Annotated in this window: 57 protein-coding genes and 1 tRNA gene; 32 read left to right on the forward strand and 26 right to left on the reverse strand. The window is 73.9% G+C overall.

The window, feature by feature from the left end; genetic code table 11:
* Positions 1 to 89: 89 nt before the first annotated feature.
* The 4 genes from IR158_RS06875 to IR158_RS06890 all read left to right on the forward strand — a co-directional run bounded on the left by IR158_RS06875 (position 90) and on the right by IR158_RS06890 (position 2919).
* On the forward strand, positions 90 to 1289 hold the full coding sequence (locus IR158_RS06875; protein WP_291811205.1) for a phosphoglycerate kinase: 1200 nt from the start codon (positions 90 to 92) through the stop codon (positions 1287 to 1289).
* A 3-nt stretch (positions 1290 to 1292) separates the two neighbouring features.
* Complete coding sequence (tpiA, locus tag IR158_RS06880) at positions 1293 to 2087, forward strand: triose-phosphate isomerase (RefSeq protein WP_291811207.1); 795 nt, start codon at positions 1293 to 1295, stop codon at positions 2085 to 2087.
* A 226-nt stretch (positions 2088 to 2313) separates the two neighbouring features.
* Positions 2314 to 2559 (forward strand): preprotein translocase subunit SecG, encoded by a 246-nt coding sequence (gene secG / locus IR158_RS06885; protein WP_291811210.1) that lies wholly within the window; start codon positions 2314 to 2316, stop codon positions 2557 to 2559.
* A 12-nt stretch (positions 2560 to 2571) separates the two neighbouring features.
* Positions 2572 to 2919: an RNA polymerase-binding protein RbpA gene (locus IR158_RS06890; RefSeq protein WP_291811213.1), complete on the forward strand. Its 348-nt coding sequence runs from the start codon at positions 2572 to 2574 to the stop codon at positions 2917 to 2919.
* Positions 2920 to 3045: 126 nt separating this feature from the next.
* On the opposite strand, the gene pgl is transcribed toward IR158_RS06890, so the two are convergent.
* From pgl to tkt, 5 genes are all read right to left on the reverse strand, one after another.
* Positions 3046 to 4539, reverse strand: a complete 1494-nt coding sequence (gene pgl, locus IR158_RS19330; RefSeq protein WP_366928412.1) for a 6-phosphogluconolactonase — start codon at positions 4537 to 4539, stop codon at positions 3046 to 3048.
* A 74-nt stretch (positions 4540 to 4613) separates the two neighbouring features.
* Positions 4614 to 5531, reverse strand: a complete 918-nt coding sequence (locus tag IR158_RS06905; protein WP_291811216.1) for a glucose-6-phosphate dehydrogenase assembly protein OpcA — start codon at positions 5529 to 5531, stop codon at positions 4614 to 4616.
* Positions 5528 to 7069, reverse strand: coding sequence for a glucose-6-phosphate dehydrogenase (gene zwf, locus IR158_RS06910; RefSeq protein WP_291811219.1), 1542 nt, complete (start codon positions 7067 to 7069; stop codon positions 5528 to 5530). Before zwf ends, IR158_RS06905 begins: the two co-directional genes overlap by 4 nt.
* Positions 7066 to 8199: a transaldolase gene (gene tal / locus IR158_RS06915; RefSeq protein ID WP_291811222.1), complete on the reverse strand. Its 1134-nt coding sequence runs from the start codon at positions 8197 to 8199 to the stop codon at positions 7066 to 7068. Before tal ends, zwf begins: the two co-directional genes overlap by 4 nt.
* A gap of 83 nt (positions 8200 to 8282) precedes the next feature.
* Positions 8283 to 10451 carry a transketolase gene (tkt, locus tag IR158_RS06920; protein WP_291811224.1) on the reverse strand — a complete coding sequence of 723 codons (2169 nt, stop codon included), beginning with the start codon at positions 10449 to 10451 and terminating at the stop codon, positions 8283 to 8285.
* A gap of 538 nt (positions 10452 to 10989) precedes the next feature.
* Between tkt and IR158_RS06925 the strand changes: the two genes are divergently transcribed.
* The 12 genes from IR158_RS06925 (at position 10990) to IR158_RS06980 (ending at position 21657) form a co-directional block, all read left to right on the forward strand.
* Positions 10990 to 11871, forward strand: coding sequence for a heme o synthase (locus IR158_RS06925; protein WP_291811627.1), 882 nt, complete (start codon positions 10990 to 10992; stop codon positions 11869 to 11871).
* Between the two features lie 10 nt (positions 11872 to 11881).
* Entirely contained in the window at positions 11882 to 12814 is a 933-nt protein-coding gene (locus tag IR158_RS06930; protein WP_291811227.1) for a site-specific tyrosine recombinase XerD, read from the forward strand.
* A 108-nt stretch (positions 12815 to 12922) separates the two neighbouring features.
* Positions 12923 to 13786: an AAA family ATPase gene (locus IR158_RS06935; protein ID WP_291811229.1), complete on the forward strand. Its 864-nt coding sequence runs from the start codon at positions 12923 to 12925 to the stop codon at positions 13784 to 13786.
* Positions 13770 to 14723 carry a ScpA family protein gene (locus IR158_RS06940; protein WP_291811231.1) on the forward strand — a complete coding sequence of 318 codons (954 nt, stop codon included), beginning with the start codon at positions 13770 to 13772 and terminating at the stop codon, positions 14721 to 14723. The genes IR158_RS06935 and IR158_RS06940 overlap by 17 nt, the downstream gene beginning before the upstream one ends.
* On the forward strand, positions 14720 to 15448 hold the full coding sequence (locus IR158_RS06945; protein WP_291811233.1) for an SMC-Scp complex subunit ScpB: 729 nt from the start codon (positions 14720 to 14722) through the stop codon (positions 15446 to 15448). Before IR158_RS06940 ends, IR158_RS06945 begins: the two co-directional genes overlap by 4 nt.
* Entirely contained in the window at positions 15445 to 16323 is an 879-nt protein-coding gene (locus IR158_RS06950; RefSeq protein WP_291811237.1) for a pseudouridine synthase, read from the forward strand. The genes IR158_RS06945 and IR158_RS06950 overlap by 4 nt, the downstream gene beginning before the upstream one ends.
* Positions 16320 to 17429, forward strand: a complete 1110-nt coding sequence (locus IR158_RS06955) for a prephenate dehydrogenase (RefSeq protein WP_291811239.1) — start codon at positions 16320 to 16322, stop codon at positions 17427 to 17429. The genes IR158_RS06950 and IR158_RS06955 overlap by 4 nt, the downstream gene beginning before the upstream one ends.
* A complete protein-coding gene (gene cmk / locus IR158_RS06960) occupies positions 17411 to 18127 on the forward strand; it encodes a (d)CMP kinase (protein ID WP_291811242.1) in 717 nt (238 codons plus the stop codon). The genes IR158_RS06955 and cmk overlap by 19 nt, the downstream gene beginning before the upstream one ends.
* Positions 18124 to 18819, forward strand: coding sequence for a 1-acyl-sn-glycerol-3-phosphate acyltransferase (locus IR158_RS06965; RefSeq protein WP_291811243.1), 696 nt, complete (start codon positions 18124 to 18126; stop codon positions 18817 to 18819). Before cmk ends, IR158_RS06965 begins: the two co-directional genes overlap by 4 nt.
* Positions 18820 to 18850: 31 nt before the next feature.
* Entirely contained in the window at positions 18851 to 20425 is a 1575-nt protein-coding gene (gene der, locus IR158_RS06970; RefSeq protein WP_291811244.1) for a ribosome biogenesis GTPase Der, read from the forward strand.
* Between the two features lie 7 nt (positions 20426 to 20432).
* Positions 20433 to 21491, forward strand: a complete 1059-nt coding sequence (locus tag IR158_RS06975) for a hypothetical protein (RefSeq protein ID WP_291811246.1) — start codon at positions 20433 to 20435, stop codon at positions 21489 to 21491.
* Between the two features lie 92 nt (positions 21492 to 21583).
* A tRNA-Pro gene (locus IR158_RS06980) sits at positions 21584 to 21657 on the forward strand.
* Between the two features lie 87 nt (positions 21658 to 21744).
* Here the strand turns inward: IR158_RS06980 and IR158_RS06985 are convergent.
* The 10 genes from IR158_RS06985 to IR158_RS07030 form a co-directional block, all read right to left on the reverse strand.
* Positions 21745 to 22611, reverse strand: a complete 867-nt coding sequence (locus IR158_RS06985; RefSeq protein WP_291811248.1) for a universal stress protein — start codon at positions 22609 to 22611, stop codon at positions 21745 to 21747.
* Positions 22612 to 22724: 113 nt separating this feature from the next.
* Positions 22725 to 24188, reverse strand: coding sequence for an AMP-binding protein (locus IR158_RS06990; protein WP_291811250.1), 1464 nt, complete (start codon positions 24186 to 24188; stop codon positions 22725 to 22727).
* Positions 24139 to 25311 (reverse strand): MSMEG_0565 family glycosyltransferase, encoded by a 1173-nt coding sequence (locus IR158_RS06995; protein ID WP_291811251.1) that lies wholly within the window; start codon positions 25309 to 25311, stop codon positions 24139 to 24141. The genes IR158_RS06990 and IR158_RS06995 overlap by 50 nt, the downstream gene beginning before the upstream one ends.
* 17 nt (positions 25312 to 25328) lie before the next feature.
* Positions 25329 to 26198 carry a carbon-nitrogen hydrolase family protein gene (locus IR158_RS07000; protein ID WP_291811252.1) on the reverse strand — a complete coding sequence of 290 codons (870 nt, stop codon included), beginning with the start codon at positions 26196 to 26198 and terminating at the stop codon, positions 25329 to 25331.
* Between the two features lie 19 nt (positions 26199 to 26217).
* Positions 26218 to 27528 (reverse strand): MSMEG_0569 family flavin-dependent oxidoreductase, encoded by a 1311-nt coding sequence (locus IR158_RS07005; RefSeq protein ID WP_291811256.1) that lies wholly within the window; start codon positions 27526 to 27528, stop codon positions 26218 to 26220.
* Positions 27525 to 27860, reverse strand: a complete 336-nt coding sequence (locus IR158_RS07010; protein ID WP_291811258.1) for an MSMEG_0570 family nitrogen starvation response protein — start codon at positions 27858 to 27860, stop codon at positions 27525 to 27527. The genes IR158_RS07005 and IR158_RS07010 overlap by 4 nt, the downstream gene beginning before the upstream one ends.
* Positions 27853 to 28755: a carbon-nitrogen hydrolase family protein gene (locus tag IR158_RS07015; protein WP_291811261.1), complete on the reverse strand. Its 903-nt coding sequence runs from the start codon at positions 28753 to 28755 to the stop codon at positions 27853 to 27855. The genes IR158_RS07010 and IR158_RS07015 overlap by 8 nt, the downstream gene beginning before the upstream one ends.
* Positions 28756 to 28765: 10 nt before the next feature.
* Entirely contained in the window at positions 28766 to 29287 is a 522-nt protein-coding gene (locus IR158_RS07020) for an MSMEG_0572/Sll0783 family nitrogen starvation response protein (RefSeq protein ID WP_291811264.1), read from the reverse strand.
* A gap of 53 nt (positions 29288 to 29340) precedes the next feature.
* Positions 29341 to 30783: an MSMEG_0567/sll0787 family protein gene (locus tag IR158_RS07025; protein ID WP_291811268.1), complete on the reverse strand. Its 1443-nt coding sequence runs from the start codon at positions 30781 to 30783 to the stop codon at positions 29341 to 29343.
* Between the two features lies 1 nt (position 30784).
* Positions 30785 to 31852 (reverse strand): MSMEG_0568 family radical SAM protein, encoded by a 1068-nt coding sequence (locus IR158_RS07030; protein WP_291811272.1) that lies wholly within the window; start codon positions 31850 to 31852, stop codon positions 30785 to 30787.
* A gap of 191 nt (positions 31853 to 32043) precedes the next feature.
* Here IR158_RS07030 and IR158_RS07035 point away from each other — a divergent pair, with 191 nt between their 5' ends.
* The 3 genes from IR158_RS07035 to IR158_RS07045 all read left to right on the forward strand — a co-directional run bounded on the left by IR158_RS07035 (position 32044) and on the right by IR158_RS07045 (position 34941).
* Positions 32044 to 32913 carry an endonuclease/exonuclease/phosphatase family protein gene (locus tag IR158_RS07035; RefSeq protein ID WP_291811274.1) on the forward strand — a complete coding sequence of 290 codons (870 nt, stop codon included), beginning with the start codon at positions 32044 to 32046 and terminating at the stop codon, positions 32911 to 32913.
* A gap of 120 nt (positions 32914 to 33033) precedes the next feature.
* Positions 33034 to 33987 (forward strand): manganese catalase family protein, encoded by a 954-nt coding sequence (locus IR158_RS07040; protein WP_291811277.1) that lies wholly within the window; start codon positions 33034 to 33036, stop codon positions 33985 to 33987.
* A gap of 174 nt (positions 33988 to 34161) precedes the next feature.
* Positions 34162 to 34941 carry a DUF899 family protein gene (locus IR158_RS07045; RefSeq protein ID WP_291811280.1) on the forward strand — a complete coding sequence of 260 codons (780 nt, stop codon included), beginning with the start codon at positions 34162 to 34164 and terminating at the stop codon, positions 34939 to 34941.
* A 21-nt stretch (positions 34942 to 34962) separates the two neighbouring features.
* Here the strand turns inward: IR158_RS07045 and IR158_RS07050 are convergent, their stop codons facing one another.
* A complete protein-coding gene (locus IR158_RS07050; protein ID WP_291811283.1) occupies positions 34963 to 35127 on the reverse strand; it encodes a hypothetical protein in 165 nt (54 codons plus the stop codon).
* 140 nt (positions 35128 to 35267) lie between these two features.
* Between IR158_RS07050 and IR158_RS07055 the strand changes: the two genes are divergently transcribed.
* Entirely contained in the window at positions 35268 to 35939 is a 672-nt protein-coding gene (locus tag IR158_RS07055; RefSeq protein WP_291811287.1) for a phosphoribosyltransferase, read from the forward strand.
* Between the two features lie 578 nt (positions 35940 to 36517).
* Here the strand turns inward: IR158_RS07055 and IR158_RS07060 are convergent.
* The gene (locus IR158_RS07060) at positions 36518 to 37459 is read right to left on the reverse strand and encodes a hypothetical protein (RefSeq protein WP_291811290.1); all 942 of its coding nucleotides are present in this window, start codon (positions 37457 to 37459) and stop codon (positions 36518 to 36520) included.
* A 99-nt stretch (positions 37460 to 37558) separates the two neighbouring features.
* A complete protein-coding gene (locus tag IR158_RS07065) occupies positions 37559 to 38182 on the reverse strand; it encodes an isochorismatase family protein (protein WP_291811291.1) in 624 nt (207 codons plus the stop codon).
* Between the two features lie 171 nt (positions 38183 to 38353).
* On the opposite strand from IR158_RS07065, the gene IR158_RS07070 reads away from it, so the two are divergent.
* Entirely contained in the window at positions 38354 to 38707 is a 354-nt protein-coding gene (locus IR158_RS07070; RefSeq protein ID WP_291811293.1) for a helix-turn-helix domain-containing protein, read from the forward strand.
* Positions 38708 to 38874: 167 nt separating this feature from the next.
* Here IR158_RS07070 and IR158_RS07075 read toward each other — a convergent pair whose 3' ends face one another.
* Both IR158_RS07075 and IR158_RS07080 read right to left on the reverse strand, forming a co-directional pair.
* Complete coding sequence (locus IR158_RS07075) at positions 38875 to 39183, reverse strand: hypothetical protein (protein WP_291811295.1); 309 nt, start codon at positions 39181 to 39183, stop codon at positions 38875 to 38877.
* Positions 39184 to 39529: 346 nt separating this feature from the next.
* Complete coding sequence (locus IR158_RS07080) at positions 39530 to 40162, reverse strand: DUF2231 domain-containing protein (protein WP_291811297.1); 633 nt, start codon at positions 40160 to 40162, stop codon at positions 39530 to 39532.
* A gap of 297 nt (positions 40163 to 40459) precedes the next feature.
* On the opposite strand from IR158_RS07080, the gene IR158_RS07085 reads away from it, so the two are divergent.
* The 8 genes from IR158_RS07085 to IR158_RS07120 all read left to right on the forward strand — a co-directional run bounded on the left by IR158_RS07085 (position 40460) and on the right by IR158_RS07120 (position 47772).
* Entirely contained in the window at positions 40460 to 41206 is a 747-nt protein-coding gene (locus tag IR158_RS07085; RefSeq protein WP_291811299.1) for a succinate dehydrogenase cytochrome b subunit, read from the forward strand.
* A complete protein-coding gene (locus IR158_RS07090; protein WP_291811301.1) occupies positions 41203 to 43209 on the forward strand; it encodes a fumarate reductase/succinate dehydrogenase flavoprotein subunit in 2007 nt (668 codons plus the stop codon). Before IR158_RS07085 ends, IR158_RS07090 begins: the two co-directional genes overlap by 4 nt.
* Positions 43206 to 43955, forward strand: a complete 750-nt coding sequence (locus tag IR158_RS07095) for a succinate dehydrogenase/fumarate reductase iron-sulfur subunit (protein WP_291811303.1) — start codon at positions 43206 to 43208, stop codon at positions 43953 to 43955. Before IR158_RS07090 ends, IR158_RS07095 begins: the two co-directional genes overlap by 4 nt.
* 55 nt (positions 43956 to 44010) lie before the next feature.
* The gene (locus IR158_RS07100; RefSeq protein WP_291811304.1) at positions 44011 to 45306 is read left to right on the forward strand and encodes an MFS transporter; all 1296 of its coding nucleotides are present in this window, start codon (positions 44011 to 44013) and stop codon (positions 45304 to 45306) included.
* Between the two features lie 96 nt (positions 45307 to 45402).
* Positions 45403 to 46239 carry an aldo/keto reductase gene (locus IR158_RS07105; RefSeq protein ID WP_291811306.1) on the forward strand — a complete coding sequence of 279 codons (837 nt, stop codon included), beginning with the start codon at positions 45403 to 45405 and terminating at the stop codon, positions 46237 to 46239.
* Between the two features lie 92 nt (positions 46240 to 46331).
* A complete protein-coding gene (locus tag IR158_RS07110; RefSeq protein ID WP_291811309.1) occupies positions 46332 to 46829 on the forward strand; it encodes a sigma-70 family RNA polymerase sigma factor in 498 nt (165 codons plus the stop codon).
* The gene (locus tag IR158_RS07115) at positions 46826 to 47473 is read left to right on the forward strand and encodes a methylated-DNA--[protein]-cysteine S-methyltransferase (RefSeq protein WP_291811311.1); all 648 of its coding nucleotides are present in this window, start codon (positions 46826 to 46828) and stop codon (positions 47471 to 47473) included. The genes IR158_RS07110 and IR158_RS07115 overlap by 4 nt, the downstream gene beginning before the upstream one ends.
* An 11-nt stretch (positions 47474 to 47484) precedes the next feature.
* Entirely contained in the window at positions 47485 to 47772 is a 288-nt protein-coding gene (locus tag IR158_RS07120; protein WP_291811312.1) for a DUF2277 domain-containing protein, read from the forward strand.
* 43 nt (positions 47773 to 47815) lie between these two features.
* Here the strand turns inward: IR158_RS07120 and IR158_RS07125 are convergent, their stop codons facing one another.
* Both IR158_RS07125 and mqo read right to left on the reverse strand, forming a co-directional pair.
* The gene (locus IR158_RS07125; protein WP_291811629.1) at positions 47816 to 48061 is read right to left on the reverse strand and encodes a hypothetical protein; all 246 of its coding nucleotides are present in this window, start codon (positions 48059 to 48061) and stop codon (positions 47816 to 47818) included.
* Between the two features lie 76 nt (positions 48062 to 48137).
* The gene (gene mqo, locus IR158_RS07130) at positions 48138 to 49625 is read right to left on the reverse strand and encodes a malate dehydrogenase (quinone) (RefSeq protein ID WP_291811313.1); all 1488 of its coding nucleotides are present in this window, start codon (positions 49623 to 49625) and stop codon (positions 48138 to 48140) included.
* Positions 49626 to 50032: 407 nt separating this feature from the next.
* Between mqo and IR158_RS07135 the strand changes: the two genes are divergently transcribed.
* A complete protein-coding gene (locus tag IR158_RS07135; protein WP_291811315.1) occupies positions 50033 to 50245 on the forward strand; it encodes a hypothetical protein in 213 nt (70 codons plus the stop codon).
* Between the two features lie 38 nt (positions 50246 to 50283).
* Here IR158_RS07135 and IR158_RS07140 read toward each other — a convergent pair whose 3' ends face one another.
* From IR158_RS07140 to ligD (IR158_RS07155), 4 genes are all read right to left on the reverse strand, one after another.
* On the reverse strand, positions 50284 to 51477 hold the full coding sequence (locus IR158_RS07140) for an App1 family protein (RefSeq protein ID WP_291811318.1): 1194 nt from the start codon (positions 51475 to 51477) through the stop codon (positions 50284 to 50286).
* A complete protein-coding gene (locus tag IR158_RS07145; protein ID WP_291811319.1) occupies positions 51474 to 52049 on the reverse strand; it encodes a DNA starvation/stationary phase protection protein in 576 nt (191 codons plus the stop codon). Before IR158_RS07145 ends, IR158_RS07140 begins: the two co-directional genes overlap by 4 nt.
* Positions 52050 to 52167: 118 nt before the next feature.
* On the reverse strand, positions 52168 to 53049 hold the full coding sequence (gene ligD, locus IR158_RS07150; protein ID WP_291811322.1) for a non-homologous end-joining DNA ligase: 882 nt from the start codon (positions 53047 to 53049) through the stop codon (positions 52168 to 52170).
* Positions 53050 to 53071: 22 nt separating this feature from the next.
* Positions 53072 to 54007, reverse strand: coding sequence for a non-homologous end-joining DNA ligase (gene ligD, locus IR158_RS07155; RefSeq protein WP_291811325.1), 936 nt, complete (start codon positions 54005 to 54007; stop codon positions 53072 to 53074).
* Positions 54008 to 54089: 82 nt separating this feature from the next.
* Between ligD (IR158_RS07155) and IR158_RS07160 the strand changes: the two genes are divergently transcribed.
* Together IR158_RS07160 and IR158_RS07165 are read left to right on the forward strand one after the other, a co-directional pair.
* The gene (locus IR158_RS07160; RefSeq protein ID WP_291811328.1) at positions 54090 to 55070 is read left to right on the forward strand and encodes a Ku protein; all 981 of its coding nucleotides are present in this window, start codon (positions 54090 to 54092) and stop codon (positions 55068 to 55070) included.
* Entirely contained in the window at positions 55067 to 56104 is a 1038-nt protein-coding gene (locus IR158_RS07165; protein WP_291811330.1) for a PHP domain-containing protein, read from the forward strand. Before IR158_RS07160 ends, IR158_RS07165 begins: the two co-directional genes overlap by 4 nt.
* The last annotated feature ends 92 nt before the right edge of the window (positions 56105 to 56196 follow it).

Below are 56196 nucleotides of genomic sequence, written 5' to 3' on the forward strand. Positions count from 1 at the left end.
GCGTCCGGGGCCGACGCCCCACACAGTGCCCCGCGCAGCGGGGAGCCCGAGGTCGCCGGACGCGTCCGGCGACAGGTAGGTAGGAGACCATGAAGACCATCGACGACCTGGGGGACCTGCGCGGCAAGCGCGTCCTCGTCCGCTCCGACTTCAACGTGCCGCTCGACGGCACCACCATCACCGACGACGGCCGCATCCGCGCCGCCCTGCCGACGCTGCAGGCGCTGCTGGCCAAGGGTGCGCGCGTCGTCGTGGTGGCCCACCTCGGCCGCCCCAAGGGCGCGCCGGACGCGAAGTACTCGCTGGCGCCGGTCGCCGCGCGGCTCGGTGAGCTGCTCGGTCAGCCTGTCGCGCTCGCGCAGGACCTGGTCGGCGACTCCGCGAAGGCCACCGTCGCGGCCCTCGAGGACGGGCAGCTCGCGCTGCTCGAGAACGTGCGCTTCGACGCGCGGGAGACCTCGAAGGACGAGGCAGAGCGTGGCGCCCTCGCCGACGAGCTCGCGTCGCTCGTGGACGCGTACGTCTCCGACGGCTTCGGCGTCGTGCACCGCAAGCAGGCGTCGGTCTACGACGTCGCGCAGCGGCTGCCGCACGCGGTCGGCCAGCTCGTCCTCAAGGAGGTCGAGTCGCTGCGCAAGGCGACCGACGACCCGGCCCGCCCGTACGTCGTCGTGCTCGGCGGCTCGAAGGTCTCCGACAAGCTCGGCGTCATCGAGAACCTCCTGAGCAAGGCGGACCGCCTGCTCATCGGCGGCGGCATGCTCTTCACGTTCCTGGCCGCGCAGGGTCACTCGGTGGGCAAGAGCCTGCTCGAGGAGGACCAGATCGACCGCGTCAAGGGCTACCTCGCCACGGCGAAGGAGAAGGGCGTCGAGATCGTCCTGCCCGTCGACGTCGTCGTCGCCCCCGAGTTCAAGGCCGACGCCCCGGCCACGGTCGTCGACATCGACGCGATCCCGGACGACCAGATGGGCCTGGACATCGGCCCGAAGACCGCCGAGCTGTTCGCGTCGAAGATCGTCGACGCGAAGACCGTCGTCTGGAACGGTCCGGCCGGCGTGTTCGAGTTCGAGGCGTTCGCCGCCGGCACCCGTGCCGTGGCGCAGGCGCTGGTGGACGCGGGCCGCAACGGCGGGTTCACGATCGTCGGCGGCGGTGACTCGGCCGCGGCCGTGCGCACGCTCGGCTTCGACGAGGCCGACTTCGGCCACATCTCGACCGGCGGCGGCGCGTCGCTGGAGTTCCTCGAGGGCAAGACCCTCCCCGGCATCGCGGTCCTGGAGGGCTGAGACGTGGCAACGACCCGCACCCCGCTGATGGCGGGCAACTGGAAGATGAACCTGGACCACCACCAGGCGACGCACACGCTGCAGAAGCTGGCGTGGACGCTCAAGGACGCGAAGCACGACTTCGCGGCCGTCGAGGTCGCGGTCCTGCCGCCGTTCACCGACCTGCGCAGCGTGCAGACCCTGGTCGACGCGGACAAGCTCGAGATCGTCTACGGCGCGCAGGACGTCTCGGCGCACGAGTCCGGCGCGTACACCGGCGAGATCTCGCCGCTGTTCCTCGCGAAGCTCGGCGTCACCTACGTGGCCGTCGGACACTCGGAGCGTCGCCAGTACCACCACGAGGACGACGCGATCGTCAACGCCAAGGTGAAGTCCGCCCTGGCTGCCGGCCTCGTGCCGATCCTGTGCGTCGGTGAGCCGCTCGAGGTCCGCAAGGCCGGCGAGCACGTGCCGCACACCCTCGCGCAGCTGGACGGCGCGCTCGAGGGGCTGACGGCCGAGCAGGTCGCCGGCCTCGTCGTCGCGTACGAGCCCGTGTGGGCCATCGGCACCGGCGAGACCGCGACGCCCGAGGACGCGCAGGAGCTCTGCGAGGCGATCCGCGTGCGCGTGTCGGAGCTGTACGACCAGGCCACGGCCGACGCAGTGCGCGTCCTGTACGGCGGCTCGGTGAAGTCGTCGAACGTCGCGTCGATCATGGCCAAGCCCGACGTGGACGGTGCCCTGGTCGGTGGCGCGAGCCTCGACCCGGAGGAGTTCGCCAAGATCGCGCGGTACCAGGCGCACACCGTCGCCTGACCCTCGACCGGGGCCAGGACGCCGCACCCGCGGCGCCCTGGCCCCGGGCCTGGCGTCCCACGGACTGCGTGGTGGTGGAACCTACCGCCCCACGTCGCCTACCCTGTACCGCGGTCACCCAGTCGACGCACGCGCCGACGACCGCACCGGCACGACATGCGACGACGCCGACCACGGCACCGGCGCACTGCTGCACCGAACCGCCCGAGTGAGGAATCCCACCGACGTGACTGCCATGCGTATCACCCTCCAGGTGCTGCTGGTTCTCGCCAGCCTGCTGCTCGTCCCGCTGGTGCTGCTGCACAAGGGCAAGGGCGGCGGCCTGTCGGACATGTTCGGCGGTGGCATCACCGCCGGCGCCGGATCGTCGGGCGTGGCCGAGCGCAACCTGAACCGCATCACGGTGACCGTCGCCCTGCTGTGGACGGTCATGATCGTCCTGCTCGGTCTGATCGAGAAGTTCTCGGAGTAGGGGGGCCTGGCCATGGCGAGCGGGAGTGCGATCAGGGGGTCGCGCGTCGGAGCCGGCCCGATGGGCGAGGCGGAACGCGGTGACGCAGCCCCGCGCGTGTGGATCTCCTACTGGTGCGCGAACGGGCACGAGACGCGGCCCAGCTTCGCGGAGGAGGCCGCCGAGGAGGCACCCGTCACGTGGGACTGCCCGCGTTGCGGCTTCCCGGCAGGGCAGGACCCGGAGGCCCCGCCGGCACCGGTCAAGAACGAGCCGTACAAGACCCACCTCGCGTACGTGAAGGAGCGTCGTAGCGAGGAGGACGGTGCAGCGATCCTCGACGAGGCCCTCGCGGCACTGCGGGCACGGCGGGGCCGCTGAGCCCCACGAGCCGCCACCGGTCCTGACGCCGGTCGGCACCTCGACGTCGCGACGGCGCCGCACCCCACGGGTGCGGCGCCGTCGTCGTGCACCGCGGCGCGTCGACGACGCGCCGGGCGGGCGGGGTCAGCGCACGCGCAGGAGCGCGAACCCGTCGTAGCCCTTCTCGCCGACCGTCTGCACGACCGTGCCGTCGAGCCTGTCGTCGGCAGCGGCGTGCTCGTAGAACGCACGCACGCCCTGCACGCGGTCGTCGGGGTGCTCGGGATCGACCACGGCGCCGTTGCGCACCACGTTGTCGACCACGATGAGGGCGCCCGCCCGGGACAGGGCGATCGCCCGGTCGAGGTACGCGGCCAGCTGCTGCTTGTCGGCGTCGACGAACACGAGGTCGAACGGGTCGGTCCCGGAGGCGACGAGGCGGTCGAGCGACGCGAGGGCGGGACCCACGACGAGCTCGACGCGGTCGTGCAGACCGGCGTCCTGCAGGGACGCCCGCGCGACAGCGGCGTGCGCCTCGCTCAGCTCCAGGGTCACGACCGTGCCGTCCGCCGGCACGGCCTGCGCGAGCCACCACGTGCTGTACCCGCCGAGCGTGCCGATCTCGAGGACCCGACGCGCGCCGACGGCGCGCGCGAGCACGTCCAGGAGGCGTCCCTGGGCGGCGCTCACCGCGATGTCGGGCAGTCCCGCGTCGGCGGCGGCGGCCTGCACGGCCCGCGCGGCCGGTGGCTCGTCGACGAGCGGGGCGACGTACGCGTCCACCGCGGCCCACGCACCCTCCGCGCCGGAGGCGCTGCGTGGACGCAACCCGCCGTCGGCGGTGCCGCCCGGCTGCCCCGGGTCCACGGACGCGTCGGAGGCCGGCAGGTCCGCGGCCGACGCCAGGTCCAGCAGCCAGACGGTGCGCTCGGTGCCGTACGCGCCCGCTGCGGGCGTCTCGCGGACGTCGTCCCCCGCGAGGGCGCGGGCGACGGCGGGGGCCTTCTCGGCGCCGGCGGCGACGACCCACACCTCACGCGCCGACCGGATCAGCGGGAACGTCAGGGTGACCCGCTCCGGCGGCGGCTTGGGGGAGTCGTGCTCCGCGACGACGATCGAGTTGGCCTCGAACAGCGACGTGCGCCCGGGGAACAGGGACGCCACGTGCCCGTCGGGTCCCATGCCGAGGAGGAGGACGTCGAGCTGCGGCGCGACACCGTCCCCCGCCGCGTGGGCGCGCAGCTCGGCCGCGTAGCGTCGCGCGGCGCTCTCGCCGTCGGGGACGTCGGCGGACAGCGGCGGGACGGGGTGGACGTTGCCGGCGGGCAACGCGTCACCCAGGGCGTCGATGAGGGCCTCACGGGCCTGCGTCTCGTTCCGGTCCGGGTCGCCGTCCGGGAGGAAGCGCTCGTCGCCCCACCACAGGTGCACGCCGCTCCAGTCCACGGCGTCGCGCACGGGGGAGGCGGCCACGGCCCGCAGGGTCGCGATGCCCACGGTGCCGCCCGTGAGGACGACGTGCACCGGTGACCGGTGGGACTGGAGGTCGATCAGTCGCGTGAGCAGGCGGGCGGCCGTCGCGGCGGCCAGCACGTCGGCGTCGGGGTGGACCAGGACCTCGGGCGGGGCGGGGCTCATGCGTCTCCTCCAGTACCCGGCGCCGCCGGGCTCGTCGGGCAGGGTGGCGCCGGCGGCCGGATGCCGCGCCGGTGTCACGTGTCGATGCGGGTGAGGCCCTTCTGCAGGACGTCGCCGTACACCTCGTCGGCGTCGAGCCGGCGCAGCTCCTCCACGAGGCACTCGCGCAGCTGGCGGATCGGCAGCGCGATGCGGTGCTCCGGCTGGTCGGGCTGCCGCAGGGAGGCGGTCTTCCCGTCGGGACGGTCGAGCACGATGTCGCCGGACGTGCGCTCGAGCCGGACCTGGGTGATCGCCGGGGCCCCGGGCACCCGCTCGATCTCGACGGGGCAGCGCAGTGCCTGGGCGAGCCAGGCGGCGATGAGGTCCACCGACGGGTGCGTGCTCTCGCCCGTGACGACCGCGCGGTGCACGGGCTCGTAGGGCGGCTGGTCGAGCGTCGCCGCTATCAGCCCGCGCCAGAGCGTCGCGCGGGTCCAGGCCAGGTCCGTGTCGCCCTCGGCGTACACCTGCGCGAGGTTGCGCAGCGCGCGGCTGGGACGCGAGCACGCCGTGGTGTCCGTGATGCGCCGCTGCGCCATGCGGCCCAGCGGGTGCTCGGAGGGGTTGGTCGGCACGTCGTACGGCCACCACACGACGATCGGTGCGTCGGGCAGCAGCAGCGGCATCACGAGCGTGTCGACGTGCCGCGTGACGCCGCCGGAGATCCGCAGGACGATCACCTCGCTGGCCCCCGCGTCACCACCGAGGCGGATCTGCGCGTCGAGGTTCGCCTCGTCGGCGCCGGCGCGCTCCGTCATGACGATGATCCGGCAGGGGTGCTCACGGCTCGCCGCGTTGGCGGCGGCGATCGCGTCCTCGGGGTCGTGCGCGTCGGCGTCGATGATGAGCGTGAGCACACGGCCCAGCGCGACCGCCCCACCCTCCTCGCGCTCCTTGATCAGCCGCCGGTTGATGGCCCGGGTGCTGGTGTCAGGCATGTCGATGATCACGGCAGCCTCCAGCTGCGCCCGTCGCGGGCCATCATCTCGTCGGCCGAGGCCGGGCCCCACGTGCCCGCCCGGTACTCGTCGGGCTTGCCGTGGGCCGCCCAGTACTCGGTGACCGGGTCGAGGATCTTCCAGGACAGCTCGACCTCCTCGTGCTGCGGGAAGAGCGGCGGGTCGCCGAGCAGCACGTCGAGGATGAGGCGCTCGTACGCCTCGGGGGAGGACTCGGTGAAGGCGTGCCCGTAACCGAAGTCCATCGTGACGTCGCGGACCTCCATCGCCGTGCCGGGCACCTTGGCGCCGAACCGCAGCGTGACGCCCTCGTCGGGCTGGACGCGGATGACCAGGGCGTTCTTGCCCAGTTCCGACGCCGCGGTGGCCTCGAACGGCAGGTGCGGGGCCTTCTTGAAGACCACAGCGATCTCGGTGACCCGTCGCCCCAGCCGCTTGCCGGTGCGCAGGTAGAACGGCACGCCGGCCCAGCGCCGGGTGTCGATGTCCACGCGGATCGCGGCGTACGTCTCGGTCGTGGAGTCGGGGTTGAAGCCCTCCTCCTCCGCGTACCCGACGACCTTCTCGCCACCCTGCCACCCGGCGGTGTACTGCCCGCGGGCGGTGTTCCGGCCGAGGTCGCGGGGGAGCCGCACGGCCGAGAGGACCTTCGTCTTCTCGGCACGCAGGGCCGCCGCGTCGAACGAGACCGGCTCCTCCATCGCCGTCAGCGCGAGCAGCTGCAGCAGGTGGTTCTGGATGACGTCACGGGCGGCGCCGATGCCGTCGTAGTACCCGGCCCGGCCACCGATGCCGATGTCCTCGGCCATGGTGATCTGCACGTGGTCGACGTAGTTGCCGTTCCAGATCGGCTCGAAGAGCTGGTTGGCGAAGCGCAGCGCCAGCAGGTTCTGGACCGTCTCCTTGCCCAGGTAGTGGTCGATCCGGAAGATGTCGTCCGGCCGGAAGACCTGCGACACGATGTCGTTGAGCTCGCGAGCCGACTCCAGGTCGTGTCCGAACGGCTTCTCGATGACGACACGGCGCCAGGTGCCCTCCTTGGGCTGCGAGAGGCCGGAGCGGGCGAGCTGCTGGCACACCACCGGGAACGAGCTGGGGGGCACCGAGAGGTAGAACGCGTGGTTGCCGCCGGTGCCGCGCGTGACGTCGAGCTCCTCGACGGTCTTGCTCAGCCGGTCGAAGGCGTCGTCGTCGTCGAACGTCCCCTGGACGAACCGGATGCCCTCGGACAGCTGGCGCCAGGTGGCCTCCCGGAACGGTGTGCGTGCGTACTCCTTGACCGAGTCGCGCACGACCTGCTCGAAGTCCTGGGTCTCCCAGTCACGTCGCGCGAAGCCCGTCAGGGCGAACCCGGGCGGCAGCAGCCCGCGGTTGGTCAGGTCGTAGACCGCAGGCATGAGCTTCTTGCGGGCCAGGTCGCCGGTGACGCCGAAGATGACCAGGCCGCTGGGCCCGGCGATGCGCGGCAGGCGCCTGTCGCGCGGGTCGCGGAGGGGATTCTGGTCCGGCCCGACCTTCGCGGGCGTCACCTGCTCGCCTCATCAGGACCGGCCGCCTGCGCGAGACCCGCCTCCACCGTCGCCAGCAGCTCCGTCCAGGACGCCTCGAACTTCCGCAGGCCCTCGACCTCGAGCTGCTCGGTGACGTCGTCGACCGAGATGCCGAGCGCCTCGATGCGGTCGAGCAGCGCGGCCGACGCCTCCTGCGTGCCGGTGACGGTGTCACCGTGCACGTCGCCGTGGTCCGCGACGGCGTCGAGCGTCTTCTCGGGCATGGTGTTGACCGTGCCCGCCACGACGAGCTCGTCGACGTACCGGGTGTCGGGGTACGCGGGGTCCTTGACCCCGGTCGACGCCCACAGGGGCCGCTGCGGGCGAGCTCCGGCCGCGGCCAGCGCCTGCCACCGCTCACCCGTCACGACGTCCTGGTAGACGCCCCACGCGAGCCGCGCGTTGGCGATCGCGGCCGTGCCGCGCAGCGCGGCGGCCTCGTCCGTGCCGAGGGCGTCGAGCATCGGGTCGATCGCGGCGTCGACGCGCGAGACGAAGAACGACGCGACGGAGGCGATCGGTGCCAGGTCGATCCCGGCGGCGCGTGCCTGCTCGAGCCCGTCGACGAACGCGTCGAGGACCGCGCGGTAGCGCTGCAGCGAGAAGATCAGGGTGACGTTGACGCTGATGCCCTGGGCGAGCGCCGCCGTGATCGCGGCCAGGCCCTCGACGGTGGCGGGGATCTTGACGAAGAGGTTGGGCCGCTCGATCTCGGACCAGAGGGTCTCGGCCGACGCGATGGTCGCCGCGGTGTCACGCGCCAGTCGCGGGTCGACCTCGATCGACACGCGCCCGTCGACACCGTCGGTCGCGTCGTACACGGGGCGCAGCACGTCGCACGCGTCGCGCACGTCGTCGGTCGTGATCCGGAGCACCGCCTCCTCGACGGCCGCGCCGTCGACGGCGAGCGCACGCAGCTGGGCGTCGTACGCGTCACCCTTCGACAGCGCGGAGGCGAAGATCGTCGGGTTCGTCGTGACGCCGACGACGCCGCGGGCGACCAGGTCGGCCAGGCCCCCCGAGGCGATCCGTTGCCGGGACAGGTCGTCGAGCCACACGGCGACGCCCGCGTCCCGCAGCGCGTGCAGGGGTGTGGTGCTGGAGGTCATGGTCGTTCCCCTTCGTCGCACGAGGTGCTTCGCGTCCTGCGCGTGGCGGGGCCGGCCGCAGCCGGCCCCGCCACGATCGAGCCTCAGGCGGGCAGGTCGCCCGTCCCCGACTGCGTCGGGGTGCCCGGAGCGTCGGACCCGGCGTGCGCCCCACGCGCCGCCGCGACCGACTCGTGCGCCGCGGCCACGACGGCCTCGGCGGTGATACCGAACTCGCGGTACAGCGTCTGGTAGTCGGCCGACGCACCGTAGTGCTCGATCGACACCGAACGACCCGCGTCGCCGACGATCTTGTGCCACGACATCGCGATGCCGGCCTCGACCGACACCCGTGCGCGCACGGAGGACGGCAGCACCGACTCGCGGTACTCCTCGTCCTGCTCGGCGAACCACTCGAGGCACGGTGCGGACACGACGCGCGTCGCGACGCCCGCCGCCTCCAGGGTCTCGCGCGCCTCGACGGCGAGCTGAACCTCGGAGCCCGTGCCGATGAGCACGACGTCCGGCGTGCCGGACGACGCCTCGAGCAGCACGTACGCACCGCGGGCCACCCCGTCGGTGGTCGCGAAACCGTCCTCGCCCCGCGGGTACGTCGGCACGTTCTGCCGCGTCAGCACGAGCGCCACGGGCCCGTCGGTCCGCTCGAGCGTCGCCTTCCACGCGGCGGCGGTCTCGTTGGCGTCGGCGGGACGCACGACGGCCAGACCGGGGATCGCGCGGACCGCGGTGAGGTGCTCGACGGGCTGGTGCGTCGGGCCGTCCTCGCCGAGGCCGATCGAGTCGTGGGTCCACACGTAGGTGACGTTGACCCCCATGAGGGCCGCGAGGCGCACCGCGCCACGCATGTAGTCGGAGAACGTGAAGAACGTGCCGCCGTAGGGCCGGGTCAGGCCGTGCAGGCGGATGCCCGACAGGATCGATCCCATCGCGTGCTCGCGGATGCCGAAGTGCAGCGTGCGGCCGTACTGGTCGCCGGCGAACTCGTGCGACGACCGGTGCGCCGGCAGGAACGACGGCTCACCCTTCATGGTCGTGTTGTTCGAGCCCGCGAGGTCGGCCGAGCCGCCCCACAGCTCGGGCAGCACGGGTGCGAGCGCCGACAGCACCTCGCCGGACGCCGCACGGGTCGCCACGGCCTTGCCGGCGGGGAAGGTCGGCAGCGCGTCGGCCCAGCCCTCGGGCAGCGCGTCGGCACGCAGCCGGTCGAGCAGCGCCTTGCGGTCGGGGTTGGCGGCGGCCCAGGCGTCGAAGGACTCCTGCCAGGCCGCACGCTCGGTGGCGGCGCGGTCGGCGAGCGAACGCGTGTGCGCGATGACCTCGGGCGCGACCTCGAAGCTCTTCTCGGGGTCGAAGCCCAGGACCTCCTTCAGGCCGCGGATCGCCTCGCCGCCCAGCTTCGAGCCGTGCGACGAGTGGTCGTCGGTCTTGCCGGGGGTCGGCCACGCGATGAGCGTGCGCAGGCCGATGAACGACGGCTTGTCCGTGACGGCCTTGGCGGCCTCGATCGCCGCGTGCAGGGCGTCGACGTCCTCGCGGTACTCGCCGCCGACGGTCCAGTCGACGTACTGCACGTGCCAGCCGTACGACTCGTACCGCTTGAGCACGTCCTCGGTGAACGCGATCTGGGTGTCGCCCTCGATCGAGATGTGGTTGTCGTCCCACAGCACGACGAGGTTGCCGAGCTCCTGCGTCCCGGCGAGCGACGAGGCCTCGCTCGTCACGCCCTCCTGCAGGTCGCCGTCAGAGGCGATCACGTACACGTGGTGGTCGAACGGGCTCGTCCCGGGCGCGGCCTCGGGGTCCAGCAGGCCGCGCTCACGGCGGGCCGCCATCGCGAAGCCGACGGCCGAGGCCAGTCCCTGGCCCAGCGGGCCGGTCGTGATCTCGACGCCCGCGGTGTGCCGGTACTCGGGGTGGCCGGGGGTCTTGGAGCCCCACGTGCGCAGCGCCTCGATGTCCTCGAGCTCGAGGCCGAAGCCCGCGAGGTAGAGCTGGATGTACTGCGTGAGGCTGGAGTGCCCCGCCGACAGGATGAACCGGTCGCGGCCCAGCCAGTGCGGGTCGGTCGGGTCGTGCCGCATCACCGTCTGGTAGAGCAGGTAGGCGGCCGGCGCGAGGCTGATCGCCGTACCGGGGTGGCCGTTGCCGACCTTCTCGACCGCGTCCGCCGCGAGCACGCGGGTGGTGTCCACCGCACGCAGGTCAAGGTCGGACCAGCCGACCTTGGTGGCCAGGGGAGCCTTCGCGTTCACCGCACCTCATTCCCGTCCCGCACGCGCGGGGCGTCGTTCCGAGCGTCTCCGGTCAGCGGCCGCAGGGGAGCGGCGCGTCCGGCTGGGGCCCCGTCGCATCGTCGGACGGGGATGTCTGCTGGCGGCGAGCCTATAGCCCACCGGAGTTGTCGTGCTCACCCGGTCCATCCTGGCGGCAATCGATTGCCAGCCGACTTCCGGAGGGTGCGGGCGCTGGTCAACGCCCCGATGCGACGGATCTCACGCGCTGCGGGGCGCGTCCGGCCGGGGCGGCGCCACCCGGGCCCGTGCCAGGGTGCGTACCATGGCGGTCGGGACCTCGGTCCCACCTGCCCTCGTCCGTGCGGTCGTCGGCAGCCCCGTCCGCCCTCCCGAACGGATACCGAAGCGCGTGCGACCGTCCACCCCCGCGTCCGTCGACGCGACCAGCCCCGATGCCGTCGTCGGCGCGGCAGGCGCGGTGGAACGCGGTGAGTCGCAGGATCCGCAGGGCGCCCCCTCGGCGGCGCCCGGATCGCCGGTCCGCGGGTGGTCGGGCGTGCTGGGCACGCTCGCCGCGTACGTCGCGCTGACCAAGCCGCGTGTCATCGAGCTCCTGCTCATCACCACGATCCCGACGATGTTCCTCGCGGCGCGGGGGATGCCGTCCCTGGGCCTGGTGGCAGCGACGCTCGTGGGCGGTGCGGGTGCGGCCGGCGCGGCGAACACGCTGAACCAGTACCTCGAGCACGACATCGACGCCGTCATGAACCGCACGCGGCGGCGCCCGATCGTCACCGGTCGCGTCACGCCGCGTGCCGCGCTGGTCTTCGGGCTGGTCCTCGGCGTGGTGTCCCTGTCGTGGATGTGGTTCGTGGTCAACCCGCCGTCGGCCATGTGGACCGCCTCGGCGATCCTCATCTACGTCGTGGGTTACACGATGATCCTCAAGCGCCGCACGCCGCAGAACATCGTGTGGGGTGGCGCGGCCGGGTGCATGCCGGTCGTCATCGGCTGGTCCGCGGTGACGGGCGGCATCTCCTGGGAGGCCGTCCTGCTGTTCGGCGTCGTGTTCTTCTGGACACCGCCGCACTACTGGCCGCTGTCGATGAAGTTCCGGCGGGACTACGCGGCCGCAGGCGTCCCGATGCTGCCGGTGGTCGCCGCCGACACCAAGGTCGCGCGGGAGATGATCGCCTACACCGTCGCGATGATCGCCTGCTCGCTGCTGCTCGTCCCCGTCGGTGGGATGACGTGGGTCTACGCCGCGGTCGCGGCCGCGCTCGGCGCGTGGTTCCTCTGGTTGTGCATCGCGCTGCTGCGTCGTGCCCGCGACCCCCAGCACCCGCCGCTGCGCGCCATGACGGTGTTCCACGGGTCGATCACGTACCTGACGCTGCTGTCCGTCGCGGTCGCGGTGGACGTCTTCCTCCCGCTGTGACGTCGCGGACGTGGCCGACCGTCTGACCGCCGCCCTCGAGGGCTACCTCGCGCACCTCGCGGTCGAGCGGGGACTGGCCGTGCACACGCTCGCCGCGTACCGACGGGACCTCACGCGGTACGTCGAGCACCTGCAGGCCTCCGGCCGCACCGACCCCGCGGAGATCACCGAGCGTGACGCCGAGGACTACGTCATCGTGCTGCGCACGGGCTCCGACGGGCGCTCCGTCCTGTCGCCGGCGTCCGCCGCCCGCAGCGTCGTCGCGCTGCGGGGGTGGCACCGGTTCCTGGCGCTCGACGGCCTCGCCCCGACCGACGCCGCCGCGGAGGTCCGTCCCCCCGCGCAGCCACGGCGCCTGCCCAAGGCGATCTCCGTCGACGACGTGGGCCGGCTCCTGGACGCCGCAGGGCTGGGCGACGGTCCTGTCCCGCTGCGCGACCGCGCGCTGCTCGAGCTCGTGTACTCCACGGGCGCCCGGATCTCCGAGGCGGTCGGGCTGGACGTCGACGACCTCGACCTGTCGCCGGACCGCGCGTCGGTCCGGCTGCTCGGCAAGGGACGCAAGGAGCGTGTCGTGCCCGTCGGCTCGTACGCGGCGCGCGCAGTCGAGGCCTACCTGGTGCGGGGCCGGCCCGTGCTCGCGGCGGCGGGGCGCGGCAACGCCTCGATCTTCCTCAACACGCGCGGCGCGCCGTTGAGCCGGCAGTCGGCGTGGGCGGTGCTGCGGGTGGCGGCCGAGCGTGCCGGCCTCGGTGCCGACCACGTGTCGCCGCACACGTTGCGGCACTCGTTCGCCACCCACCTGCTGGCCGGCGGCGCGGACGTGCGCGTCGTGCAGGAGCTGCTGGGGCACGCGTCGGTGACGACCACGCAGATCTACACGATGGTCACCCCGGACACCATGCGCGAGGTGTACGCGGCCAGCCACCCGCGAGCCCGATGATGCGGATCGCGGGTCGCCCGGTCTGTCGTACCGGGTCCGGGCGCCGCGCTCCGGTAGGTTGTCCGCGAGGTGGGCCCGGACGGGCGACGGGGAGCAGATGGTGAGCCGATGAGCCAGGAGACGACCGAGCAGCCGCTCGACGCGGTGGGACGCCCGCTGCCCGCATTTGCCGTGCCCGCGCCGTTGGCGTCGCACGGGCCGGCGCGGGTCATCGCGATGTGCAACCAGAAGGGTGGCGTCGGCAAGACGACGACCACGATCAACCTCGCGGCCGCGCTCGCCGAGTACGGCCGGCGCGTGCTCATCGTGGACTTCGATCCGCAGGGCGCCGCGTCCGTGGGCCTCGGCATCAGCCCGCACGAGCTGGACCGCACCATCTACAACCTGCTCATGGAGCGGGATGCCGACATCCACGAGATCATCCGCCACACCGCCGTCCCGAACCTCGACCTGCTGCCGGCCAACATCGACCTCTCGGCGGCCGAGGTCCAGCTCGTCGGCGAGGTGGCCCGGGAGTCGGTCCTGGCGCGTGTGCTGCGGCCCGTCATGGACGAGTACGACGTGGTGTTCATCGACTGCCAGCCGTCGCTCGGTCTGCTGACGGTCAACGCGCTGACCGCGTCGCACGGCGTGCTGATCCCGCTGGAGTGCGAGTTCTTCGCGCTGCGCGGCGTCGCGCTGCTCATCGAGACCATCGAGAAGGTGCGCGACCGGCTCAACCCGCGCCTCGAGGTCGACGGGATCCTCGCGACGATGTACGACTCGCGCACCCTGCACGCCCGCGAGGTCGTGACGCGCGTGCGTGAGGCGTTCGGCGACACGCTCCTGCACACCGTCATCGGCCGGACCGTCAAGTTCCCCGACGCGACCGTGGCGGCCGAGCCGATCACCCAGTACGCGCCGACGCACGCGGGTGCCGAGGCCTACCGCCAGCTCGCGCGCGAGCTCGTGGCGCGTGGCGACGCCGCCTGAGGGCGTCCTCGACGCCACGACCGGACAGGGCACGCCCGGGGACGGTGCGCCGGGGGAGAGCGCACCTGCCGGGTCCTCGGGCTTCGAGGTCCACCTCGACGTGTTCAGCGGCCCGTTCGACCTGCTGCTCGGGCTGATCGCCAAGCACAAGCTCGACATCACCGAGATCGCGCTGGCGCAGGTCACCGACGAGTTCATCGCGCACATCCGCGCCGGGGAGCGTGCCGCCGCGCTGGGCGGGCGGGACTGGGACCTGTCGCAGGCCAGCGAGTTCCTGCTCGTGGCCGCGACGCTGCTCGACCTCAAGGCCGCACGGCTGCTGCCGTCCGCGCAGGTCGAGGACGCCGAGGACCTCGAGCTGCTCGAGGCGCGCGACCTGCTGTTCGCGCGGCTGCTGCAGTACCGCGCGTACAAGGTCGTCGCAGCGGACCTGGGCACCCAGCTCGAGGCGGGCTCGCGCCGCCACGGGCGCAGCGTGGCGCTCGAGCCGCACCTCGCGGCCCTGCTGCCCGAGCTGGTCTGGCAGATGGGTCCCGAGCAGCTCGCGGTGCTCGCCGCGCGGGCGCTGGCGCCCAAGCCGCCCCCGCCGGGCGTCGACATCAGCCACCTGCACGCCCCGCTCGTCAGCGTCCGCGAGCAGGCGGCGGTCCTCGTCGACCGGTTGCGCCGCCACGGCGCGACGACGTTCCGCGCCCTGACCGCCGACGCCGGGGAACCGGTCGTCGTGGTCGTGCGCTTCCTCGCGCTGCTGGAGCTCTTCCGCGAGGGCGCCGTCGGCTTCGACCAGGTCGAGCCGCTCGGTGAGCTGACCGTGCGGTGGACGGGCAGCGACGACGGGGAGATCTCGGTGTCGGACGACTTCGACCGCGACGACGGTGCCCCGCCGCTGCCCGTCGAGGACGTCGTGGCACCCGTCGACCAGGAGGCCGGAGCATGACCGAGAACGTCCCACACGGCACGACGCCCACCACGGGTGACGAGCCGGCGCCCCCGACGTCGGCCCACGGCAGCCTCGCGGACGGGCCGTTCGACGCCACCCGCGACGAGCCCGCGCCCGACGAGCTCGCCTTCGACGTCGAGACGCTGCCCGGGGGAGCGCTCGCGGCGATCGAGGCCGTCCTCATGGTCGTCGACGAGCCGGTCCCCGCCGTGCGGCTGGCGACCACGCTCGGGCTGCCCACCGCGCACGTGGAGGACCTGCTCGCGCAGCTCGCGGCCGAGTACCGCGGCGAGCACGGTGGCCGCCCGCGCGGCTTCGAGCTGCGACGTGCCGGCGACGGCTGGCGGATCTACTCGGCGGGCGCCCACGGGGACGTCGTCGGACGCTTCGTCGTCGACGGCCAGACGCAGCGGCTCACGCAGGCCGCGCTGGAGACCCTGGCGGTCGTCGCGTACCGCCAGCCCGTCAGCCGCGGTCAGGTCTCGGCCGTCCGCGGCGTCAACGTCGACGGCGTCATGCGCACCCTGTCGACCCGCGGGCTGGTCGCCGAGGTCGGCCAGGACGCGGCGACTGGTGCAGTCCTGTACGGGACCACGGGATACTTCTTGGAGCGGATGGGCCTGTCGAGTCTCGACGAGCTGCCCCCGCTGGCGCCCTACCTGCCGGACATCGAGTCCCTGGAGGGCATCGACACGCACCACGGACGAGAGGACCCACGATGAGCGGCACGGGAGCGCGTGGCCACCGAGGGGGCGGGCGCGCAGAAGGTGCGAGCCGCCCGGGCGGCGGGAGCGGGCGTCGCGGCCCGCGCAACACGCAGCGCCCGGCGCGGCGCGGCGCGCAGGTCGCCGAACCGATCGACGTGCACGACCCGGAGGGCGTGCGGCTGCAGAAGGTGCTCGCCTCCGCCGGGCTCGGGTCGCGCCGGGCCTGCGAGGAGCTGATCGCGGCCGGCCGCGTCACCGTCGGCGGCCAGGTCGTCACCGAGCTCGGCGTGCGCGTCGACCCGACGACCGCGGTCATCCACCTCGACGGGATGCGCGTCCAGCTCGACTCCTCGATCATCACCCTGGCGCTGAACAAGCCGGTGGGCGTCGTGTCGACCATGCACGACCCCGACGGGCGTCCCTCGCTCGCGCAGTACGTCGCCAACCGCGAGGAGCGGCTCTTCCACGTCGGCCGGCTCGACGCGGACTCCGAGGGGCTGCTGCTGCTGACGAACGACGGCGAGCTGGCCAACAGGCTCGCGCACCCCTCGCACGGCGTCCCCAAGACCTACCTCGTCGAGGTCGAGGGCCGCGTCCGCGAGGCGCTCGGTCAGCAGCTGAAGCGGGGCATCGAGCTCGAGGACGGGACCGTGCAGGTCGACGAGTTCAAGATCGTGCAGGTCGCCAGCCACGCGAGCCTCGTCGAGGTCGTGCTCCACGAAGGGCGCAACCGCGTCGTGCGCCGCGTGTTCGACGAGGTCGGGCACCCCGTCGCCCGCCTCGTGCGCACCCGCATCGGCCCCATCCGCCTCGGCGACCTGCGGCCCGGCCGCACCCGCGTCCTGTCGAAGACGGAGGTCGGGTCGCTCATGACGGCGGTGGGCATGTGACGATCGCCACCGCCGGGCCCGTCCGCGTCGTCGGCACGGGCCTGCTCGGCGCGTCGCTCGGCCTGGCGCTGCGGCAGCACGGCGTCGACGTGCAGCTCGAGGACCCATCGCGCACCGCGCTCGCGCTCGCGCGTGACGTGGGCGCCGGGTCACCCGTCGACGCGTCGACGCCCGCTCCGGCCCTCGTCGTCGTCGCCGCCCCGCCCGACGTCACGGCCGCCGCGGTGGCCACCGCGCTCGCGGACCACCCCGACGCGGTCGTGACGGACGTCGCGAGCGTCAAGGGGCACGTCCTGGCCGAGCTGCGGGCGTCCGGCGCCGACCTGACCCGGTACGTCGGGTCGCACCCGATGGCGGGCCGGGAGCGGTCGGGCCCGTCCGCCGCCGTGCCCGACCTCTTCCTCGGTCGGCCGTGGGTCATCACGGACTCCGGCGTTTCGCGTGACGACGCGCTGCTGGCCGTGCGGCACCTCGCGGTCGACGTGGGTGCCGTCCCGGTCACCATGGACGCCGACGAGCACGATGCGGCGGTCGCGGTCGTGTCGCACGTGCCGCAGCTCGCCTCCTCGCTCGTCGCGGCACGGCTGCGGGCCGTCGACGAGGACGCGCTCGCGCTCGCGGGGCAGGGTCTGCGCGACGTGACCCGCCTGGCGGCCTCCGACCCGGCGCTGTGGACGTCGATCCTCGCGGCGAACGCCGCCGCCGTCCGCGACGTCCTGGTCGCGCTGCGCGACGACCTCGACGTCGTCGTCGGCGCGCTCGACCTCGCGGCGGCGGCCTCCGGGCCGGAGGACGTCGAGCTCGGTGCGCTCGCGACGATCGCCCGGGCCATCGCCGACGGCGGCACGGGCGCCGCACGCATCCCCGGTAAGCACGGCGGGGCCAGCAAGCAGTACGCCGTGGTCACCGTGCTGGTCCCGGACGTGCCCGGCGAGCTGGCGCGCCTGCTCGGCGACGTCGGGCGAGCCGGCGTGAACCTGGAGGACCTGCGGCTCGAGCACGCCGCGGGACGCCCGGTCGGCATGGCGTCGATCGCGGTGCTGCCCGCCCGGGCCGAGCACCTGGAGACCGAGCTGACCGCTCGGGGATGGAGGTTGGTGACGTGAGCACCGTCGTCGCGGTGGACGGACCGTCGGGGTCCGGCAAGTCGAGCGTGTCGCGCGAGGTCGCGCGTCGCCTCGGCCTGGCCTTCCTCGACACGGGGGCGATGTACCGGGCCGCCACGTGGTGGTGCCTGGACCAGGGTGTGCCCCTGACCGACCAGGTCGCCGTGGCGCAGGCGGTGCGGGACCTACCGCTCGTCGTGGGCGTCGACCCGGACGGACCCACCGTCGTCGTCGACGGGCGCGACGTGGGCGTCGCGATCCGCACGACCGAGATCTCGTCGCGTGTCAGCGCCGTGGCGACCAACCTCGAGGCGCGCGGCGAGCTGGGACGCCGCCAGCGCGCCGTCATCGAGGCCGAGCGCACCGGTGGCTGGTCCGGTGGCCGGGGCGTGGTCGCCGAGGGGCGTGACATCACCACGGTCGTCGCCCCCGACGCCGACGTGCGGGTCCTGCTGACGGCCTCCGAGGAGGCGCGGCTCGCGCGCCGGGCCCGCGAGCTGCACGGCACCGCCGACGCGGCGGCCCTCTCCGCGACGCGCGACCAGGTCGTGCGCCGCGACGCCGACGACTCCACGGTCGTGCAGTTCCAGGTCGCCGCCGACGGCGTCGTCACGGTCGACTCCTCGGACCTGGACCTGGAGCAGACCGTCGAGGCCGTCCTCGACGTCGTCGAGCGGGCGCGGGGAGCGCGGGCATGACGCACGCCGGGAAGGCCGTCGAGCCGCACGTGCCCTCGGCGCGCGGACCCGCGTGGTCGCGCTGGGTCGGGTGGTTCCTCGCCCACGTCGTGTGGGACGCGCAGGTCACCGGCGCCGACCGCGTCCCGGTCACCGGGCCGGTGGTCCTCGCCGCCAACCACGTGACCGCGCTCGACGGGCCGCTGCTCGTGGGGACCTCGCCGCGCCCGCTGCACGTCCTGATCAAGACGGAGATGTTCCGTGGCCCGCTCGGCACGTTCCTGCGTGCCGCCGGGCAGATCCCCGTCGACCGCGCCGTGGCACGACCCGCCCTGCAGTCCGCTCTCGGGGTGCTGCGGCGCGGCGGCCCCGTGGGCATCTTCCCTGAGGGCACGCGCGGTAGCGGCGCCGTCGAGCAGGTCCGCGCGGGTGCCGCGTGGCTCGCGGTGAACGGACAGGCCACGGTCGTGCCCGTCGCGATCCTCGGCACCCGCCGCACCGGCGACGCCCGGCGCGGGCTGCCCCCGCTGCGCCGCAAGCTGTACGTGGAGTTCGGCGAGCCGATCGACGTCAGCAGCACCGGCGGGTCGCGACGCGCGGCGATCGACCACGCCGCCACGGCGATCCGCGACGCGCTCGCGGACCTCGTGGTGACCGCGCAGGACCGCACGGGCGTGCGGCTGCCGGAGGACGACGCGCACGCCGTGGTCTGACCTGCCACCCCCGCCGGGGGACAATGGACGCATGGAGCAGCCGGACCCCACCACGACGCACGCCTCGGACGACGACCGCGTCGGCCTCGCCGACCCCGCCGCACCCCGGGGCGACGCCGCACCGCAGGGTGTCGACGACGCGCCGGACGGCCTGGACCCGGCGGCGGACGGCGTCGACGACGCGGCGCGCGAGCGTGCCCTGCTCGCGGGACTCGCCGAGTACGACCTCGCCGACGAGGACCTCGCTCTCCTCGAGGGCGAGGCGACGGACGACGAGCGTGAGGTCGCCACGACGCTGCCCGTGCTCGCGGTCGTCGGACGCCCGAACGTCGGCAAGTCGACCCTCGTCAACCGCATCATCGGCCGGCGTGAGGCGGTCGTCGAGGACAACCCGGGCGTCACGCGCGACCGCGTCAGCTACCCCGCCGAGTGGTCCGGCCGCCGCTTCACCCTCGTCGACACCGGCGGCTGGGAGGTCGACGTCGCGGGCATCCACAAGCGCGTCGCCCAGCAGGCGGAGGTCGCGATCGAGCTGGCCGACGCGGTCCTGTTCGTCGTGGACGCCACGGTCGGCTCCACCGACACCGACGAGCAGGTCGTGCGGCTGCTGCGGCGCTCCGGCAAGCCCGTCGTGCTCGTCGCCAACAAGGTCGACGGCCCCGCGGTCGAGGCCGACGCCGCCGCGCTGTGGTCCCTGGGCCTGGGCCAGCCGCACCCCATCTCGGCGCTGCACGGCCGGGGTACCGGTGACCTGCTCGACGCCGCCATGGCCGCCCTGCCGACCGTCTCGGCGCACGCCACGCCGCTGCCGGACGGGCCGCGCCGCGTCGCGCTCGTCGGGCGTCCCAACGTCGGCAAGTCCTCGCTGCTGAACAAGGTCGTCGGCTCCGAGCGCGTCGTCGTCGACGACGTCGCCGGCACCACGCGCGACCCGGTCGACGAGCTGGTCGCGCTCGGCGGCAAGCCGTGGGTCTTCGTCGACACCGCGGGCATCCGACGCCGGGTGCACCAGACGTCCGGCGCGGACTTCTACGCCTCGCTGCGCACCCAGGCGGCGGTCGAGAAGGCCGAGGTCGCGGTCGTGCTCGTCGACGCGTCGGCACCCATGACCGAGCAGGACATCCGCATCGTCCAGCAGGTCATCGACGCCGGGCGCGCCCTGGTCGTGGCGTACAACAAGTGGGACCTCATGGACGAGGACCGCCGTCCCTACCTGGAGCGGGAGATCGAGCAGCAGCTGGTGCAGGTCCAGTGGGCACCGCGCGTCAACGTGTCCGCGAAGACCGGGTGGCACACCGACCGGCTCGTGCCTGCCCTGGAGCGCTCGCTCGCGTCCTGGGACACCCGCATCTCCACCGGGCGCCTCAACGCGTTCCTCGGTGAGCTCGTGTCCGCCCACCCGCACCCGCTGCGCGGCGGCAAGCAGCCGCGCATCCTGTTCGCCACCCAGGCCTCGACGCGTCCGCCCCGGTTCGTGATCTTCGCCAGCGGGTTCCTCGAGCCGACGTACCGGCGGTTCATCGAGCGTCGCCTGCGCGAGACCTTCGGGTTCGAGGGCACCCCCATCACGATCTCGGTGCGCGTCCGCGAGAAGCGCAAGCGGTGACGCGGGGGTGACGGTCCGGCAGCCCGAGGACGCCGCGCGCGCGGCGACGCACGTGATGCTGCGCCTCGGTCTGCCGCGCGACCCCCGTGGTCCGCGTCATCTCGCCACGTTCCTCGTCGCGACCGGGGTGACCGTCCTGGGCACGCGTGCGCTGCTGGCGGCCACCGGGTACCCGCAGCTCGGTGGGGACGGCCTGCACATCGCGCACGTGCTGTGGGGCGGGTTGCTGATGGCGGTCGCGTTCCTCCTGCTGCTCTCGTTCGTCGGGCCGTCGCTGCGCCCGCTTGGTGCGCTCGTCGGTGGCATCGGGTTCGGGTTGTTCGTCGACGAGGTCGGCAAGTTCGTCACGTCCGACAACGACTACTTCTACGAGCCGACCGCCGCGATCATCTACGCGACGGTGGTGGGTCTGGGGCTCGTCGCCGACGCGCTGCACGGCCGCCGCCCCCGCGACCCCCGAGAGGCCCTCGCCGGGGCTGTCGACGAGGCGGTGGCCGGGGTGGTCGGCGGGTTCACGCCGGCTGCGCGCAGCCGCGCGGAGGCGCGCCTGGCCGACGCGGGGGACGTGCCGGGGGCGCGGGAGGCCCGGGCGCTGCTGCGGAGCATCGAGCTCGACCACGCCGAGCTGCCGGACCCCGTCGGGATCGTGGCGTCGGCGGTCGTGCGGGTGCTGCACACGCTGGTGCGGGCGCGGTTCGTGCCGTGGCTCGCGGTCGCCGTGCTCGTGGGGACGTCCGCGGTGACCGTCAGCGGCGCCGTGTACCGCTGGTGGAGCGGTGACGACTCCCCGGGCTGGGTGGTCGCCGGGGCCCTGGTCGCGGGCGCGGCCAGCGTGGTGCTCGCCGGCGTCGGGCTGGTGCGGGTCCGCCGGGACGCGGTCGACGGGTACCTGTGGTTCCGCCGCGCGGTGCTCGTCAGCCTGCTGGTGACGCAGTTCTTCCTGTTCCGGCTCTCGCAGTGGGACGCGTCGTGGGGCCTGCTGATCGACCTGCTCGTGCTGGGCGTCGTCGGCGCGGAGCTCGAGGTGCTGCGGCGTCGGCGCGAGGAGCGGGACGCGAGCGCCTGACGTCGCGGGTGCTGTGACACGCCTCCCGCACGTTGTGGTCCGAGCGACGGCGTCGGGTGCGATAGAGTCTTCGAGGCTTCTGCGGGAGCCAACGGGCTGTGGCGCAGCTTGGTAGCGCACTTGACTGGGGGTCAAGGGGTCGCAGGTTCAAATCCTGTCAGCCCGACAGAGATGTGCAGGTCAGAGGCTCGTCCCGGACGCCGGGACGAGCCTCTGCTGCGTGGGGTGTCCTGCGCTTGCCGACCCGTGGGCCTCAGGCCGCTGCCCGGCTGACCAGCACGCTCGACGACGCGTTGCGCAGGACGTCGTGGCTCACGGAGCCCAGCAGCATGCCGCGGAACGCGCCGAGCCCGCGGCAGCCGACCACGACCAGGTCGCTGCTGCGCGACCGCGCGGCCAGGGCGTGCGCGGGGTGGTCCTCGACCACCTCGACCTCGACGCGCAGCCCGGGGTGCTCCTGCTGGAGGTCCTCGGCGAGGCGTGCCACCGCGTGGTGCGCTGCACCGGCCTCGTCCGGCGCGACCGGGGCGGGCGCGTCGTGGGTGCCGTACGGGTCCACCACGGTCGGGCGGGCGTGCACGAGCACGAGCGGGACGTCGCGCGAGTGCGCCTGACGTGCCGCGGTCCGTGCTGCGACGAGCGAGGCCGCGGAGCCGTCGACGCCGACGATCACCGGACCCGCCGGCGCGTCGCCCGGGGCCTGCCGGACCACGGCGACCGGGACGGGCGCGTGCGCTGCGACGTGGCCGGTCACGCTGCCCAGCCGGGACCCGTCGGGGCGGCCGCTGGAGCCGATGACCAGCAGCTGTGCGCCCTCGGCGACCGCGAGCAGCGCGGGGACGACCGCGCCCTGGATCGCGCGGGTCTGGATGCGCAGCCGCGGGTGGTGGGCCGCTGCGTGCTCCTTCTGGGCGTCGAGGTAGCGCTGCGCCTCCAGGTCGATCCCCAGAGCGCCCAGGGGCGCGTACCAACCCCACGGCGTGACCTCGTACGGCTCCTGCCAGGCGCGCACGAGCAGCACGTCCGCGTCGCGCCGTTCCGCCTCCTCCAGGCCCCACTGCAGCGTGTGAGCGCTGTGCGCCCCGCCGTCCAGGGCGATGACCACGGGTCCGTCGACCATCGTGTCCCCCTCCTGTTCGAGTGGTCGAAATCGTGCTCTTCTCCAGATTCCGCCCTCGTCGGCGCCGGGTCGCGTGACCTAGGGCCCATGCGGTGGTCGTCGTCGCGGCCGGCTCACCCTGCGTCGCGCGGGGTGGTCCCGGCCGCGCCCGGCAGGTCGCGCCGGCGCACCTTGCCGGCGTCGTCACGCACGGGCGTGCGCACGACGTGCACGACGGTCGGGCGCCGTGCAGGATCCAGCCCGCGGGCGGCGTGCTCGAGCAGCGCCGCGGGGAGGACCTGCGACTCGGCGACGTCGACGACCGCCTCGAGGCGCTGACCGTGCTCGTCGTCCGGCACCCCGTACGCGACGGCCGAGCGCACGGCGGGATGCCGCTCGAGGATCCGCTCGACCTCGACGGGGTGGATGCGCTCACCGCCGCGGACGATGACGTCGTCCTCCCGGCCGGTGATCCACAGGTACCCGTCGGCGTCGAGGTGGCCCACGTCGCCGAGGGTGTCCCACCCGTCGGCGGTGCGTCGGCTGCGGGCACCGAGGTACCGGTAGGTCGGGCGGTCGCCGCGCCGCATCCAGACCGCACCCGGCTCGTCCGGGGCTGCCGCGGTGCCGTCGGGACGCAGGACGCGCACCTGCGTCCCCGCGATCGGGCGCCCCACGCTGCCGCGCCGCCGCAGCCACTCGTCACCGCGGATCATCGTCAGGCCGTTCGACTCCGACCCCGCGTACACCTCGACGACCCGCTCGGCACCCAGCCAGGTCACGAACTCCTCCTTGAGCCGTGGGGGGCACGGCGCCCCGAGGTGCAGCACGGTCTCGAGCGACACCAGCCGCCGCACGTCGCGCTGCGCGGGCGGGACCCGCAGCAGCCGGTCCATCGTCGTGGGGGAGAGCAGCGTCCACGTGACCCGGTGACGCTCGACAGCGTCGAGCCACGCGCTCTGCTCGAAGCGGGGCAGGAGCACCAGCGTGTGCCCGGTGAGCAGGCCGCGGAACGCGTACGTGAAGGCCGCCGAGCCCGTGAGGGGGGCGCTGACGAGCTGCGTCGCCCGCCGGGGCAGGAAGTCGGCGACCGGCTGCTCGGGGTCGAGCAGCGCCGGTGCCGTGGTCAGCACGACCTTGGGCGTGCCGGTGCTGCCCGACGACGTCGGGGCCTTCCACGCGCGCGCCCACGCATCGGGCAGCGGACCGTCGTCCACCCCGGGGCGGTGACCCTCGGGAAGGGTCGGCGTCCCGTCGACCGCGAACCCGACGGTCACCGCGGTGCGCGCCGCCCGCACGACAGCCGCCCGGTCGGCGGCCGTCAGCGTGCGCGCGACCGGCTGCGGGGTGGCACCCACCTTCCACACGGCCGCGCACACCACGAGCATCTCCAGGCCGTTCGGCAGACAGACCGCGACCAGGTCGTCCCGCGCGACGCCGCGCGCGAGCAGATCGCGCGCGTACGCGTTGCTGCGGCGGTCGAGCTCGCGCGCCGTCAGCGTCCGCTCGCCCTGCGCGGTCACCGCGACCGCGACGACGCGGGCGGGCTCAGCGTCGGCCAGCCGCCGCAGGATCCGCGAGATCGACAGGCGCGCCACGGTCACCCCCGTGCGCCGCGACGGCCTGGTAGAACCGCTCGTGCGCGGCCGCCGCCGCGTCCCACGAGTGCCGCCACGCCAGTGCCCGCCCCGCGTCGGTGTCGCCCGCCGGGACCCCGTCCACGGCCCGGGCCAGCGCCGACGCGATCGACGGCACGTCGTGGCCGTACCCGACCTGGGCACCGAAGACCTCGCGGGTCACCGGCAGGTCCCGGGCGACGACCGGCACACCGGCTGCCAGCGCCTCCATCGCCGCCAGGCCGAAGCCCTCCTTCGTCGACACCATCGCCAGGGCCGACGCGCCGGCGACCAGCGGTGGGACGTCGTCGTCGGCGAGCGTGCCGAGCACCACCGGCGCGGTGCCCAGCTCACGCGCCCGCTGCTCGAAGCGCTCGCGGTAGGGCCGGTAGTCGAAGAGCGTCTCCCCACCGCCGAAGACCAGCCGCAGTGCCGGGTGCGTGCGGCGCAGCAGCACGAACGCCTCGAGCAGGTCGATCGAGCCCTTGCGCGGCTCGATGCCGCCGAGCGCCAGCACGTACGGACCGAGGCGCCCACGCCACGCCGCCCGCGCCGCCGCACCACCGGGCGCGGCGGCGGCCGTGAACCGTGCGGCGTCCACGCCGTTGGGGATGACCGTGGGCCGCACCCCGTAGGCGTCGGCGACCTCCTGTGCGACGGCCCGCGACACGCACAGGCGGGCCACCGGCCGGGTCACCGCGAGGTCGTGGCACTCCACGAGGCGGGGCGTCGTGAACTCGTCCAGGTGGTGGATCGTGCGCACGACACCGATGCGCGCCACGGCGGCGGCGTTCGCCGAGATGCAGTCCTGGGCGTGCACCACGCCGTCCACCGCGGTCCCGTGGGACCGCGCCAACGCCGCGCCCATCGCCCGGATCGAGCGCTCGATGCGCTCGCCGACGCTCTCGTCCTCCCGGGCGGCGAACGGCACGACCCGGACCCTCACCGTCGGGTCCACCGGCCGGAAGAACGCCGCGTCGCCGCCGCGGCCCAGGGTCCACACGCTCACGTCATGGCCGCGCCGCGCCAGCGCCTCCGCCAGGGCGAGCGTGTGCACCACACCGCCGCGCGGCCGGGTGGAGTAGGTGATCTGCGCGATGCGCACGGGCGGCCTCCGAGCTCTCAGGCGTGCGCGTACGGGCCGAGCCCGTACGCGTCGACGACGCGGTCACGCAGGTGGTGCATGGTGCGGCGCGCCCGCGTGACGTCGTGCAGCACGTCCGCGGTGGCCACCGCGAGGCCGCCCTTCGCCCACGTCTTGGCGACGATCTCCCCGGCCGGGTCCACGACCTTCGCCTGCCCCAGGAACCGCAGACCGCCCAGGACGCCGGTCTGGTTGGACGAGACGAGGTACAGCTGGTTCTCGGCGGCCCGCGCGCAGTCGTACAGGTCGAACAGGTGCGCCTGCCGGTCGTTGCGGATGCGGTCCGAGCGGTCCGTGACGCTCGCCGGCCACGCACTGAGGCACGCGAGCACGACCGCCCCGTCGAGCGCGAGCGTGCGGGCCGACTCCGGGAACGTCTTGTCGAAGTCGATGAGCATGCCCACGCGCCCCACCGGGGTGTCGAACGCCGTGAAGCCCGTGCCCGCCCGGTACGCCTCGTTCTCCGCGAGCGGCAGGTGCACCTTGCGGTGCACCCCCAGGACCCCGTCGCCGTGCACCGCGAGCGCCGTGTTGTACCGGACCTCACGGCCGCCCTGCACCGCACGCTCCGCGATGCCGAAGCAGACGACCATGTCGCCGGCCATCGCCACGACCGCGGCCACCTCGGGTCCGTCGAGGTCCACGGCCGGGGGCAGCCCGCCGCCGTCGGGGCCGGCGCCGGGGTGGTACAGGTCGTGCAGGTAGCCGCCGATGGTCGCGTCCGGCAGCACCAGCAGGTCCGCCCCGCGCTCGCGGGCGCGGTCCACGATGCCGGGGAGCTTGAGCAGCGTGCGCTCGATGTCCCGACCGAAGTGCGCGGCGACCGCCGCCATGGTCACCGCGGTCACGGCGCGCCCGCCGCGGGGATCACGACGGGACGGCGACGACCCGGTCGCCGACGAGGTTCTCGCGCACCTCCGGCGGGACCGACGCCGTGAGCTGCTGCGCCAGGTGCTGCGCGTCGTCGGCGACCCCGAGGAACCTGCCCGACCCCCAGGTGTGCTGCCAGGGCAGACCGAGGAACGCCAGGCCCGGCACGGGACTGCGCCCACGGACGTGCCGGGGGTGCCCCTCGTCGTCGAGCACGCGCGCGGCCAACGGTCCCAGCCACGACCAGTCGGCCCGGAACCCGACCGACCACACCACCGCCGAGATGCGCTCCACCGGCAGCGCCGCCGGCTCGTCCGGCGGCTGCCACACGGGCGTGTACCGCGCCTCGACCGGCGCGTCGATGCCCTGGGCCGCGATGTACCGGTCGATGTCGTCCTTGATGGACTCCGCCACCGAGTCCGCGTGGTCCAGGTCGGCCGCCAGCGTGGGCGCGAACACGACGGCCGCGGCCCCGGCACGGTCCTCGACGCCCGTCGCCCGCCCGTACAGGTGCATCCCGCGGCGTGCGAAGTCCCGCAGGTCGACGTCCCGACCGCCGTCCCGGCCCGTCACGTAGTGGTTCGTGGACTCGCGCTTGGCCAGCCCCCGGGCGGCGACGGGGACGTCGTACACGCCCATCTGCGCCAGCCACGTCATGCAGTCCCTGCCCCGGTAGCGGCGGGCCACCCGCGGCGCGCGGCCCGCGGCCAGGTGCACCTCGCGGCCGGCGAGCAGGAGGTCCTCGGCGATCTGCGTGCCGGACTGGCCCGTGCCGACCACGAGCACCGGACCGGCCGGCAGCTGGGCGGCGTTGCGGTACCGGTGGGAGTGGACCTGCACCACGTCGGCGGGCAGGGCGTCCGCCCAGGCGGGGGTCACCGGCCGGTGGTACCCCCCGACCGCCGCGACGAGCGCGTCGGCCGTCACCGTGCCCGCAGAGGTCGTCACCACGAACCCGCCGCCGTCCCGCGCGGCGACGTGCGTCACGGCGACGCCCTCGGCCACCGGGGCGTCGAACGTGTCCGCGTAGCCGCGCACCCACCGGTACACCTCGTCGCGCGTCATGAAGCCGTCCGGGTCGGGCCCGTCGTACGCGTACCCGGGCAGCCGGCAGTGCCAGTTGGGCGTCACCAGCGTGAACGCGTCCCAGCGGCCGTCGCGCCACTCGTGCGCCACGCTCTCCCGCTCGACCACGAGGTGGTCGACCCCGGCCGCGACCAGGTGGTGCGAGAGCGCGAGACCCGCCTGCCCGCCACCGACCACGACCACCCCGTGGTGGGCGCCGTCACGGACCGTCGCCCGGATCACGCGTCACACCCCGGTGCAGCGGGCGTCGGGCCGGCCGGCGCGGTCGGCAGGGGCGGCGCCATGCCCAGCACCCGCACGGGTGCGGCCGGGTCGAACCGCGCGGCGAGCACGCCGATCGCCGCCTGCTGCTCGGCCGCGGACGTGCACCGCACCCCGTAGCGCTCGCGGACGCGGTCGCTCGCCTCGCCGAGGCCTCGACTGGTGCGTCGCACGAACTCGGCGACCGGGTACGTCGCCCCCACCTCCAGGTGGTCCCACATCACGAGGCTGGGGGAGTAGCACGCGGTGTCGGACCCGTCGGGCCAGCGCACGTCGAACGTCATCTCAGGCATGGGCGGGCTCCCGGGTCTGCTGCGGCAGCGGCGTGCCGGTGTCGGTGACGGGTCCGTACGCGTCGGGACGTCGGTCGCGCAGGTGGAACATGCCCGCCCGCATCGCGCCGAACGTGCCCGCGACGTCGATCTCCGCGACCGCCAGCCCGGCGCCGAGCAGGGTGGTGGCCAGCACGTTGCCGCCGGGGTCCACCACCTTGCTGTTGCCGACGTACCGCAGCGACCCGAACGTCCCCGACTGGTTGGACGCGATCCAGAACACCTGGTTGTCGAGCGCGCGGGCGCAGTCGAACAGGTTGAACCGGTACGTCCACCGGTCCTCCTGCAGGTTCTCGGCCGTCGCGGTGCGCGCCGCCGGCCACGCCGACACCGACGCCACGATCTCCGCGCCGTCCAGGGCCAGGACGCGTGCCGCCTCGGGGAACGCCTTGTCGTAGCAGATCTGCAGGCCGATGCGTCCCACCGGGGTGTCGAACGCGCGGTACTCCGACCCGGCCGCGTAGGACATCGCCTCGCCCAGCGGCTGGTGGACCTTGCGGTACGAGCCGTAGACGTGGCCACCGTCGAGGCACACGGCGGCGTTGAACCGGGTCTGCCCGTCGGCGGCCAGCTCGCAGAACCCGATCACCACGACCGTGTCGCCGGCCAGCGCCTGGACCCGCCGGATCTCCGGGCCGTCCAGCCGGATCGCGGGGGGCAGCGAGCGGCTCGTCGTGCGGGCCGTGTCGCCGTGGTTGCCGAGCGACGACAGGTACCCCCCGATGGACGCCTCCGGGAACACGACGAGGCGGGCGCCCGCGGCCCGGGCGTCGTCGAGCATCTGCTCGATGACGGCGAAGTTCTGCTCGAGGTCCCGCGTGAAGTTCGCCGACACCGCGGCGACGGTGAGGCTCATCGCGGACCCCTCACAGGTTGTAGGTCGAGTTGATGATGGCGCCCTTGCGCGCGTAGTGGATCAGCGCGTCCTGGACGTCGAGGGGGTGCGCCGGGATCACGCCAGCGATGAGGTCCTCCTCGCGCATGCCGTGCAGGGCCATGCCGAACCGGCAGCAGAACACCGTGCCGCCCTCCGCGATGAAGGTCTCCAGCGAGCCGTTCATGTTCAGCTCGCCCGGGAAGCCCGCGTCGCCCGTCGTGGGGAACCCGCGGTTCGCGGCGCACGCCAGGGCCCCGGGGCCGTAGAAGTAGATGGCGGACTCGAAGCCCTTGCGCAGCGCCCGTGTCGCCTGCAGGATCGCGACGAAGCTCACGGAGGACTCGTGCGGGATGCCGTGCACGAGCGTGAGGTACGACTGACCCGGCTCCGCCTGGTAGTCGGGGAAGATCTTGGTCGAGCCGTACAGGTTGGTGCCCTTCGGCAGCGACGGGTGCGGGATCTCCGCGAGCGACGCGTCGATGGCGGCCTGGATCTGGTCGTCGAACGGCATGGTGGGGCTCTCCTCTTGGTGGGGGACCTGCGTGGTGGGTGGGTCGGTCGGGGTCAGGCGGTGCCCAGGCCCGTCGCCGGGCCGGGGACCGCGTCGGTGAGCGCGCCGTCCGGCCACCGCAGCCGGACACCCGGCCGCGCGGTGAGGACGCCGCACTCGGCGGACTGCGCGAGGGCGCCCGTCGCTGCGGGCATGCGCGACGTGCCGGGCGGGTCGGCGGTGAGCATCGCGAAGCCGGGGAAGCACGTGAGCCAGTCGCCCGTCGCCGCGCTCGCGGGCGCCGGCACACGCGCGACGTCGATGTCGGCACCCGTGCCCGACGCCTCGGCGAGCATCGCCGTCGTGCCCACGACCCCGGCCATCGACACGTCCTTCGCCGCGCGGGGGGAGGCCGTCGCGACGGTCGCGGCGAGGTGGCGCAGGTCCGCAGCGCCACGGGCCGACGTGGAGTCCCACTGCCGGCCCTCGAAGCCGCGGCGCCACCGGCCGGACACGTCGGCCGTCAGCGACAGCGCGTCGCCGGGCCGCCCGCCGCCGCCGGGCACCGGACGGGACGTGCGACCCAGGGCGGTGACGGACAGGGCGGCCGCCGTGCCGAGCTGCGTGTGGCCGCCCAGGACCGGGACGCCCCATGCCTGGGCGGCGCTGCGCACGCCGTTCATGACCCGGTGGGCGAACGACACCGTCGGTGCGGCCAGGGCGTCCAGCAGCCCGACCGGGCGCGCGCCCATCGCCGTGAGGTCGTTGACGTTGACGAGGACGGCGCACCAGCCCGCCCACTCCGGGTCGCGCTCGAGGAGCGCCGGCAGGATGGCGTCGCACGCGGCGACGAGGTCGGTGCCGGGCACGGGAGCACCGTCGTCCCCGCGGAACCCCGCGCCGCCGAGGGTGCCGCCCGGCAGCAGCGTCCCCGCGTCGTCGGCCAGCGCACCCAGCACCGACGCGAGGTCGGCCTTCGTGGCCCGGACGAGGTCGGCGACCCGGGTGACCGGCCAGCGCATCCGCACGTGCGGGGCGCCCTGCACGGTGCACGTGTCCCAGGCCTGCCACCCGAGGCGCTCGAAGAGCACGCGGTTGGGCGCCTGCACCGTGGCCTCGAACCGCAGGACACCGAGCTCGGCGGCGCGCACGCACGCGGCCCGGACCAGTGCCGCCCCGATCCCGCCGGCCCGGCGCGCCGTCCTGGCCACGACCAGCCGGCTGCCGGTCCACCAGCCCAGGTCGCGTCCCGCCGCGTCGAGCGCCTCGACCGCCGGGGACAGGCGCACCCCGCCCACGACGCGCCCGTCGCGGTCGACCGCGACGAGGACCTCCGTGCGCGGGTCCTCGTCGACGCGGTCGCGGTCGTGACCCGCGAAGAGCGCCTGCTCGTCGACGAAGACGTCGCGGCGCAGCGCCCGGTACTCCTCCACCTGCCGCGGTGACGCGGGCCGCACCGTCCACGGCGCCGGCACGACGACCGGGGCGGCGCCCGTGAGCGTCGGGACGTCGAGCACCTCAGCCACCCACCGCGGCGAGCGCGCTGCAGGCACCGCACGCCGCACAGCCGGCGGCCTGGTCCGAACCCCGCATGCCGGCGGCGCGCAGCAGGGACCCGACGCGCGCCGTCACGTCCGCGACCACCCCCCGGTGCGGCGCCGGCACCCTGTCGACGTCGGTCGCGAGCGTGCCCGCCAAGGGGCGGAACGGCACGACGAACGGGTAGACACCCATCTCGACCAGCTCGGCCGCGGCGGCCACCATCTCGTCCGGGTCCTCACCCAGCCCGACGAGCAGGTACGTCGACACCTGGTTGCGTCCGAACACCCGCACGGCCTCGCGCCAGGCCGCGCGGTACTCGTCCAGGGGGACGGTCGACTTGCCCGGCATCCAGCGCCGACGGACCTCGTCGTCCATGGACTCCACGTGGATCCCGATGGACCGTGCGCCCGCGTCGTACAGGTCGGTGATGGTCCGCAGGTCGGCCGGCGGCTCGCACTGCACCTGGATCTCCAGCTCCGGCACCGCGTCCTTGACGGCCCGCACGCAGCGCGCCAGGTGCGTCGCGCCACGGTCCCGGCCGTTGGACGTCCCGGTGGTCATCACCATCTGCGACACCCCGTCGAGGTCCCGCGCCGCTCGGGCGACCTCCGCCAGGACGGCGGGCGTCTTCACGGCGATGGTGGTGCCGGCGGCGAGCGACGCCTCGATCGCGCAGAACCGGCACCGCTCGGCCTCGCCGTACCGGACGCACGTCTGGACCACGGTGGTCGCGAGGACGTCCCGACCGTGCAGCTTGGCGATCTTGTCGTACGACGTGCCGTCGGCCGTCGCGAGGTCGTAGAACCGGGGCCGCGCCACCGGCTGCACGTCCATGCCCAGGTCCGCGCCGTCGAGGGTCAGCCGGCCCCCGCGGACCACGTACGGGCTGGCCGGGTCCAGCGGGATGGCGGCCCCCGCACCGCCGATGACGAAGTGGCCGTCGTCGCTGGGGCCCGCACCTCCCGTGCGGCGGACGGGTGCGTCGCTGCGGACGCCCAGGATCGCGAGGTCCACACGGGTCGTGAGCTGGTCGGTCGGCGGCATGCCACCAGTGAAGGGGGTGGTTCTTTCGGTGTGGTTTCCGTCGGAATACGTTCGTTCGGATGTTCCGTTGCCGCCGTGTTTCGTCGTGCGGGTGACGCCATCTGCGGCGCAGCCGTCGTCGCCGCTCGCCGGCCGCGGTCGTCCTCGGTCCCCGGTTGCGAGCCGACGGCCGCCGGACCAGCCTCGGGGAGATGGAGCCCGGCAGCCGCGCGACGCTGCGCGTCCTGACGTTCAACGTCCTCGCCCCCGCGAACCCCGACTGGGCGCGGCGCGCGGACCTCGTCGTCCGCACGGTGCGCGGGCTCGCCCCCGACGTCGCGGCGTTCCAGGAGGTCCCCGTCGGTGACGACGGTGCGTTCCTGCGTGCGCTGATGGGGGACGACGTCCACGTGGCCGTGCACCGGTCGCCGGACGAGCACGGTGTGGGCGCCGCCCTGGTGTCGCGGTGGCCGCTGCGGGACGTCGAGCACGTCGACCAGGTCGTCACGCGGCGACCCGGGCTGCTGCCGTGGCTGGGGAGCGTCGTGGCCGACGTCGACACCCCGCTCGGCACCGTGACGGTCGCGCACCACAAGCCGACCTGGGAGCTCGACCGCGAGGGCGAGCGGGTGCGGCAGGCCGTCCGCCTCGTGGACGCGCTCGCACGTCGCCCACCGACCGTGGCGAGGGTCGTCCTCGGCGACCTCGACGCGACGCCCGACGCGACGAGCCTGCGGTTCCTGCGCGGGCGCGAGCCGGTCGAGGGCCGCAGCACGTTCCACCAGGACTGCTGGGAGACGGTGCACGGAGACGTGCCCGGGCACACGTTCGCCCCCACGAACCCGCTGGTCGCCGACGGGCAGATGGCGACGGTCCTGCCGCGGCGCATCGACCACGTCCTGGTGGGCGGGGGAGCGTTCGGCCCGGCGCTCGACGTCGTCGACTGCCGCCGTGTCCTCGACCGACCGGTGGCAGGGGCCTGGGCCAGCGACCACGCCGGCGTCCTGGCCGACCTCGCACTCCCTACGCACGCTCCCGGTGCGTGGCACGCCCCAGCGGACGACCCGAGCAGGAGGGCATGAGCCCGCAGCGCCGCGGCGAGCACCACGGTGCCGCCCCGCAGCCGAGGTCACCGGATGCCGGATACGGCCCGGAGGAGCAGTGTGGGACGTCTCACACTGCGACATCGCGAAGGGGCAGCCATGTACCTGCACGTCCAGCGCCTGATCAACGAGATCGTCCCCGACGAGCCGGACCCGGCCGCCGCCAACGCGCTCCAGGAGGGCCTGGGCGGGCAGTTCGGCGAGATGCGGACGATGATGCAGTACCTGTTCCAGAGCATCAACTTCCGTGGACCTGCCGGTAAGCCCTACCGCGACCTGCTGCAGGGGATCGGCACGGAGGAGATCAGCCACGTGGAGCTGATCGGCACGACCATCGCCCGGCTGCTCGACGGCTCGCCCCGCTACCAGGGCAAGAAGACGGACCCGCTCGACACTCCCGGCGCCGGCGGGGACACGCCCCTGAGCACGGCTCTGGACCAGAGCAACATCCACCACTACCTGGTCGCCTCGCAGGGCGCCCTGCCGGTGGACGCCGCGGGCAACCCCTGGAGCGGGTCCTACGTCTACAACTCCGGCAACCTCGTCCTGGACCTGCTGTACAACCTCATGCTCGAGTCCACCGGCCGGCTGCAGAAGTGCCGCATCTACGAGATGACGGACAACAAGACCGCCCGCTCGACGATCTCCTACCTCATCGTGCGCGACCAGGCGCACGAGAACGCGTACGCCCGAGCCCTGGAGACCCTCGGCGTCGACTGGGCCAAGGTCCTGCCGATCCCGAAGACGAGCGCCGAGAGGTTCCCCGAGGTCAAGAAGCTCCTGGACCTCGGGCTGCAGAGCAAGCAGTACTCCTTCGACCTCACGGCCGCGTCCGAGGCGGGCAAGATCTTCCAGGGCATGTCCCCGTCGAAGGACGGCACGCAGCTCGACGCGAGCGAGCAGGCCCCGGCCGGTGTGCCGATCACCATCGCGGAGGAGCGCTACGAGGAGTTCTCGCCGGGGCTCGACCCCGAGCTCCTCTCGCTCATCCAGGCGACCGCGGACCTCGAGATGGCGGAGGTGCAGCCGCTCTACGGCCCCGTTGCGCCGTAGCCGAGCTGCCGCGGGGCGCAGTGACGTCCGCCGGTGCGACGACCGGTCCGGAACTCCGGACCGGTCGTCGCCTCTGTCTCGTCACGCGATGAGTTCCGGCCACGCCCGGTGTCTGTAGTGGGGACGCCAGGGCGCCGGACCGCGGTGCCCGCCACACCCGCCCGCGGAGAGACCATGACCACCACGCACGAACCCCCGACCTCCTTGCCCGGCCGCCCGCCCGTCGTCGACCCGGCCACCTGGCAGGCGGCCCGCGACGCGCTGCTCATCCGCGAGAAGGCGCACACCCGCGCCGGCGACGCGCTCGCGGCCGAGCGGCGGCGCCTGCCGATGGTGGAGCTCGACGGGAGCGTCGAGGTCGTCGGCGCCGACGGCCCCGTCCCGTTCGTCGAGCTGTTCGGCGACCACGACGAGCTGCTCGTGTACCAGCACATGTGGCACGACGGCGCACCGCACCAGGGGCAGTGCGAGGGCTGCACCGTCTCCGCGTGGCACCTCAGGGACGCCGTCTACCTCGACGCGCGGGGCGTCTCCTTCGCGATCCTCACGACAGGACCGTGGGAGGAGGTCGCGCCGTACCTGGAGTTCATGGGGTACACGCAGCCCTGGTACTCCGTGCGCGGCCTCGACGAGCCGATCGGCGGGGACATGGGTTCTTTCGCGTGCTTCCTGCGCGACGGCGACCGCGTGTTCCTCACGTACTCGACGACGGGCCGGGGCGTCGAGCAGGCGGCGGGGTCGTTCAGCCTGCTCGACCTGACGCCCTACGGACGACGCGAGGCGTGGCAGGACGTGCCGGACGGCTGGCCCGAGGGCAACGAGCCGTGCTGGTACTGGCGCACCGACGTGGACGGGCACGCGACGTGGGGTCCCACCGGCCGTCCGGTCCCGCAGTGGACCCGGCCGGGCGCGACCGCAGCCGACACGTTGGGCAGGCACGGCCACCACCACTGACGCGCGACGTGCGCAGGGCATCTACCGGTCGCACTCGCAGACGAGGTTGAGCTCGACGACCTCCTCGCCGGGCTGCGCCCAGGCCGCCGCCTCGGCCCGGTCCGCGAACCGGCGTCCCGCCAGCCGCCCGTTCGCCAGGAGCACGGCGACCTGGATCTGCTCGCGTGGGTCGTCGGGATCGACCACCGTGACCACCTCGATCGTTCGTCGTGCTCCAGTATGCGTCGCGTCGTTGCCGCCGTCGCCTGGCGGGCGCACGCTGGGACTGTCGTCGACGATGCGTCACGGCGCTGTGAGGCCGTCGTGCGCACCGGGAGGTCCCGCGCATGCCCGACACGGCCAGGCGCTACCCCGACCGCGCCGCTGCCGGGCGTGACCTCGCGCGTCATCTCGCCGCCTACGCCCGCGACGCGCGGGTCCTCGTCCTCGCGCTGCCGCGCGGCGGGGTGCCGGTCGCGGCCCCGGTCGCCGCGGCGCTCGGCGCACCGCTGGACGTCGTCGTCGTCCGCAAGCTCGGACTCCCCGGATATCCCGAGGTCGCGATGGGTGCCATCGCCGGGATCGGCGACGCGGTCGAGCTGGTGCACGAGCACCGGGTCCAGGCGCAGGCACGTGTCACGGCGGACGACTTGGACCGCGTGCGCCGCCGGGAGCTCGTCGAGCTGCGCCGCCGCGAGGCCGCGTACCGCGGCGGGCGCCCTGCGCCGGACGTCCGCGGTCGCGTCGTGGTGCTCGTGGACGACGGGCTGGCGACCGGCGCGACCATGCGCGCCGCCGTCTCGGCTGTCCGCAGCCACGCTCCGGCGCACGTCGTCGTGGCAGTGCCGGTCGGATCCGCCGACGCGTGCGCGGCCCTGGCGCGCGAGGCCGACGAGGTCGTGTGCGTGCGGCGGCCGACGCCGTTCCGGGCCGTGGGCCAGGCGTACGTCGACTTCGACCCGCCCACCGACGACGAGGTGCGGGCGCTGCTCGTAACCGGGGGAGGGAGGCCCCGCTGACGTCGCCCACGCGGCTGCCGCCCGGGCCATCGTCAACGAGGAACCCACCTGGTGGTGGAACACGCTGTCCTACGTGACTGACGAGGTCCGCGGCGGCGCCTGGCCGAGCACTTCGGTGGCTGTGTAGATGTGAACGAACACCGGATGTCGATGAGTTCTGACACTGGTAGGAGTCGCTTCGGGTGCCTGGTGTCGATGAGAGCTGGCACCCCTTGGAGGAGGTTCAGGCGGGTGTGAGTGCGGCCCGGAGACGACGATGACCCTGTCGTTGCAAGCCGAGAACGCCTTCACGCCGATTGCGGCGTCGACCAAGGCGTCGACGGCAACCGCGTCGATCCCGCGCAGCGTGTCGCCGGCCAGCTCCGGGCCACCCTCACCGCGGCTGCGGGCGGTCACACGTCGACGCAGCTGCTCACGTCCTGCCCGCAGCCGGACGACGAGCAGCGGCGTCGCCCCCAGGGCCCGTCGGTAGCGCTCGACGGACGCGGCGGACTCGACGTGCCCCTGTGTGTCGGTGAGCGCTGCGGCGAAGGACTGCCGGGCGGCACGCAGGTGGGGGCGTCCTCGGAGGTGGGGTGTCAGGAGCTCGTGCGTGCGCGGGCCGTGTGCCGGGCCTTCCGTGCGGCCAGTGCGAGCAGTGCTGCGCCGGTCGCCGCCCAGACGACCAGTCCGAGCAGAGGCCTGGTGACGCTGGTGGTGTGGAGGTAGGCGCTGGCGCGTGCGGTGTCGATGAACTGGCCCAGAGGCAGGACGCTGTGGAGCCAGTGGAGGGCGGGTGGGAGCATGTCGGCGTTGACGGTGGCGCCGGAGGTGGGGATGCCGAGGATGAGGACGAAGGTCATCGCAGCGGGCATGAAGTACTGGCGCAGGCTGAGGGCTGCGGCGGTGGTGAGCCACCCGATCGCCTGGGTGAGGATGAAGCCATAGAGAACCAGCCTCGGGTCGGCGGGGATCGCGTCCAGCGTGGTGGCGACGAGGTAGGCGAACACCGAGGCGAACGCGCCGGTGGCGGCGATGGTGATGACTTTGTTGCGGACCCGCCAGGGGCCCAGCTGGAGCAGCACGATGGACGTGATGAGGCCGACCAGCAGCAGCGGCAGGGCGTAGAAGAACAGGCTGACGCCGCTGATGTCTCCGGCAGCGGTCGGGACGAGGTCGACGACGCGCGTGTTCCCGGGGGTGAGGTCGGGGGCGATCTGGGTGAGGAAGTCCGCGCGGGTCGGGCTGGCGGCGGAGGCGACGTAGACGGTGTCGCCGTCGATCGCCGCGGCTGCGCGCCCCTCGGCAACGGCTGCGCGGGCCTCCGCTGCGCTTGCCTGGGGAGTAAGGGTGAACGCGTCGGTTCCGAAGCGGGGCTCGAGGGCGGTGATCGTGGTGCGGGTCGTGTCGCTGTCGGGTCCTTCGGCGACGGCGATCTGCACGTGGTGGGGTGCGGGGTGGTGGAAGGCGAGCAGCCCGGACACGCTGAAGGCGGCGGCGAAGAAGAACGGGAACCACAGCATCGACACGAGGCGACGCATGGTGGGGCGAGGGTGCGCGGAAGTCACGGTGCTCCGAATCACGAGATCACAGGGGCCGGTCCCGCACCCGAGTGGGGTGCAGGACCGGCGTGGGGGGTGTCAGGCGGTCTTGGTGGCGAGGTAGGTCTGGACGCCCTTGGCCATGGCGGGCTGATGCTCGCGCATGATCTGCTGCAGGATCGGGCCCCGCGGCGAGGTGTGGTCGTACTCGAACTCTCCCGCCAGGGAGTACCAGGTGGTGGGGACGGCGCCGGCCTGGATCATGCGCTGCACGGCGGTGTCGTGCGTCTCACGGGTGAGGCTGCCGGATGCGTCGACGATCAGATTCACCTCGTAGTCCAGGCGGAGCGCTCCGAGCACGCTCTGCAGCACGCAGCCTTCGGTGGACACGCCGGCGATCGCGAGCTTGCGGCGGCCGGTCGCGGCCACGGCCTCGGCGAAGGCCGCGTCGTCGAAGGCGTTGGTCGCGCCGGGGCGTTCGATGACGGGGTGGTCGCCGAGGACGTCTGTCAGCTCGGGGTAGAGCGGGCCGGAGGGCTTGCCCTTGACGCCGTTGGTGACGACCAGCCCACTACCGAACAGCAGAGCGGTCTTGGCGAGTCCGACGGTGTTGTTGATGTGGGTGCCCAGGTCGTGGGACCGGAGCAGGTTCGCGAACCCGACCGCGTGGTCGATCATCACGATCGTCGTGCTCTCCGGGGTCAGGGGCTCGGGAACGGTCATGGGTGCCTCCTCGGGCGATGGGTGGATGACGCCGCCCGGGTTCGGGACGGCGATGCTGGCGTGGGCTCGTTCTGGGTGATCCGTGTCCCCGGCGACGCCGGGGGCACAGGTATGGCGACGTCCTATGGATTCAGTAGGAACTATGGAAACCATAGGGGCTATGATCGTCGTATGGCAAACGAGGCGCGCGCAGGCGAGGTGGAGGAGCGCGATGTCGCGTTCGGGCACTGCCGCAGCTACCATGCCGCGATCGAGCTCATCGGCCGGAGGTGGAACGGTGTGATCCTCCAGCGGCTGCTCGGCGGCCCGTTGCGGTTCTCCGAGATCCGCCGCGACATCCCGCGGCTGACCGACGCGATGCTCTCCCAGAGGCTCCGCGAGCTCGAGGACGCGGGGATCGTGGAACGGGCGGTCACCGACGACCGGCCAGTCCAGATCACGTACGGACTCACGCCGGTCGGCCAGCGACTCTCGCCTGTGCTGAACGCGGTCGCCGAGTGGAGTGACGAATGGGCACGACGCTGACGGACCCCGTGGGGCTCTCGCATCACTGAGTGCGCGGTGGAGTGCACGGCTCCGCGTGGCCGCGGGCTACTCGTCACGAGGGGTGCGTCGGGGCCGGGAAGCGCGGCGCGCCCTGGACGGCGCCAAGCGCGAGAGCCCGCCGCGCGCGGCCGAGTGCTGGGCGAGGATCAGGCGGCAGCGAGACGCGTCGCGGTGTGCACCAGGCCGGTGACGCCTGGAGACCTGCTCTGCGGCGGCCAGGCGATGACGGTGGTGACCGGCGGCGCGTCAGGGAGCGGGACGACGGCCAGTCCGGCGCGCAGGTTCGCGCTGACCGACTGGGGTAGCACGATTGCCGTGCGGCCGAGCCGCACCAGCTGCGGCACCTGGGTCAGGTCGCGCAGCTCGGGGCCGGGTCCGTGAGGGTAGGTGCCGTCGAGCTGCGGCCACCGAGGGGGTGGCAGGTCGGGGAGCGAGGTCGCTTCAGCGACGGTCATCGAGGGCAGGCTGCTCGTCGGGTGGACGGCGGGCAGGATCGGTTCGACCTCACCGCGGCGTCCGAGGCCGGCAAGACGTGGTGACGTACGCGTCGGGGGAGTCGACAACGTTCGCGTACGACGAGCGGGGCAACCTGCTGTCCGGCCGGCTCGTAGGGCGCGACGTGGGCACGACGAGCGGCGCGCGGGCCGTAGTCCGCGTCCGCGGACTCCCACCCATCGCACTCGCGTGAACCGTTGCCACCTGACGACCTGACCATTGGATCCATCCATATCCATTGGTAACAGGGCCGGGGGCCGGGGGCCGGGGGAGGGGCGCCCTCGCCGGCGCGCGGTGCGATCGCCGTCAGACGGCCGCGGGCCCGCCGTCCTCGGGAGCTGCGCCGACCTCCACCTCGTCGGCGTCGGGCGTCGGGCGGGTGGTGGGCGGACCGCTGAGGCCGCGCGGCGGGGCGCCGAGCCGGGAGGTCATGTGCCCGCCGAGGTAGCCACCCGCGCCCACGAGCCCCGTGGCGGCGAGCGACGCGGCGACACCCCAGGTGTGCGCACCGCGCCGACGCAGCACCCAGGAGGCGGTGAAGAGCCCGAGCCCGACGGAGTTCAGGGCGGCGTGGGCCGATCCGACCCGCCGGGTTCGCCTGCCCGACACGGCCCAGTCCGCGAGGCCGGTGAGAGCCGTCGGCAGCGCGGCCAGGATGCCCATCCCGATGAGGCGCTCGGAGTGCGGGCGTGCCGACGGGCCGCCGGTGACGTCGAGCACCACCGCGCTGGACCACAGCCCGATGGGGACGTCGGTCAGGACGGGGTGGAGCGCGTGACCCAGGGGGCGTCCGTGCAGCAGGGCCGCGACGTCCGGCCGGCGGGCGAGCAGGTCGGCCACGACGGGCCGCACGCGCTCGATGACGGGGTCGAGGGCAGGGCTGTCCTCGAGGGACCGGACTGCTCGGAGGGCTGCGGACCGGTCGTCCGTGCGGGTCATCGGGGCCTCCTGTCGGCGACGGGTGTGGACGTCGTCGAGCGTCTCACGGGCACCGGGAGCCCGCAGGTCAGCGAACCGGCCGAACGTCGGAGCGTGCAGATAACGGAACCTAGCGCCGGGACCGGCACAGCAACAGCGAAAAAGCTCTGCCCTGACGGGCCGGGGAGAGGCAAGGCCCGGGAGCGACGTGCGCACGCGGGACTCCGGTCCCACCTGGGGCGTCGTCGGTGGTGGAAGTGTCGAGGAGCTGGACGTCGCGTTCCCCGCGGCGCCGGTCGACACGGAGGTCAAGCAGCGGTGGCAGTCCCGACCAGCACGCGCCCCGAACCGGACCGCCTTCCGGCGGTCGCGCGACCCGCGACGAGCCCGCCACCACGCCCTGCGACCTGGGCGCTCAAGGCCGTCATGGCCGTCACGGGAAGCGTGCTGGTCGTCTTCGCGGTCGTGCACCTCGTCGGGAACCTCAAGATCTTCCTCGGCCCCGAGCATCTCGACGGGTACGCCCACTGGCTGCACGAGGACCTGCTGGCACCCCTCGTGCCGCACGGGTGGTTCATCTGGATCTTCCGCGTCGTCATGCTCACGGCTCTGGTCGCCCACGTGTGGGCGGGGGTGGTGCTCCGGCGCCGCGCGCGGCTCGCCCGGGGGCCCCACCGCCGGCAGGGGATGCGCGGGCTGCGCAGCTTCCAGGCGCGCAGCATGCTCGTCACCGGCACGGTCCTGCTGCTCTTCGTCGTCTTCCACGTCCTGGACATCACGACCGGCACCAGACCGGCCGCGACGGACGAGTTCGTGGCCGGGCAGGCGTACGACAACATCGTCAGCTCGTTCCAGAGGCCTGCGGTCGCGGCGTTCTACATCCTCGCGATCGGCACCCTGACGCTGCACCTCGCGCACGGTCTGTGGAGCGTGGTCAACGACCTGGGCGCCACCGGCCGCCGGCTGCGCGCCACCGGCGCGGCGGTCGCCGGCATCGTCGGGCTCCTGATCCTCGTGGGCAACCTGATCATCCCCATCGCCGTGCTGACGGGAGTCGTGGCATGACCGACGCCACCCGGCCGGACCCGACCCAGAGGGAGACGACGCCCGTGCTCGCACCCGAGGCGGTACGCACCGTCGGCAGCCCGCTGGACGGCAAGGTCCCCGACGTGCCCGCCGAGCAGGCGTGGGACGACCGGCGGCTGCACTACGACCTGGTCGCGCCGGCCAACCGCCGCAAGTTCACCGTGATCGTCGTCGGGACCGGCCTTGCCGGGGCCGGCGCCGCGGCCGCGCTCGGCGAGCTGGGCTACCAGGTGGAGTGCTTCACCATCCACGACGCCCCGCGTCGTGCGCACTCGGTCGCAGCCCAGGGCGGCATCAACGCCGCACGGGCGCGCAAGGTCGACAACGACTCCGTCCACCGGTTCGTCAAGGACACCGTCAAGGGCGGGGACTTCCGTGGCCGCGAGGCCGACGCCTACCGGCTCGGTCAGGAGTCGGTGCGCGTCATCGACCACATGAACGCGATCGGTGCGCCGTTCGCGCGCGAGTACGGCGGCGAGCTGGCCACCCGGTCCTTCGGCGGTGTGCAGGTCTCGCGCACCTACTACACGCGCGGCCAGACCGGTCAGCAGCTGCAGGTCGCCGGGGCGAACGCGCTGCTGCGGCAGGTGGCCCGTGGCTCGGTCACGCTGCACACGCGCCAGGAGATGCTCGACCTCGTCGTCGCGGACGGCCGGGCGCAGGGCATCGTCGTGCGCGACCTGGTCACGGGGAAGGTCCGTGCGGTCACCGCGCACGCCGTCGTCCTGGCGACAGGCGGCTACGGGAACATCTACTGCAAGTCGACGCTCGCCAAGAACTCGAACGCGACGGCCGCCTGGCGCGCCCACAAGCGGGGCGCCCACTTCGCCAACCCGTCGTTCATCCAGTTCCACCCCACGGCGCTGCCGCTGATGAGCGAGTGGCAGTCCAAGACGATCCTCATGTCGGAGTCCCTGCGCAACGACGGCCGGATCTGGGTCCCGGTGCGCGCCGACGACGACCGGGCGCCGACCGACATCCCCGAGGACGAGCGGGACTACTACCTCGAGCGCCGGTACCCGACGTACGGCAACCTGACGCCGCGCGACGTCGCGTCGCGGGCCGCCCGCGAGCGCATCGACGCAGGGTTCGGGGTGGGCCCGCTGAAGAACGCGGTCTACCTGGACTTCGCGGACGCGGTCGCCCGGCTGGGGCGCGCGACGGTGATGTCGCGGTACTCGAACCTGTTCCACATGTACGAGCAGGCGACGGGGGACGACCCGCTGCGTACCCCCATGCGCATCGCACCGGGCGCGCACTTCGCCATGGGCGGGCTGTGGTCCGACTACGACCTGATGACGTCGGTCCCCGGGCTGTTCGTCGGGGGAGAGGTCGGCTGGGGCTACCACGGGGCCAACCGTCTGGGCGCCAACTCCCTGCTCTCGGCGTGCGTCGACGGGTGGTTCACCCTGCCGTACGCGGTGCCCGGGTACCTGGCTCCGCTGCTGGGCACGGCCCCGTTGGCGCCGGACGACGACGCCGTGCTCGACGCGGTCGAGGCGGTCGAGGCGCGGACGCAGCGGCTCCTGAAGAACGAGGGCACCCAGGGCCCCGACCGGTTCCACCGCCGGCTCGGAGAGATCCTCTACCGCTGCGCCGGCGTGAGCCGCACGCCGGAGGGCCTCGCGCAGGGCATCACGGAGATCCGTGCGCTGCGCGAGGAGTTCTGGCGCGACGTGCGCGTCCTGGGGGAGGGGACGGCCCTCAACCAGGAGCTCGAGCGCGCGGGCCGCGTCGCGGACTACCTCGAGATGGCCGAGCTGCTGTGCGTCGACGGGCTCGACCGGGACGAGAGCTGCGGCGCGCACTTCCGCGCCGACCACCAGACACCCGACGGCGAGGCGCTGCGCGACGACGCGGCGTGGTGCCGCGTCTCGGCGTGGGAGTCACCGGCTCCTGACGCCACCGACGGACGGTTCGTCCGGCACGACGAACCGCTCACGTTCCAGGCCGTGCCGCTGCAGACGAGGAACTACGCGTGAAGCTCACCCTTGACGTCTGGCGTCAGCCCGACGCCGCATCGCCCGGCGCGTTCGAGTCGTACGTCGTCACCGACGCGACGGCGGAGATGACCCTGCTGGAGCTGCTGGACCGGCTCAACGACCAGCTGGTCGAGGAGGGCCGGGAGCCCGTCGCGTTCGAGTCCGACTGCCGCGAGGGCATCTGCGGGTGCTGCGGCGTGAACGTCGACGGGCGCCCTCACGGCCCCGAGGCGAACACCCCGTCGTGCGAGCAGCACGTGCGGTCGTTCGCCGACGGCGACCACATCGTCCTCGAACCGCTGCGCTCGGCGGCGTTCCCCGTGGTCAAGGACCTCGTGGTGGACCGCTCGGCGCTCGACCGCGTCATCCAGGCCGGTGGGCATGTGGCCGTGGACGCCGGTACCGCGCCCGACGCCGACACGACCCGCATCGACCACGAGACCGCCGAGATGGCACTCGACTTCGCTGCCTGCATCGGCTGCGGCGCGTGCGTGGCGGCGTGCCCCAACGGGTCGGCGTCGCTGTTCACCGGCGCCAAGCTGACCCACCTGGCCACCCTGCCGCAGACGCAGGCGGAGCGGGGACGTCGGGCCGTGGCGATGGTCGACCAGATGGAGCACGACTTCGGGCCGTGCTCGACGTACGGCGAGTGCGCCCTGGTCTGCCCGGCCGGCATCCCGCTGACGGCCATCGCGGCCGTGGGCAAGGAACGGATGCGGGCGTTCCTGCGGGGTCGCGCGCGCTGACCTCGCCGCCGGAAAGCACGGGTGAGGGCTGGGACCGGTGCGTTAGCGTCACGTCGTGACCTCGCGCGCCGACCTGCCCGCACCCGCGGTGGGAGGAGCGGTGGCGGGGCTTCCCGACCTCACGCGGTTGCGGCGTCGGACGGTCGCGGTCCTGGCCACGGCCCAGGTCCTCGGGGGCCTGGCCGCGGGAGCGGTCGTCTCGGTCGGCTCCCCGCTCGCGTACGAGCTGTCGGGCCAGGAGGCGTGGTCGGGCGTCATGACGACCGCCTCGACGCTCGGGGCGGCGATGGCCTCGCTCGGGTTGGCGCGTCTGGCCGTCGCACGTGGTCGGCGTCGGGCGTTGTCCACGGGGCTTGCGCTGGCGGCGGCCGGTGCGGCCGGGATCGTGCTCGCCACCGTCCTCGCGTCGTTCCCGCTCCTCGTCACAGGGGCGGTCCTCATCGGGGTGGGGTCCGCGGTGAACCTGCAGTCGCGGTTCGCCGCGACGGACCTGTCGACGCCGGCGAGCCGCCCGCGGGACCTGTCCCTCGTCGTGTGGGCGAGCACGGTCGGTGCGGTCGTGGGACCCAACCTCGTCGGCCTGGACGAGTGGCTGTCGCGCATCTCCGGACTTCCCTCGTCGGCAGGCGTGTTCGTGTTCGCCGGCGTCGGCATGCTTGCCGCGCTCGTCGTGGTGCAGGTCGGGCTGCGCCCCGACCCGCTCGACGTGGCCGGCCGCGCGGACGGTGCGACCGGCGGGCGCGAGCAGGTGCCGGTGCGGGTCGCGGCGGCGACCCTGCGACGTCACCCGCCCGCCGCCGGTGCCGTCGTCGGCGTCGTCACCGCGCACGCCGTCATGGTCGCGGTGATGGCCATGACGCCGCTGCACATGACGGGGCACGGTGCGTCGAGCCCGCTCATCGGCCTGACCGTCAGCGTCCACCTCGCAGCGATGTTCGCACTCTCCCCGCTCATGGGGATGCTCGCGTCCGTGGCAGGCCCACGCCGCGTCCTCGTCGCAGGGCTCGGCGTGGTCGTCGTGGGTGCGGCGGTGTGCGGCGCGGCCGGCGGTGCGCACGCGCTCGTGACGGTCGGCCTCACGCTGGTCGGGGCGGGCTGGTCCGCGGCGACGGTCGCGGGGTCGAGCATCCTGGCAGGTGAGGTGCCGGGTGCGGAACGCGTCGCCATCCAGGGGCTGTCGGACGCGCTGATGCTGTTCGCCGGCGCGGGCGGCGGCCTGCTCGCCGGCGTCGGCCTGGGGCTGATCGGGTTCGCGGGCATCGGGGTGACGTCCGCGGCCGTGGCGCTCGGCGGCGCCGTGGCCGTCCTCGTGGTCTCGCGACGCCGGGACACGGCGGCCCGGAGGGTGTGACGATCCATCCCGCCGCTGGGCGCCGCCCGCGGTGCAGCGTGCGTCACGTCCGCGGCGCCGGCGTGCGGTTCTGCCGTGCGATGCCAAGGTGTCTCCATGACCACTGCCTCCATCACGCTGAACAACGGCATCCAGATCCCGCAGGTCGGCTTCGGCACCTTCCAGGTCGACCCGGACGACACCCAGCGGACCGTCGAGGACGCCCTCGCGGCCGGGTACCGCCACATCGACACCGCTGCCGGCTACTACAACGAGGCGGGCGTCGGGGCGGCCGTCCGTGCGTGCGGCCTGCCGCGGGACGAGGTCTTCGTCACCACGAAGCTGCGCAACGGCGACCACGGCTACGAGCAGGCGCTGCGCGCGTTCGAGGACAGCCGCCGCGAGCTCGGGCTCGACGTCGTCGACCTGTACCTCATCCACTGGCCCGTGCCGAGCACGGACCTGTACGTCGAGACGTGGCGCGCGTTCGAGAAGCTGCTCGCCGACGGCGCGGTGCGTGCGATCGGCGTGTCGAACTTCCTCCCCGACCACCTCGACCGGCTCGTGCGCGAGACGGACGTCGTGCCGGCCGTCAACCAGGTCGAGGTGCACCCGACGTTCCAGCAGCGCCCCACGCAGGACGCCTCCACGGGTCACGGCATCGCGGTCGAGGCCTACTCGCCGCTCGGCCGCGGCAAGGACCTGCAGGCCGACGCGATCACGCAGGTCGCCGAGCGGCTCGGCGTCACGACCGGCCAGGTCGCGCTGCGCTGGCACGTGCAGGCCGGGCGGATCGTCATCCCCAAGTCCGTGACGCCCGAGCGCATCCGGTCGAACCTGGACCTGTTCTCGTTCGAGCTCACGGCGCAGGACGTCGCCGCGATCGACGGCCTGGACTCCGACGAGCGCACCGGTGCCGACCCCGCGACGGCGGCGTTCACGCAGATGCGCTGACGCGCAGCGACAGCGCGGGCGCAGCCCGTCGCCGACGCGCCCCGTCCCGGACCTCACGTCCGGGGCGGGGCGCGCGTCTGCACACTGTGAGGATGACCGGTCCGTTCGAGGACGTCGTGCGTGTGCACGGCGGCACCGTGCTGCGCGTCTGCCGCGCGGTGCTCGCCGGGCACGACGCCCAGGACGCGTGGTCCGAGACGTTCCTCGCGGCGCTGCGCGCGTGGCCCGGTCTGCCCGCGGACGTCAACGTCGAGGCGTGGCTCGTGACCGTCGCGCGCCGCAAGGCGATCGACGAGCTGCGCCGACGGACCCGGCACGCGGTACCCGTCGAGGAGCCGGGCGCCCTGGACGGGGTCCCGCTGCTCGGCGGCGTGGCCGGGCCGGGGGAGCGGGACCTCGACCTGTGGCAGGCCGTGCGCGCCCTGCCGGACAAGCAGCGACGGGTCGTCGTGCTCCACCACCTCGGCGGGCTGCCGTACGCCGAGGTCGCGCGCCTCGTCGGCGGCACCGACGCGGCGGCGCGGCGCGCGGGCGCGGACGGCGTGGCGGCCCTGCGCCGCACCTACGGAGCCCAGGAGGAGGAGCGATGAGCACCCTGCCCCACGGACAGGTCGGGGCCGTGCGCGGCACGGTGGACGACGCCGACGACGAGAGGCTGCTGGCGTCCCTGCACACGCGCCTGGTCGCACGTGCGCAGGACGAGGGGCTGCTGGACGTGGCGTACCGGGTCGTCGACTCGCCCGTCGGCCGGGTGCTCGTGGCGGCGGGCGAGGCGGGCGTGCTGCGCGTGGCCTTCGAGGTCCAGGGGCACGAGGCGGCGCTCGACGACCTCGCGGCGCGCGTGAGCCCCCGGGTGCTCGAGGGGGGTGCCCGCCTCGACCCCGTGCTGCGCCAGCTCGACGAGTACTTCGCCGGCAGACGGACGTCGTTCGACGTCCCGGTCGACCTGCGCCTGACCCGAGGGCTGCGACGTGACGTGGTCGAGGCGTTGCCGCGCATCGCCTACGGTTCGACCGCGTCGTACGCGCAGGTCGCCGCTGCCGTGGGGCGACCTGCGGCGGTGCGTGCCGTCGGGACGGCGTGCGCGCTCAACCCGGTGCCCGTGCTCGTGCCCTGCCACCGCGTCGTCCGGTCCGACGGCTCGACCGGCCGGTACGCCGGCGGCGACGAGGCGAAGCGCACGCTGCTGGAGCTCGAGCGCACTGCTCTGGTCCCGGACGCTCCCGAGGCGTAGTTTCGGCTGACATGTGCAGGAACATCACGACGCTGCGCGGCCTGGAGCCGCACGCCACCGACGCGGAGATCGAGGCGGCGGCCCGGCAGTACGTGCGCAAGGTCACGGGTGTCCAGCAGCTCTCGGACGCCACGCGTGAGCCGTTCGAGCGCGCCGTCGCCGAGATCGCCCACATCACGACGCACCTGCTGGAGGACCTGCCGGAGCGGAGACGCCCGCCGACGACGGTGCCGCCGCTGCGTCGGCCCGAGGTCGCCGCCCGGGTCGCTGCCCGGCAAGCCGCCCGGGAAGCCGGCTGACGGACCGGCTGCCCGTACGCGCGGCGCCTCCGTCCGGACTCGTTCAGTCGGCGGACGCGGGCGCCGGCGAGCCGATCAGCCGGGGGATGCCCGGCGGTGCGACCGCCGACAGCGCGAGGAACCGCGCCTCGGCACGGTGCAGCCGGATGTGCTCGTCGAGCGACCAGCCGGGCCCGTTCGTCAGTGTCATGCCGCACGCGCACCCGATCGTCACGCCACCGTCGGGGTCGACCACGACCTGACCGACGGTCGTGTGGTCGGTGTACGCGCGGACCTTGGCGTGCCGCATGGGCGCGCTGACGGGGACCGGGAGGTCCCCGGGCGGGATGTCGGTGCTGTCGGCGCTGTCCTCGTTCTGCACGAGGTCAGTGTCCGCCCGCCAGGGTCCCGTCGTCCACGAGCTGGTGCAGCGCGAGCGCCGCGTCCCACTCGCCGCCGCCCAGGCTGGGCATCAGGCGCTGCAGCTGGGGACGCCAGGCCTCGGCCCGCTCCGGGAAGCACCGGTCCAGGAGGTCGAGCATCGTCGCGACCGCGGTCGAGGCCCCCGGAGAGGCGCCCAGCAGACCGGCGATCGAGCCGTCGGCCGAGGCGACCAGCTCCGTGCCGAACTCCAGCACGCCCCCGCCCTTGCCGCGCTTGATCACCTGGACGCGCTGCCCGGCGGTGATGAGCTCCCAGTCGCGAGGGTGCGCCGACGGCATGTAGGACCGCAGCGAGCGCAGCCGCGCGGTGTCGCTCGCGGTGACCTCCCGCAGCAGGTACGTCACGAGGTTCATGTTGCGCAGCCCCACCGCGAGCATCGGCACGAGGTTGCCGGGGCGCACGGACCGCAGCAGGTCGGTCCACGACCCACGCTTGAGGAACTTCATGCTCCAGCCCGCGTACGGCCCGAACATCAGGGCCTGACCGCCGTCGACCGAGCGGGCGTCCAGGTGCGGCACCGACATGGGCGGGGCACCGATCGCGGCCTTGCCATACACCTTGGCCCGGTGCTGCTCGACGAGCTCCGGGTTCGTGGTCCGCAGGAACTGGCCGCTGATCGGGAAGCCCGCGTAGCCGCGGATCTCCTTGATCCGCGAGCGCTGCAGCAGGTGCAGGGCACCCCCACCGGCACCGACGAACACGAAGCGCGCGGTGAGCGTGCGCGGCCGCTGCCCGTTCCAGCGGCGGTCGGCGACGGTGACGCGCCAGCGGCCGTCGCGCAGCTGCTTGAGCCGTGTGACCTCGCTGCTCGTGTGCAGGGCGGCACCGCGTGCGGCGGCGTCGGTGAGCATCGCGCGCGTCAGGGAGCCGAAGTCGACGTCGGTGCCCCAGGTGGCGCGCGTCGCGGCGATCGGCTCGTCGTCCGTGCGGTCCGCCACGAGCAGCGGTGCCCAGCGGGCGATGACGGCCGGGTCGGTGGTGAACTCGAGGTCCGCGAAGAGGCGGTGCTGGCGCAGGGCCTCCCAGCGCCGGCGCAGGAACTCGACGTCGGCGGCGCCGCGCACGAACGTCAGGTGCGGGGTGGTCGTCACGGCGTCCTCGGCGCCCGGCAGCCGGCCGGCGGCGGCGAGGTGGTGCCAGAGCTCGCGCGAGAGCTCGTACTGCTCGTTGATCGTCACGGCCTTGGTGACGTCGACGGTGCCGTCGGGGCGCTGCGGCGTGTAGTTCAGCTCGCAGAGGGCCGCGTGCCCGGTGCCCGCGTTGTTCCACGGGTTGGAGCTCTCCAGCGCGGGGGCGTCGAGCCGTTCGTGGATCTCGATCCGCCAGCTGGGCTCGAGGCTCCCGAGCAGCGACGCGAGGGTCGCGCTCATGATGCCTCCGCCCACCAGGAGGACGTCGACGTCGGCGGTGTCGTGCGTTCCAGGAGCCACGACTGGCGACTTTAGGTCGGTGCCGGAGCATCTCCCAGGGCAAGTCATGTGATGTTTGTCCCATGGGACTTTGGTCACATCCGCAGGTCTGACCTGGACCGACGCGTCGGGGTCGGACCCCGGTCAGGTCAGGACAGCGTGCACGCCACGCCGTCGAGCGACGCGGCCGTGGGCGGGTTGCTCGGCGTCGGTGTGACGGTGCCTGGCGGCTCGGGAGTCGGTCCCGTCCCGTTCGACGACGATGCTGCGCTCGTGAGGCGGCAAGACGCGCAGGAGGCGTGGGCAGCCCACCCCGCCGGGCCGCACGTCCCTCGCGGCGGGCGACACGCCGCAACCACCGCGGCGACACGCGGGCCGATGGACGCGACCGGATGCGGGACCCGGCCCGGCCTTGGTAGAACCGGTGCATGAGCCCGAACCGCACGAGCGACCTGACGTCCGATCCCTCGGCGCACGGTCTCGCCGACCAGCCCCTGGTGCAGGCGGACCTGGACGCCGCGGACGCCCGCGCGGGAGGGGACGCCGCCCGCGCTCCCCGCTCCCTGCGGGCGGCGGAGCTCGCGCCCGACGACGAGGCCATCGCGTCGAGCGACGACTGGGACGACCCCGAGCGGCTCTGAGCCGCAGCACCACCGCCGGGTCGGCCGGCGAGGACGGGTCAGCCGGCGAGCCCTGCCTCCCGGACGCGGCCGAGGAGCTCCTCGCCGTCGGCGCCCAGCAGCACCTCGATGCCCGGCGCCTCGTCGGCGTCGTCCGCCGCGTCCTCCTGCTCGGGGGTCGCCGCGGGCAGACCGTGCGACAGCACGTGCTCGCCGGCGGTCAGCTGGCGGATCAGCACCGCCGCGACGTGGTCGGGGAACCGGGCCACGGCCCCCGCGTAGATCTGCGGGTCGTGCTGGCCGTCGTCGCCGACGAGGATCCAGCGCACCTGCGGGAGCTCGGCGAACAGCCGCCGCAGCTGGGCGACCTTGTGGCGCTGCCCGCTGCGGAACAGGCCGGTGTTGGTCGGTCCCCAGTCCGTCATGAGCATCGGGCCGGCCGGGTAGTCGTGCCGGCGCAGGAACCGGCCGATCGCGGGTGCCGCGTTCCACGCACCCGTCGACAGGTACACCACGGGGGAGTCGGGACGCGCCGCCCGCAGCTCCCGGTAGAGCTGCGACATGCCGGGGACGGCCTCCCGTGCGTTCTCGTGCCGGACGAACACGTTCCACGCCGCGACGAACGGGCGGGGCAGGCGCGTGACCATCACCGTGTCGTCGATGTCGCTGACGATGCCCACGGTCGGCTCGGGACCGACGACGACCACGCGCGTCGTGGCGCGGGCACCGTCGAGCGAGGTGAGCGTCAGGTCGTGCCAGCCGGGCTCGAGGTCCGCGTCGACCAGCTCGTCGACGTAGCCCCCACGGTCGGTGGTCAGCTGGTGGGTGGTCTCGCCGACCGTCACCTCGACGGGCGCGCCGGCGACCGGCGCGGTGAAGAAGGAGCGCCACCCGCGCACGGCGTCCGCCGGTCGCTCGCCGGTCTGCGCGTCGCCACCGCTGTCCGGCAGGTCCTGCTGCCGCACGCCCGGGGACGCGAGCAGGGTGCGCGCCAGGACCCGCACCTTGCCGCCGGACCCGTACCCGGCGTACCCCACGACGCGCACGGTCCAGCCGCGGCGCCGCAGGACGTGCGCGAGCGCGGAGTCGAACCGGTCCTCGAGCCGGGCCGCCACGTGCAGGCGCTGCACCGGGGAGCCGTCCGGGTTCTCCAGCCGCGGCGCGACGCGGCCCGCCCGCAGCCCGTCCTGCCCGGACTCACCGGCCAGGTCGGGGTGCGGGGCGTGCGTGCCGGGGCGGTGTCCCGTCGTCACGACGTCGTACGGGACGCAGCCGCCTCGGCGGCCTCGGCCGCCCCCTTCTCGGTGGACGTGCCGGCCGTCGAGAGCGCACCACCGGAGGACTCGAGGTGCGCACGGACGAACCAGTGGAAGAGCTCGAGCTCGGCCAGGTGACCGACCAGGAGGTCGTTCGTCACGGTGTCGAGCTCCTCGGCCTGTGCGGCGGCCTTCCGGTGGTCGGTGATGACCCCGACGTACACCTCGTCGAGGGCGCCGAGGTGCTCGGTGGTGCTCGCACGGCCGATCGAGTAGTCGTCCCACGTGCGGGCCGCGACGAGGGCGCCGGGCGTGCCGACCGGTGCGGAACCGAGCGTGGCGATCCGCTCCGCCGTGGCGTCGACCATGAGTCGCACGGCGTCGACCTGCGGGTCCAGCATCTCGTGGACCGCGATGAAGTGGGGGCCGACGACGTTCCAGTGGATGTGCTTCAGCGTGAGCGCCAGGTCGTTCAGTGCGTTGAGGCGTTCCTGGAGGATCGCCGCCACCTTCGCGCCGTCCTCCGGGGTGAGGGACGGGACGGTGTACTTCGGCAGATCGCGGGCCATGACCACTCCTTCGCGTACGTGCCGGGCTCGTCGGGCCCGGGTGACGTCCACGCTGCCAGGCCCGGAGGACGCCCGCCATCCGAGCGCCACCGGTCAAGGACGTGACGTGCACCCGGCGTCAGACGTCGAACGGGTCCCCGTCGCGGGCCAGACGCGCCGCCGCCTCGGCGGCCGTGAGCTGCTGCAGCCCCGGGCCGATCTCGTCCCACTCGCGCGGCGCGGCGACCGTGGGACGGTCCCGGCCGCGCAGCGACCACGGCGTGATCGTCGTCTTGGCGGGGTGGTTCTGCGACCAGTCCAGCAAGATCTTCCCGCCGCGCACGTCCTTGCGCTGCACGGCGACGACGAGGTCCGGGTGCTCGGCCGCGAGCGCGTGCGCCAGGGTGCGCGCCTGCTCCCGCACGCTCGTGGCGGGCCGGGGGCGGGGGAGCGGTGCGTAGAGCTGCAGCCCCTTGGAGCCCGACGTGACCGGCACGGTCCGCTCGAGGCCCTCGTCGCGCAGCCGCTCGGCGACGACGTGCGCGACGCGGGCGCACTCGTCGAGGCCCGCGCCGGGTCCGGGGTCGAGGTCGACCACGAGGCGGTCGGCGTCGCGCAGGCCGCCGCGCGGACCGACCGTCCACTGCGGCGTGTGCAGCTCCAGGGCGCCGGAGTTGGCCGCCCACATGAGCCCCGCGAGGTCGTCGAGGAACGGCAGGTCGAGGACCGTGCCCTCGTCCTCCGTCCCCGGCGAGGCGGGCAGCCGCTGGTGGCGCAGCCAGGACGGCGCCCCGCGCGGCGTGTTCTTCTCGAAGAACTTCTCGCCGCCCACACCGTCGGGCCACCGGATGCGGGTGACGGGCCGGTCCCGCAGCTGGCGCAGGATCGCCGGCTCGACCTGCACGAGGTAGTCCATGACCTCGGCCTTGGTCGTGCCCGTCGCCGGGTACACGACCTTGTCCAGGTGGGTGAGGCGGACCGGGCGGCCCCCGACGTCGACGGTCTGGCGTTCCGGGCTCATGCGGCTGCGTCCCCTTCCTGCCTCACGGCTGCTCCCAGGGGTCCACGGTGGCATCGGTGCGCACCCCCCGCACGACCGGCTGTCGCAGCCGGCCTGACGGCGTGCGGACCAGGTACAGGGTCTCGACGACCACGACAGGGTCGCACCAGACGGCACCGCGTGCGTCGAGTGCCGGCACGTCGTCCGCGAACGGGCTGCCGGAGCGTTCGTGGGGCGCGAGCAGCTCGCGCATGGCCCGGGCGGCAGGACCCCCGAGCCCGGAGCCCGCGCGGCACAGGTACCGCAGCCCGCCGGTCGCGTCGGGAGCGCCGAGCAGCACGGCACCGAGGCGCCCGGTCCCGGTCGACTCGGGGCGCCAGCCACCGACGAGTGCCGTCCGGGTGCGGCGGTGCGCGGCCTTCACCCAGTCGGGCGACCGCCGTCCGGGTCGGTACGGTGCGTCGCGACGCTTGGCGACCACTCCCTCGAGGCCGTGGGTGGCGGTGACCTGCCACAGGTCGTCGCCGTCGTCGTACCAGGGCGAGGTCTGCACGTGCTCGGGCAGCACCAGGTCCTCGAGGACTGCGCGGCGCGCGTCCAGCGGCACCCCGGTGAGGTCCCGGCCGTCGCGGCGCAGCACGTCGAACACGACGTAGGTGACGGGCCGGGCTGCCGCGAGCGCCTGTGCCCGTCGCAGGTCACGCACGTGCATGCGCTCGGCCAGCGCGGCGAACGAGGGGCGTCCGCCGTCCATCAGGACGACCTCGCCGTCGAGCAGCACGTCCCCCAGGGCGGCCAGGCCGCCGAGCTCGGGGTACGCCGGGGTGACGTCGCGCTCGTTGCGGCTGCTCAGCCGGACGGCTCCGCCGCGTGCGTCGGCGAGGACCCGCACCCCGTCCCACTTGACCTCGAACACCCAGTCGCGACCGCGCGGGAGCGCGGCGGATGCGGGTGCAGGGGTGGCGAGCATGGGCTCCACGGGTCCATCCTGCCCTGGACGGTGCAGCGGGCCGCGTGGGCGGCCGGGGTGGGCCACGCCGCCACGACGAAGGAGGACGGCCGTGCGGGCGATCTGGAAAGGCGCAGTGGCCTTCGGCCTGGTGAACGTGCCGGTGCGGCTGTACGCGGCGACTGGCGAGCACGAGGTGCGGCTCCACCAGGTGCACCGTGAGGACGGCGGACGCATCCGCTACCGCAAGGTGTGCAGCCTGGACGGCGAGAGCGTGGAGTGGTCGGACATCGCCAAGGGCTACGAGACCGAGGACGGTGAGCTCGTCGTCCTGACGGACGAGGACTTCCAGCAGCTGCCGCTGTCCACCGAGCGCGAGATCGAGGTCCTGGAGTTCGTGCCCGCCGAGCAGGTGGACCCGATCCTGCTGCAGAAGACCTACTTCCTGGAGCCCGACAAGAGCGCCGCCAAGCCGTACGCGCTGCTGCGCGGCGCGCTCGAGGAGACGGACCGCGTCGCGGTCGTGAAGGTCGCGATCCGGCAGCGCGAGTCGATGGCCGTGCTGCGCGTGCGCGACAAGGTCATCGTGCTGCAGACGCTGCTGTGGCCCGACGAGGTGCGGGAGGCCGACTTCCCGGTCCTCGACGACGACGTCACGGTCCGGCCGCAGGAGCTGACGATGGCGTCGTCGCTCGTGGAGTCGCTCGCCGGTGACTTCGACCCGTCGCAGTACGAGGACGCGTACGTCGCGGCCCTCGAGCAGCTCATCGCCGCGAAGGTGTCGTCGGGTGATACCCAGGCACCCCCGGCCCCGCCGGAGGAGGAGGCGTCCGAGGGTGGTGGCGAGGTCGTCGACCTGCTCGCGGCGCTGCAGCGTTCCGTCGACAAGGCGCGTGCGGCGCGCGGTGAGGAACCGCAGGAGGCGGAGCCTGCCGAGCGTGGGACGAAGAAGGGCGCCGGCACGTCGAAGAAGAAGCCTGCTACGAAGGACGGGGCGGGCAAGGCGTCCAAGGCCACGTCCGGCACCAAGGACGACGACACGGCCGAGGAGGCCGCACCCGCCCGCCGCCGGGCCCGCACCAAGGCGTCGTGAGCGCACGCGAGGACCAGGACCGGGCCGTTGCGACGCTGCGGCGCGTCGCCTTCCTCCTCGAACGCGCCCAGGCCAGCCGGTACCGCGCGGAGGCGTACCGGGCCGCGGCGCGCACGGTCGAGCGCCAGGAGGCGGCACGGCTCGGGGCCCTGGCCCGCGCGGGCGCCCTGACGGACCTCCCGGCGGTCGGCAGCAGCACCGCCGAGGTGGTCTCCCGCGCGATGGCGGGGCGTGCGGTGCCGGCCCTCATCGAGCTCGAGGAGCAGGCAGCGGCGGACGACGCGCGCACGACGCCCGCCGCGGCCGCGCTGCACGCGGCCCTGCGCGGCGACCTGCACAGCCACACCGAGGCCAGCGACGGCGCGACACCCGTCCAGGAGATGGTGCTGGCCGAGCTCGAGCTGGGACGCGACTACCTGGCGGTCACGGACCACTCGCCGCGCCTGACGGTGGCGAACGGGCTGTCCGCGCCCCGGTTGCGGGCCCAGCTGGCGCAGCTCGCCGCCCTGCGACCCGCGGTGGCGCCGTTCGAGGTGCTCAGCGGCATCGAGGTCGACATCCTCGACGACGGCACGCTCGACCAGGACCCCGACCTGCTCGACGAGCTGGACGTCGTGGTCGCGTCCGTGCACTCGAAGCTGCGCATGGACGGCGCCGCCATGACGCGCCGCATGCTCACGGCCGTGCGCGACCCCCGCACCGACGTGCTGGGGCACTGCACGGGCCGGCGGGTCGCGGGCAGGCACCGGCCCCCGAGCGAGTTCGACGCACGGGCGGTCTTCGACGCGTGCGCCGAGCACGGCGTCGCCGTCGAGATCAACTGCCGGCCCGACCGCCTGGACCCGCCGCACGAGCTGCTCCAGCTCGCCGCGGACGCGGGCTGCGAGTTCACGATCGACTCCGACGCGCACGCCCCCGGTCAGCTCGACTGGTTGCGCGCCGGGTGCGAGCGTGCCGTCGCGCACGGCATCGGACCCGACCGAGTGGTGACCACCCGCAGCGCCGCCGCGGTGCGCGCGCGCTCCCGGCGGTGACCGACGACACGGTGCGAGGAAGCACGCCACTGCTGGTCGGCGCGGTTAGGGTCGGAAACCGTGCGCACGCTGGTCGTGCGGCACCGCCGCGG

Origin of the sequence: Cellulomonas sp. (assembly GCF_015234515.1) — a bacterium.
Classification (GTDB): Bacteria; Actinomycetota; Actinomycetes; order Actinomycetales; family Cellulomonadaceae; genus Cellulomonas.

Bases quoted from the DNA above. Each gene is read 5' to 3' on its own strand.
- IR158_RS07135 (WP_291811315.1), top strand. From the start codon at position 50,033: ATGAGCCCGAACCGCACGAGCGACCTGACGTCCGATCCCTCGGCGCAC.
- IR158_RS07015 (WP_291811261.1), bottom strand. From the start codon at position 28,755: ATGAGCCTCACCGTCGCCGCGGTGTCGGCGAACTTCACGCGGGACCTC.
- IR158_RS07145 (WP_291811319.1), bottom strand. From the start codon at position 52,049: ATGGCCCGCGATCTGCCGAAGTACACCGTCCCGTCCCTCACCCCGGAG.
- IR158_RS06985 (WP_291811248.1), bottom strand. From the start codon at position 22,611: ATGGTCGACGGACCCGTGGTCATCGCCCTGGACGGCGGGGCGCACAGC.
- IR158_RS07035 (WP_291811274.1), top strand. From the start codon at position 32,044: ATGGAGCCCGGCAGCCGCGCGACGCTGCGCGTCCTGACGTTCAACGTC.
- IR158_RS07110 (WP_291811309.1), top strand. From the start codon at position 46,332: ATGACCGGTCCGTTCGAGGACGTCGTGCGTGTGCACGGCGGCACCGTG.
- IR158_RS07060 (WP_291811290.1), bottom strand. From the start codon at position 37,459: ATGCGTCGCCTCGTGTCGATGCTGTGGTTCCCGTTCTTCTTCGCCGCC.
- IR158_RS07070 (WP_291811293.1), top strand. From the start codon at position 38,354: ATGGCAAACGAGGCGCGCGCAGGCGAGGTGGAGGAGCGCGATGTCGCG.
- tal (WP_291811222.1), bottom strand. From the start codon at position 8,199: ATGACCTCCAGCACCACACCCCTGCACGCGCTGCGGGACGCGGGCGTC.
- IR158_RS07065 (WP_291811291.1), bottom strand. From the start codon at position 38,182: ATGACCGTTCCCGAGCCCCTGACCCCGGAGAGCACGACGATCGTGATG.
- IR158_RS07010 (WP_291811258.1), bottom strand. From the start codon at position 27,860: ATGCCTGAGATGACGTTCGACGTGCGCTGGCCCGACGGGTCCGACACC.
- IR158_RS06890 (WP_291811213.1), top strand. From the start codon at position 2,572: ATGGCGAGCGGGAGTGCGATCAGGGGGTCGCGCGTCGGAGCCGGCCCG.
- ligD (WP_291811322.1), bottom strand. From the start codon at position 53,049: ATGAGCCCGGAACGCCAGACCGTCGACGTCGGGGGCCGCCCGGTCCGC.
- IR158_RS07030 (WP_291811272.1), bottom strand. From the start codon at position 31,852: ATGCCGCCGACCGACCAGCTCACGACCCGTGTGGACCTCGCGATCCTG.
- pgl (WP_366928412.1), bottom strand. From the start codon at position 4,539: ATGAGCCCCGCCCCGCCCGAGGTCCTGGTCCACCCCGACGCCGACGTG.
- IR158_RS07055 (WP_291811287.1), top strand. From the start codon at position 35,268: ATGCCCGACACGGCCAGGCGCTACCCCGACCGCGCCGCTGCCGGGCGT.
- IR158_RS06945 (WP_291811233.1), top strand. From the start codon at position 14,720: ATGACCGAGAACGTCCCACACGGCACGACGCCCACCACGGGTGACGAG.
- IR158_RS07075 (WP_291811295.1), bottom strand. From the start codon at position 39,183: ATGACCGTCGCTGAAGCGACCTCGCTCCCCGACCTGCCACCCCCTCGG.
- IR158_RS07105 (WP_291811306.1), top strand. From the start codon at position 45,403: ATGACCACTGCCTCCATCACGCTGAACAACGGCATCCAGATCCCGCAG.
- IR158_RS07120 (WP_291811312.1), top strand. From the start codon at position 47,485: ATGTGCAGGAACATCACGACGCTGCGCGGCCTGGAGCCGCACGCCACC.
- IR158_RS07040 (WP_291811277.1), top strand. From the start codon at position 33,034: ATGTACCTGCACGTCCAGCGCCTGATCAACGAGATCGTCCCCGACGAG.
- IR158_RS06875 (WP_291811205.1), top strand. From the start codon at position 90: ATGAAGACCATCGACGACCTGGGGGACCTGCGCGGCAAGCGCGTCCTC.
- IR158_RS07080 (WP_291811297.1), bottom strand. From the start codon at position 40,162: ATGACCCGCACGGACGACCGGTCCGCAGCCCTCCGAGCAGTCCGGTCC.
- der (WP_291811244.1), top strand. From the start codon at position 18,851: ATGGAGCAGCCGGACCCCACCACGACGCACGCCTCGGACGACGACCGC.
- IR158_RS07045 (WP_291811280.1), top strand. From the start codon at position 34,162: ATGACCACCACGCACGAACCCCCGACCTCCTTGCCCGGCCGCCCGCCC.
- IR158_RS06950 (WP_291811237.1), top strand. From the start codon at position 15,445: ATGAGCGGCACGGGAGCGCGTGGCCACCGAGGGGGCGGGCGCGCAGAA.
- IR158_RS07115 (WP_291811311.1), top strand. From the start codon at position 46,826: ATGAGCACCCTGCCCCACGGACAGGTCGGGGCCGTGCGCGGCACGGTG.
- IR158_RS06965 (WP_291811243.1), top strand. From the start codon at position 18,124: ATGACGCACGCCGGGAAGGCCGTCGAGCCGCACGTGCCCTCGGCGCGC.
- IR158_RS07125 (WP_291811629.1), bottom strand. From the start codon at position 48,061: ATGCGGCACGCCAAGGTCCGCGCGTACACCGACCACACGACCGTCGGT.
- IR158_RS07090 (WP_291811301.1), top strand. From the start codon at position 41,203: ATGACCGACGCCACCCGGCCGGACCCGACCCAGAGGGAGACGACGCCC.
- cmk (WP_291811242.1), top strand. From the start codon at position 17,411: ATGGAGGTTGGTGACGTGAGCACCGTCGTCGCGGTGGACGGACCGTCG.
- IR158_RS07020 (WP_291811264.1), bottom strand. From the start codon at position 29,287: ATGCCGTTCGACGACCAGATCCAGGCCGCCATCGACGCGTCGCTCGCG.
- IR158_RS06935 (WP_291811229.1), top strand. From the start codon at position 12,923: ATGAGCCAGGAGACGACCGAGCAGCCGCTCGACGCGGTGGGACGCCCG.